The sequence below is a fragment of the Paenibacillus sp. FSL H7-0442 genome (genome assembly GCF_038593105.1).
GTDB classification, from domain to species: Bacteria; Bacillota; Bacilli; order Paenibacillales; family Paenibacillaceae; genus Paenibacillus; species Paenibacillus polymyxa_D.
Window position 1 is genome coordinate 2,600,514 of the sequence record NZ_CP151963.1, and the last position, 41,987, is coordinate 2,642,500.

A 41,987-nucleotide genomic window follows, 5' to 3' on the forward strand; every position below is an offset into this window, starting at 1 on the left:
TGGATTTGGAGTCCGTTTTTATCTGTACTGGGGAATGGAGCGACCGGATTCGTATATAATGGTTCGTTTCGTCCGGGTCGCTATTTGCAGTTCATGCAGCAGTACGGAATCCAAGTGTTGTGCTGTACGCCGACAGAATATCGGATTATGGCGAAAACGGATGGTTTGGATCAATATGATCTATCCCAATTGCGCAGCGCAGTTTCTGCGGGAGAGCCTCTCAATCAGGAGGTCATTAATAAGTTTCAGGAGCAGTTCAACATTACGATTCGTGACGGCTACGGTCAAACGGAGAGCACATTAATTATTGGTAATTTAAAGGATGCACCTCTGCGTACAGGCTCGATGGGCAAATCTATTGCACTGGGACTCGTTGAGGTCGTAGACGAGGATGGCATTCCGCTGGCTCCGGGGCAAGTGGGCGATATTGCGGTACGCGCTGATCTGCCGGCATTATTCCATACGTATTACCATGATCCAGAACGCAAATTAGCTAGTGTCCACGGAGATTATTTTGTTACGGGAGACCGGGCTCGCAAAGATGAGGATGGATATTTCTGGTTCGAAGGACGTGGGGATGATATCATTATCAGTTCTGGCTATACTATTGGTCCTTTTGAAGTAGAGGAAGCGCTTATGAAGCATTACTCCGTGCAGGAATGTGCTGCCGTAGCCAGCCCTGACGAAATCCGTGGACATGTTGTAAAGGCTTTTGTCGTACTCAAAGCTGGGGTAGAAGGATCACCGGCGTTAGTGAAGGAACTGCAACATCATGTGAAAACATGGACGGCGCCTTATAAATATCCACGAAAAATAGAGTTTATTCAAGAACTCCCTAAAACCAGCTCAGGCAAAATACGAAGAGTGGAGCTGCGTGAACTGGAGAAGCAATCCGTACTGTAATGATAAAATTATTCAATATAATCAAAACGGAACAGGAGCGTGGAAAAATGAGTACATTTGAATCATTGTTGGAACAATACGCAGAACTGGTTGTAAGAGTAGGGGTTAACATTCAGCCTGGACAGGTGTTTTTGGTAACTGCACCACTAGAAACTGTTGAGTTTACACGCCTGATTGTCAGCAAAGCCTATGAAGCAGGCGCTAAATATGTACAGGTAGAGTTTGAGGATGATTCCATTACACGTAGTCGTTTTGAACATGGTGACGAAGCTAGCTTCGATTACTACCCTGCTTGGAAGGCAGAAATGATGGAGAAATTTGCTGAAGAGGGTGGAGCCACACTAACGATTAAAGTGCCGAACCCCGATTTATATCAAGGCATTGATCCACAAAAGGTTTCTCGTGCGACCAAGGCGGCAGCTACGGCGAGAGAGGGTTTTTCCAAATATACCCGAAATCATAAAATTAGTTGGTGTTTGATTAAAGCGCCGACGAAGGCTTGGGCCGATAAAGTATTTGCAGATGTAGCAGAAGAGGATCGTATATGTGTCATGTGGGATACAATCTTCCAAATGAACCGTGTAGATGGCTCTGATCCTATTCAGAATTGGCAGAAACATTTGAAAAACCTTGAACAGGTACAAGACAAGCTGAATCATAAAAAGTATAAAAGTCTCCACTATCGTGCACCAGGAACAGATTTGCGAATTGAACTGGCTGACGGGCATATTTGGCGCAGCGGCGGTGGGGAGAACGAGCGCGGAGATTACTTTGTCGCGAATATGCCGACAGAAGAAGTGTTCACGATGCCTAAGCGTACAGGTGTGAATGGTCATGTCACAAGTACCATGCCACTCAATTTAAATGGACAACTGGTGGATCGCATAACGTTTACCTTTAAGGACGGTAAAGTCACTGAATATACAGCAGAATCCGGCGAGCAGCATCTGACTCATTTGCTCGCTACGGATGAAGGGGCCAGCTATTTGGGAGAAGTTGCACTGGTGCCGCACGATTCACCGATCTCCAATCTCAATCGTATTTTTTACAATACAGGTATTGACGAAAATGCCTCCTGTCACTTGGCCCTAGGCAGTGCGTATCCATTTAATATGGAAAATGGGACACAAATGAACCGGGAGGAGCTGCTCCAGAATGGTGCCAATGTCAGTCTGACTCATGTTGACTTCATGATCGGCTCAGCTGAGCTGGATATTGATGGCGAACTGCAAGATGGAAGTAAAGAAGCCGTGTTCCGCAAAGGAAATTGGGCTATTTAGTCCTTTTCTCAACCTCAATTCAATCAACCCGCAAACGATCTCATTCGTATGCGGGTTTTTCTATTCCCTAAATCTCAAATCACTCCTTGTTTTGTGAAATATAAAGTGCTAAACTGAGTTCAAACAACAATTTAAACATTGTTTAAATTGTTGTTTGAAAAGTTGCTTATATAAAGTTGTCCGTTTCATTTGTCCGTTATGATTGAACAAAACAGGAGGAGGAAAAACATGAATCACCCAGACAAAAAACAACAAACCAAAGAAAAAATCTTAGACGCTACGCTGGAATTTATTCAAAAGGAAGGTTTTGAGGCGGTTACAATCCGAAAAATTGCCGATCTGTCTGCTACTAATATTTCATTAGTTAATTATTATTTTGGCTCCAAGGAAAATTTGCTCAGTGAAACTATTGAAGTGATATTAAATGGCTTTCAACATACCTTTTCTATTTTGGATAATACAGCGATCCCCCCCCAAGATAGACTGAAACAATTTTTACATAACTATTTACAGGTCATTCGTCAATATCCAGAGCTTCTTTCGCGAATTATTGCCATGGGTAGCACGCCCTTTACATCTCAACAGGAATACGGAAGGTTTTTAAACATAATGGGATTTCCAAAGGTTCAGAACACGATCAAGGAGCTGACAGGCGAGCAACAGCCGGAGCGCTTGTTAGCGATGATGATGCAAATATTCGGAGCTATTTTTCTGCCCGCACTGATGAGTCCGATTCTTGAATCAGGGGCAGTTGTGAAAATACCTTCAATAGAGGAACAATTAAATCTGCTGTTTGAAAGATATTTTGATCAAAAATAAAGCATAGGGGTGACTAATATGAATTATTTGAGAAAATATTGGCAAGATGCAGGGGCTATAATCGGTGTGGTCGTATGTGTTGTTTTGCTTATGAATCAAGCTATCTTTTCGGATATAACAGGCATGTTATGGTTGAGTTTTGTAGCTATATTGTTTCATCAATTTGAGGAGTACCGCTGGCCTGGATATTTTGCTGGTTTATTTAACAACGTTATGTTTAAAAGTGAAGCACCCGATCATTACCCCTTAAACACTCAATCAGCGATGATTATCAATGTTGCAATTGCCTATGTGTTTTACCTGCTCCCCGTATGGTTTCCGCAAGTAATCTGGCTTGGACTCGCACCCGTTTTTATGGGATTTTTTCAGGTCGTCTGGCACGGTATCGTCGTAAATATTAAAGCAAAAACCCTATATAATCCTGGCTTGTTTACGGCATTTCTCCTGCATGTTCCAGTCGGAATTTGGTATATACATGCAATAGTACAGCGAGACATCCCAACGGCAATAGACTGGATTGCGGGTACGATCTACTTTGTTTTTGCTGTATACATCTTCATCATTAAAGGGAATATATGGTTAAAGAAGAGTGACTCTCCTTACTCCTTTTCTAAACAACAGCTGGGATCTTATGGTCGTAAATAGTGTATATTAGAAAATCATTAATGTCCTTGTTTACAAGTTGGAAACAAGTAGAGGTATTCTGGAAACGAGGTTCGGTTACACTTGGTTTGTACCCATGAACAAGGAAAGAGTGATCTTATAATGAAGCATACACATCAATCTTATGATCGTAAAAAGTTGGCTTACAAGCTAATCACCACTAGTGCTTTATTGGCGATAGGTTTTGCTGTGATGACAGGATGCAGCAATAGCGGGGAAGCAAAATCAACTGCTCCTACTAAAGCAGAAACAGTCACATCGCCTGCTAGTTCTACAGATCAAAACACGGATCTCAATACTAATGGGCAAGGCTCAACCTCAACCTCAACCTCAACCTCAACCTCAACCTCGACCCATCAAGAACCTGCCAATAGTACAGCTACACCTCACAGTAAACACAGCCCTGCAGCCGCTATATTTAGCGCAGCCAAGCAGGGAACCTTACCGAATTTGCCTAAAGGTCTTGGCTTGGGAACTAGCAGCGATCTTTTATTTGAGCTGTGGGGGAAATCCGAGTCTGGTTCTACTGGCCCTATGAGAAGCTACGCTAAGTATCATACAGACATCATGCTGGATGGAAGCGATAAAGTTACAGAAATTACATCTTCCGATCCAGAATATAAAAAGTTGCTTATCAAACAAATTGTTGACGATTTAGGCCAACCTACGGAAACCGTTGATACCTCTAGAGACATACCTGACACAGCAGAAGCTAATTATACGATCAATAACACATCAGGACTTAGTTATAATTTAGTATTTTCCTATCAAACCAAAACGCAAAAGGTCAATTATATCCGATTATATTTTAACTCTAAAACGCCATAATTGGATGCATATAACAGAGTCGTTTCCGTTAGAATTGCGGAGGCGACTTTGTTCAAGCTCATTGCATTTTTAGGGTATGTCGTTTATACTATTTTGTAATTGATTAATCACTAATCAGAAAACTGTGTTAAATAAAAGGATGAAAAAACATGACTAAAGCTACGTCAACATCTATAAATCGCCAAAAGGAAATCATATCTGCTGCCATTGAAGTGTTTGCTGAGATGGGCTACTACCGAGCTACAACAGCCAAAGTTGCAGAACGGGCCAATATTTCTCAACCCTATGTCTTTCGTTTTTTCGCTACCAAGGAAGCATTGCTTGTTGAAGCCCTGAAGGTTTCATTTACACGTATCATAGATTCTTTTCACAGCGTCATTCATTCGGCCTCATCTGAGCAGCTCGAGCAAGAGCTAATTGCAGCCTATTCGCAAATTATGACGGAATACCGTAATGAAACACTTTTGCAAATGCAGGCGCAGACGATTCGCGAGGATGAGGTTGTAAGCGTGATGCAGCAAGGGTTACGTGAAATTCATACGACGGTGTATGATGCTTTCCGACGGGCAGGTATTGAACAAGCAATGGAAAGAACGATGCTTTTTCTCGCTAGAGGTATGCTGTGTAATATTTCAATGTCGCTGGATTTGCCAGAACTGATGAAAAAAGGCGATTAATTTTGGTTTATGTTTATGCAATAGAGTCGCGTTTTTGCGCGGCTTTTTTTGCTTTTAATTTTATTTGTTTAAGACATGATTTTGTTTGCTTCTGAGAAGAAACGGCCAAATAAGTTGACAAGAGAAGTGAGTATCATTATCCTAATACCTATAGGGGTATATGTATAAAAGATTTAACTAAGCTAAGCCCCTCAAAAAACAGGCGGAGGTTATAGAATGTCATCAACTAACAATATCCAAGCAGATCATATTCTTGATTGTAAAGGGCTAGCTTGTCCTATGCCTATTGTAAAAGCAAGAAAGGCTATGAATGAGCTCGTTCCCGGAAAGATTATGGAGATTCAGGCGACTGACAAAGGTTCATTAGTCGATTTTCAGAGCTGGGCCAAAAACACCGGACATCAATATTTGGGCACTCTCCAAGAAGGAGATGTAATGCGACATTATCTACAAAAAGCAAATCTAGCTGAAGTGAAGAAGGAGCAAGTATTTTCTTCTACGATAAGCCATGAAGAGCTACAAGCAAAATATTCTGGCAAAGAGAACTTCATTTTACTCGATGTTCGTGAACCCGCTGAATTTACGCTTAAACATATCCCTGGATCTAAGCACATCCCTCTTGGCGAACTGGAGAACAGACTTTCTGAACTGAACTTGGAAGAAGAGATCGCAGTGATTTGCCAAGCTGGAGCACGCAGTGAAATGGCTTGTCAGTTATTAGTTGCCAAAGGCGCTAAAAAAGTCAAATCTGTGCTTTCAGGCATATCCGAATGGGCTGGAGAGACTAAAGGAAGCGAATCCATATGAGCACACCCAAAACAACGATTGTATTATTCAGCGGGGAGCTGGATAAGGCGATTGCTGCATTCATTATTGCGAATGGAGCGGCAGCATATGATCACGAAGTAACTATTTTCTTTACTTTTTGGGGGTTAAATACGTTACGCAAGGATGAAATCGTGAGCACTAATAAGGGAATACTCGAAAAAGCCTTTGGTTGGATCATGCCTCGTGGACCCAAAAAGCTGGCACTATCCAAAATGAATTTTGCCGGACTCGGTCCACAGATGATCAAGCATGTCATGAAAAAACACAATGCGCTTTCCTTGCCGCAGCTTATAGAGTTGGCACGAGAGCAGGGGATCAAGCTCGTCGCCTGTACCATGACCATGGATTTGTTAGGGCTGCAGCAAGAAGAGCTAATCGACGGTTTGGAATATGCTGGGGTAGCCGCCTACTTGGGGGATGCTTCCCAGGGCAAGGTGAATCTATTTATTTAGGGTATCCTATTTATTTTTTTGGTTTATAATATACCTATACGTGTATATGGTAAGTCGAAAAAGGAGTGCATTACTTATGGATTACAATTACAGTGATGAACTGAAAACGCGCCTGAGGAGGATTGAGGGACAGGTGCGTGGGGTACTTCGTTTAATGGATGAAGGAAAATCGTGCAAAGACGTCGTTAGCCAGTTATCTGCCGTACGTAACGCATCAGATAAAGCGATTGCCCAAATTGTAGCAGAGAATCTGCAACGATGTATATTGGAAGAGCAAGAGGCTGGAGGAGACACGGATAAGCTGGTTAAAGAAGCGATTCAGCTGCTTGTGAAAAGTAGATAATCATGACTCCAGAGTCCAAGCTAGCGGGCAATGATGTCACTATGCACAAAATTACGGGAGCTGGCATATTGCCTTTGATTAAGATTATATACTAGCCGTAATTAAAAAGTTCGCTGCCTCTAGTTGGTAGCGGGCTTTTTTATTCGGACATTTCAGGAATAATCCTCTGTTTATGCTGAGGTAGGCCGGTGTAAATAACACATAACAAAACAACTTCTTCCGGGAGGCCTATTTATGGAGGTATTTGTTTCGATTGGTGTCAAATTGATCATCAGCTTTTTTGGCTTGTGGATCATTACTTTTATTACAGGTCGGAAAACACTTAGTCAGTTAACACCACTCGATTTCCTAACATCATTGGTGTTAAGCGAAATTGTGGGAAATACGTTATATGACGATAAGGTGACCATTGGGCAGCTTTTATTTGCTTTGGCACTATGGTGCGCGCTGGCCTACTTTTTTGAAAAAGCGACGACCCATTTTGTGAAATTTGGATATATGGCAGAAGGTCGAACAGTGCTGCTCGTGGATAAAGGGCAGGTTAATCAAGAAATGCTGGAGAAATATGACATAGAATTTACACAGCTACTCTCCATGCTACGCCAGCAAAATATTTTTTCTCTGCGTGAGGTCTGGTACGCTACGTTAGAGACGAACGGCTCCTTGTCAGTCATGCGGAAACCTGAATACGAGCCACCCGCCGCTCAGGATATGGGAATAGATGCACAGCCTGATCTTTTTTCTGTTACTGTCATTGATAAGGGAAGGTTGCTAAATGAATCTATGCGTGGGAAAACAATTGATATTGGAGAGATTAAGGCTAAGGTGCGAGAGCAGGGATATGATAGTATCGATGAGATTGCCTATGCAGAGTTAAGCGAGGATGGAACACTTCATATCGTGCCAATGAGATAGAAAAAGCATTAAAAATAAGACCATTTTGATAATTAAGCCAAAAAAGAGGAGCAAGGTGAACAGTCAGGGTTGTACTTCCCAGCTCAAACAATGAAATACAGATGATCAACTCTGATACCCTGAGTGTATTTTTACTCATTGCTTCCATTCACTGCTCCATATTTATTTCATGCATTTAATTATCATTTTTAGATCCAGCAGTTCTTTAAAAGATTTTTGAAATAACCCTATAGAATATTTGAGTCCCGGATTGAGGAGACTACCTCATGAGTTTGAAATTTTTCAGAAAGTGGTGATCAGATTTGAGTTTCTCGGATGATCAGCTTATCTGTCTCCGATTTGAGGACGAACTAGGGTGTTTTGCTAAGGCTGCTGCTCCTCCTATTTATGAGACTGCTCCATTTTTCTTTGATACTTACGAAGATTATGCTGAAGCGGCTAATAATGAAAAGGAGCATTATGTCTATTCGAGGGGAACCAATCCTACCGTTCAGATTGCAGAGCAAATGATTGCTGCACTGGAAGGTGGGGCGGACTGCAAGTGCTTTGCTTCCGGAATGGCTGCTATCAGTGCGGCTCTAATGTGTAGTTTATCCGCCGGGGACCATCTGATTCTGGTCGGACACATATACGAAACCTCCGTCAGCCTAGCTAAATACTTATCGAAGTTCAATATAAATTATACAATTGTACATTCCACTTCTACGGAAGCAGTTGCTGATGCCATCAAACCGCAGACCCGTGCTATTCTTATGGAGTCTCCTACCTCATTCACATTCGATATGGTAAATATTCAGGAGGTAGCTTCGCTTTCCAAAGCGAAGGGCATCCGCACAATCATAGATAATTCATGGGCTACACCCCTTTTTCAAAAACCATTAGAATGGGGCGTAGATATCGTTGTTCACTCCGCATCCAAGTACTTGGGTGGTCATAATGATTTAATTGCAGGGGCAGTGATCGCTTCTAAAGAGATAATAAATCGTATGTATGCTGAAGAGTATGAGTTGATTGGCGGCTCGTTGGCCCCTTTTGAAGCATGGCTACTCATTCGGGGGCTAAGAACACTCCCGCTCCGAATGGAAGCCCATCAGAGAAATGCTCTGTTGGTTGCTCGTTTTCTATCAGATCATCCGGCCATTTCAAAAGTGAATCATCCCGGACTTCCTTCTCACCCACAACATGAGCTGGCATGTAGGCAACTCAAAGGGTATGCCGGATTATTCAGTTTTGAACTAAAAGATTCGGGTTATGAGGATATATGCAGAGTGATCAATAAACTGCGACTGATTCGGATCGGTGTATCTTGGGGGTCTATGGAGAGCCAGGTGATCTCACCAAACTACGGCTTCAATAAGCAGAGTCTAGAAAAACAACACATGCCCGAATCGCTTATCCGCCTAGCTGTAGGGCATGAGCCTGCTGAACTTCTGATACAGGATTTAGCTACAGCTTTAAGCTAAGCTAACTTTCAGGATTTTATCTAAAAAAGCGGAAGTAGCGGTTCCTCCAATACATAAAGAGCTTCTGCTTTTCTGATTTATGATGTTTATACCTGATCAACTTTGCGCTTTAAGTAGGAGATAAGAGAGTCTCAGTTGTTCCAGGTAAATCACCGTGTAGAAATACAAACTAGTAAATTGGAAAATATTACAACTTGCCTGATAGGTATACACGTGATAAATTATATATCCAGCCAGTTAAACGGCTGTTGACTTGATCTTTGAAAACTGAACAACGAGTGAGTAGGGATTTTGTTCACAAAATCCAACGCTGAAATTTTGGTACATGCCTTCCAGGCTGTATAAAATGGAAGCAAACAAGAGATATTTTTTATCTCGTCAGTTTCAAAATGAGCTTATCGCTCTTTCTATAAACCAGCTTCGGTTGGTCTTTAATGGAGAGTTTGATCCTGGCTCAGGACGAACGCTGGCGGCGTGCCTAATACATGCAAGTCGAGCGGGGTTAGTTAGAAGCTTGCTTCTAACTAACCTAGCGGCGGACGGGTGAGTAACACGTAGGCAACCTGCCCACAAGACAGGGATAACTACCGGAAACGGTAGCTAATACCCGATATATCCTTTTCCTGCATGGGAGAGGGAGGAAAGACGGAGCAATCTGTCACTTGTGGATGGGCCTGCGGCGCATTAGCTAGTTGGTGGGGTAAAGGCCTACCAAGGCGACGATGCGTAGCCGACCTGAGAGGGTGATCGGCCACACTGGGACTGAGACACGGCCCAGACTCCTACGGGAGGCAGCAGTAGGGAATCTTCCGCAATGGGCGAAAGCCTGACGGAGCAACGCCGCGTGAGTGATGAAGGTTTTCGGATCGTAAAGCTCTGTTGCCAGGGAAGAACGTCTTGTAGAGTAACTGCTACAAGAGTGACGGTACCTGAGAAGAAAGCCCCGGCTAACTACGTGCCAGCAGCCGCGGTAATACGTAGGGGGCAAGCGTTGTCCGGAATTATTGGGCGTAAAGCGCGCGCAGGCGGCTCTTTAAGTCTGGTGTTTAATCCCGAGGCTCAACTTCGGGTCGCACTGGAAACTGGGGAGCTTGAGTGCAGAAGAGGAGAGTGGAATTCCACGTGTAGCGGTGAAATGCGTAGAGATGTGGAGGAACACCAGTGGCGAAGGCGACTCTCTGGGCTGTAACTGACGCTGAGGCGCGAAAGCGTGGGGAGCAAACAGGATTAGATACCCTGGTAGTCCACGCCGTAAACGATGAATGCTAGGTGTTAGGGGTTTCGATACCCTTGGTGCCGAAGTTAACACATTAAGCATTCCGCCTGGGGAGTACGGTCGCAAGACTGAAACTCAAAGGAATTGACGGGGACCCGCACAAGCAGTGGAGTATGTGGTTTAATTCGAAGCAACGCGAAGAACCTTACCAGGTCTTGACATCCCTCTGACCGCTGTAGAGATATGGCTTTCCTTCGGGACAGAGGAGACAGGTGGTGCATGGTTGTCGTCAGCTCGTGTCGTGAGATGTTGGGTTAAGTCCCGCAACGAGCGCAACCCTTATGCTTAGTTGCCAGCAGGTCAAGCTGGGCACTCTAAGCAGACTGCCGGTGACAAACCGGAGGAAGGTGGGGATGACGTCAAATCATCATGCCCCTTATGACCTGGGCTACACACGTACTACAATGGCCGGTACAACGGGAAGCGAAATCGCGAGGTGGAGCCAATCCTAGAAAAGCCGGTCTCAGTTCGGATTGTAGGCTGCAACTCGCCTACATGAAGTCGGAATTGCTAGTAATCGCGGATCAGCATGCCGCGGTGAATACGTTCCCGGGTCTTGTACACACCGCCCGTCACACCACGAGAGTTTACAACACCCGAAGTCGGTGGGGTAACCCGCAAGGGAGCCAGCCGCCGAAGGTGGGGTAGATGATTGGGGTGAAGTCGTAACAAGGTAGCCGTATCGGAAGGTGCGGCTGGATCACCTCCTTTCTATGGAGAATCGTTTCCTGCGATGGAAACATTCAAATTAGCAGGTATAACGTACCTGCGACCGGATATTCAATTCGGTTCATCACATTCGTGTGAATGAAATGAATATCCTGAACTTACTCACTCGTTGCTCAGTTTTGAGAGTTCAAACTCTCAAGCTTCGACGAATACTTCATTCACACATCCGTGTGGAACCGAAATATTCATCGGGTTTCGCTTCGATGAAGCGAATTGCACCTTGAAAACTGGATACCGAAACGAAATTGCGTTTTAGAATATTCCTTTAAGCTGATCTTGTGCAAACAAGTGAAATAAAGGTAGCAGGTAAGGAAAGATCTTTTGCCTTTGGCAAAAATCATTTCTTATCGAACATCGACATTTTCTTTCTTTGAAAGAAAAGTCTAGGTTAAGCTACAAAGAGCACACGGAGGATGCCTAGGCGCCAGGAGCCGACGAAGGACGTGGCGAACAACGATAAGGCCTCGGGGAGCTGTAAGCAAGCTTTGATCCGGGGATGTCCGAATGGGGAAACCCGGCTGTCTTCATCGACAGTCACTTTCTGCTGAATACATAGGCAGAATAGAGGCAGACCAGGGGAACTGAAACATCTAAGTACCCTGAGGAAGAGAAAACAATAGTGATTCCGTCAGTAGCGGCGAGCGAACGCGGATTAGCCCAAACCAAGGAGCTTGCTCCTTGGGGTTGTGGGACGTCTCACATGGAGTTACAAAGGAACCGGTTAGATGAAGAGGTCTGGAAAGGCCCGCCAGAGAAGGTAAAAGCCCTGTAGTTCAAAACTTGTTCTCTCCGAGACGGATCCCGAGTAGTGCGGGGCACGTGAAACCCCGTATGAATCCGGCAGGACCATCTGCCAAGGCTAAATACTCCCTGGCGACCGATAGTGAAGCAGTACCGTGAGGGAAAGGTGAAAAGCACCCCGGAAGGGGAGTGAAATAGATCCTGAAACCGTGTGCTTACAAGAAGTCAGAGCCCTATGATATTTTCCTTTGGAAAAATCACGGGTGATGGCGTGCCTTTTGTAGAATGAACCGGCGAGTTACGTTCCCGTGCAAGGTTAAGGTGAAGAGCTGAAGCCGCAGCGAAAGCGAGTCTGAATAGGGCGAATGAGTACGTGGACGTAGACCCGAAACCGGGTGATCTACCCCTGTCCAGGGTGAAGGTGCGGTAACACGCACTGGAGGCCCGAACCCACGCATGTTGAAAAATGCGGGGATGAGGTGGGGGTAGCGGAGAAATTCCAATCGAACCCGGAGATAGCTGGTTCTCCCCGAAATAGCTTTAGGGCTAGCCTCGGAAAGAAGAATCGTGGAGGTAGAGCACTGATTGGGTGCGGGGCCCGCAAGGGTTACCAAGCTCAGTCAAACTCCGAATGCCATAGATTTAGTTCCGGGAGTCAGACAGTGAGTGCTAAGATCCATTGTCGAAAGGGAAACAGCCCAGACCATCAGCTAAGGTCCCCAAGTGTGTGTTAAGTGGGAAAGGATGTGGAGTTGCACAGACAACCAGGATGTTGGCTTAGAAGCAGCCACCATTGAAAGAGTGCGTAATAGCTCACTGGTCGAGTGACTCTGCGCCGAAAATGTAACGGGGCTAAACACACCACCGAAGCTATGGCTTGATGCTTGCATCAGGGGTAGGGGAGCGTTGAATGCGGGTTGAAGGTGTACCGTAAGGAGCGCTGGACTGCATTCAAGTGAGAATGCCGGTATGAGTAACGAAAAGATCTGTGAGAATCAGATCCGCCGAAAGCCTAAGGGTTCCTGAGGAAGGTTCGTCCGCTCAGGGTAAGTCGGGACCTAAGGCGAGGCCGATAGGCGTAGTCGAAGGACAACAGGTCGAAATTCCTGTACCACCGTAATCCGTTATGAGCGATGGGGTGACGCAGTAGGGTAGTGACGCGGACGGATGGATGTCCGTCTAAGCAGTGAGGCTGGTGTGTAGGCAAATCCGCACATCGTAAGGCTGGGCTGTGATGGGGAGCGAAAATTATAGTAGCGAAGGTCATGATCTCAGACTGCCAAGAAAAGCCTCTAGCCAGGAGAAGGTGCCCGTACCGCAAACCGACACAGGTAGGCGAGAAGAGAATTCTAAGGCGCGCGGAAGAACTCTCGTTAAGGAACTCGGCAAAATGACCCCGTAACTTCGGGAGAAGGGGTGCCTCGGTAGGGTGAATAGCCCGAGGGGGCCGCAGTGAAAAGGCCCAAGCGACTGTTTAGCAAAAACACAGGTCTGTGCGAAGCCGCAAGGCGAAGTATACGGGCTGACGCCTGCCCGGTGCTGGAAGGTTAAGGGGAGTGGTAAGCTCGCAAGAGCGAAGCTATGAACCGAAGCCCCAGTAAACGGCGGCCGTAACTATAACGGTCCTAAGGTAGCGAAATTCCTTGTCAGGTAAATTCTGACCCGCACGAATGGCGTAACGACTTGGGCGCTGTCTCAACGAGAGATCCGGTGAAATTTTAATACCTGTGAAGATGCAGGTTACCCGCGACAAGACGGAAAGACCCCATGGAGCTTTACTGCAGCTTGATATTGAATTTGGGTACGATCTGTACAGGATAGGTGGGAGCCGTCGAACTTTGAGCGCCAGCTTGAAGGGAGGCATCCTTGGGATACCACCCTGATCGTATCTAGGTTCTAACTTGGTACCGTAATCCGGTGCGAGGACAGTGTCAGGTGGGCAGTTTGACTGGGGCGGTCGCCTCCTAAAGAGTAACGGAGGCGCCCCAAGGTTCCCTCAGAATGGTTGGAAATCATTCGAAGAGTGCAAAGGCAGAAGGGAGCTTGACTGCGAGACCTACAAGTCGAGCAGGGACGAAAGTCGGGCTTAGTGATCCGGTGGTACCGCATGGAAGGGCCATCGCTCAACGGATAAAAGCTACCCTGGGGATAACAGGCTTATCTCCCCCAAGAGTCCACATCGACGGGGAGGTTTGGCACCTCGATGTCGGCTCATCGCATCCTGGGGCTGAAGTAGGTCCCAAGGGTTGGGCTGTTCGCCCATTAAAGCGGTACGCGAGCTGGGTTCAGAACGTCGTGAGACAGTTCGGTCCCTATCTGTCGTGGGCGTAGGAAATTTGAGAGGAGCTGTCCTTAGTACGAGAGGACCGGGATGGACGTACCGCTGGTGTACCAGTTGTTCCGCCAGGAGCACCGCTGGGTAGCTATGTACGGAAGGGATAAGCGCTGAAAGCATCTAAGCGTGAAGCCCCCCTCAAGATGAGATTTCCCAGTATGTAAGACCCCTTGAAGACGACGAGGTAGATAGGTTGGGGGTGGAAGTGCAGTAATGCATGGAGCTGACCAATACTAATCGGTCGAGGGCTTATCCTAAGATAAGACGCAAATGAGTTTCGGATCCAGTTTTCAGGGTGTAACCTTGAAGGTATGTATAAGTGACATACGACAAGCGCATGGCTATTCATTCACACGATATGTGGTGAACCGAATAACCTTACGGAAGAATTTGCATAGCAAATTCATGTTTGGTGGCGATAGCGGAGGGGTTCCACACGTACCCATCCCGAACACGACCGTTAAGCCCTCCAGCGCCGATGGTACTTGGACCGCAGGGTCCTGGGAGAGTAGGACGTCGCCAAGCACGATAAAAGAGAGCACAGCCATAATGGGCTGTGCTCTCTTTTATCTTTTCGGAATTAGATATTTAAACAGTTTAATGAAAGGATATGGAAACTAAGAAGGAATAACATAGAAGTAACCTAGTCCTGACGAAGAGTAGGGTGACGTAGTTCTTACATTGAAATAACAAAAACGAAACATGTATTAAAAATGCTTCGGCCATACCCTGCTGGATTAATGAACTCGTATCCCGTTTCTAAAGCTGTAGGGAATGTTCACCATACAGACGCAAGTTTAATTGAAGAAATTCCTCTGAACTCAAAGTGAACTGTTAGCCTAAAGAGTGCTATTATATGTATGAGCATGGATATGTATTACGTCCATATGAAATAAAAGTAAGCATAACGGAATGCTGGATTATTATGCTTGTTCCTGAAGATATGTCTCTGAAAGGTTTTAAGACATTTATTTTATGGGTGCTAACAAGGACAAAGTGAGAAATCAGCTTGCTAAAGCGATGATAAGTGAAGTATCTTGGAGCTTCTTCCGTTCAATGTTTGAGTACAAGGCGAACTGGTAAGGACGTGATCTGATTATTGCACCCAAAGCTAGTAGCCAATTATGCTCATGTTGCGGTTACAAAAATGCAGACGTGAAGAATCTTGGCTTGCGTGAATGGACTTGTCCCATCTGTAATGTACATCATGATCGGGACGTGAACGCTGCCAATAATCTGCTGAAACTCGCATTGTAATTGCATCTATTGGGTTAGAGACTAGCCTGTAAACTTGGAGCAGTAGCTCTATTGACCAAGAAGCACCCATCTCTTAGGTGGCGTGTAGTTCACTAAGTCATTAGATGAACAAATATAATTTTAAAGATAAACTTGAACAAATGAAATGCCGCATATAGTGTAAAGTAACCCGCTGTATTAAGGATTCAGTTCGGTTTCTAAGGATAAAAATCACTTTGCATGTTGCTATTTATGAGCAAATTTATTTGCTCCGACTACGCGGATGAGGCACTCGCGCGTACCCGCTTGGGGGCACTTACGGGTGAAAAATAGTTCCATTCCTATCCCGCAGGGAGATGATCTCTGCCGTTGCCACTATTATGTTAATAACGTGAATCGGCCTTGATTATTCAAGGCCGATTCTTGAGCTTAGGGAAATGTTATGTACTTATCTGTTCATGAACTCATAGATTTAGAAGAGCTTCCTTCAGAAGAGCAATTGACGCTGCAGACCATTGCACAATTTTATGAGGAGCACCTTTGTAACTTAATTTTTCATTATAAAATTCGTCATAAAAAGCGTGGCATCAGGTTGCATTTTAGAACTTTTGATCTTCTTCATTTACTTTGCATACATAAAATGAAAACTGGGTCTTCATATCGTGGAAAAAAAGGGTTTCCAAAATTAAGACAAGGAACACTGACTTTAGAAATGCTGAAAAAAGCCAACTTAGGCGGATATGAGAGAACCATTTATCGTATATGACATTTCCCATTTCTTCATAAATTACTACATCAACCTAGCTTTATTATTTTTAATCCTCAGTTAGCCCAAAGCATGATTGATGCTGAGTTTATGTTGTATAACATTTTTAGTGGCAGATACATTCATTTGGGTATAAAGAAAGAAGATAATTCGGACTTTTACGTTCCTGTTACTTTTTTGGAGCGTAAACCCCCTTATCAAGGAATGACTGTTGTTAAAATTGATGACATAGATATTGATTTTACCTGAACATTCAGATAACTTAGTGCAGACGAACAGTATGTGACCTACGAAGCGTACGAAATGATCCGGCAGTTGGGACTCCAGTGGCCTGCCACTCAGGCAGACGTTGCTCTCATTCGGGAGAACATTAAACACAATGATTGCTATGTGCTGGAAATTAACGGGGTCATTCAGGCTACTGTTAGCCATTCGAAAAATAAGCCCTTGATTTTATAATCGACTTGCCGTTTGTGATGTGGTTCGCTGTAGACCCCGCTGCACAGGCCAAGGGTACGGGAGAAAACGAATTGAGTAGAACACACGATTATTCGTGATCAGTTGGGTGCCCCTGCGGTGACACTGGCGACAGCGGAGAAGCATCCATATCTGCTATCCATGTACGAGCGTTGGGAATTCATTAAAAATTACAAACAATGCCTGATTTTTAGACAAAAGAGGGCATTGTTTGTGTATATAATATACTTATACATTATATCGACATACTTTAATTTACTTTTATATTTATATTGAAACAAAATCATTCATATATCGCATTTTTTCCTTATTAAAGGAATTTAAAAAAGATATTGACATTTTTCGAGTCCATATCTATTATATAAATAAAATATTTCTCATTTAATACTTAACATCGAAAAACATCCTGTATGACCTCAACAATTTCTCATTACATTCATCTATGATACTGAATTTTAGGTTCCAAGCCTGGAATTCCAGTATACCTCAAGTTTTTTTACACTTCCAAGTCTACTCACACATCTGACTTTTGATCTCAATCACACCACGAATGGAAACTCCATAACCAACTCATTTTTACATGTCGATTACTGTTTTTTGACAATCGGTTTTGTTGCTTTTTGCTACATCTATCTCTACAGCTATTGTCTTCATACATATGTACATTAACACCTGAATCGTAAAAACATTTTTGCTTTGCCACATCTTTGTGGGGAGGAAAGGGGTTTGATATGAATCGCATTGCTTTGGTTTTTCCTGGGCAAGGCTCTCAGTATGTAGGAATGGGGGCTACGTGGCATAGCGGCTTTGCAGAAGCGGATCGCTTGTTCGAAGAGGCTGCTGATATTTTGGGATATGATCTGAAAGCTTTATGCATGGCAGGTCCGATGACCCAGCTATCCAGAACATTCTATACTCAGCCCGCACTTCTCACGATCAGTGTCATTGCATTCCGGCGTTATATGCATGAAATCGGAATTATCCCTGAATTTTCAGCAGGTCATAGCCTGGGTGAATATTCAGCTCTGGTAAGTAGCGGTGTTCTATCCTTTAGCGACGCTTTACGACTGGTTCAAAAGCGAGGACGCATCATGGAAGAAGCCGCAGAGGCCGGTCTGGGCAGCATGATTGCCATTCGCGGAGCTGAGTTGAACGCCGTGGAAGAATTCTGTCGTCTGCACTCCCCAATCGATCAGCCTGCTGTTATTGCTTGTTACAATTCGCCTAATCAGTATGTCATCTCTGGTCATCATACATCGATAGCTATGGTAGCTGACAAGTTAGAACAGCGGGGGGCCCAAATTACTCGCTTGCAGGTCAGCGGCCCTTTTCATAGTCCGCTTATGCAGCATGCTGCGGACAGGCTGACCATCGAGCTGCAAAAATACACTTTCCATGAAGCGCAGTGGCCCGTGATCTCCAATGTGACCGCTCTGCCATACCCCGATGTTGACAGCATCCGTCAAGGATTGATTTTGCAAATGACTCACCCGGTTCGCTGGATTCAAACCATGCAGTATATGGAGAATCATGGCGTGGAACAAGGCATCGAGTTAGGTCCACGAACGGTGCTGAAAAATTTGGCGAAGGAAATAAGCACTACCATTGAATTGCTGTCCGTGGATAGAGACTTGGATCGCGTTGAACTGGAACGCCGCTTCTCAATCCGTGATTGGGTTGCTCGTTCCCTTTCACTGGCGGTATCTACCCCCAATGCCAATTGGAATGAAGATGATTATCGAAAGGGTGTTATTTTACCTGTTCAAAGACTGGAAGAATTACTTCGAAGCTCTGAATCAGGGAGCGGTTCACCTCCTGCTTTTGAGCAAAGACAGGAGATTTTGGAGTGTATTCGCCTGGTGTTGCAAACCAAACAGGTCTCCGAAGGAGAGCAGAAAGTAATGCTAGAGCAATTGAGGAGGGATCAGGATGGAACAGTTTCAAACTTTAATTGAAATCATTCATGACCGTGCAAGCCGGGATGAGAACGGAATCACCTTTATTTCTGGTGATAAACAAGAGGAATACGTATCCTACTGTAAACTTCTGGAGCAAGCATCACAGGTACTTTATGAATTACAGGAAAAAGGGATACAACCTGGCGATGAGCTGATCATGCAGATCGACGACAATCATACCTTTGTGAATGTATTTTGGGGTTGCCTACTCGGTGGAATCGTTCCTGTTCCTGTAAGCATAGGGAATAATGATGAGCATAAAATGAAATTGTTTAAAATCTGGAATACACTTTCCCGCCCTTATATGATTGCAGATGACAAGGTATTGGAGCAGTTGGAAAAATACTCGCACCAGCACGAACTGCTGGATTCCTTTGAGCCCGTTAAAAAAGCGACTTTTTCAAGCCATATATTCGATTTTTCCAATCAGAGTAAAGGTGTTGCCCATATACCCAAACCGGAGGATTTAGCTTTTATCCAATTTTCCTCAGGTTCTACAGGTGATCCCAAAGGAGTCATGCTGACGCATGAAAATTTGGTTTACAATATTCGGGATGTCGCAAATCAAACGGGCATGAGCTCCAAGGATGCTTATTTGGGCTGGATGCCGCTTACGCATGACCTGGGATTGATCGCATTTCATTTAACCTGTGTGATCGCTAATGCCAAGCAGTTGATTATGCCAACGGCACTTTTTATCAGACGCCCGTCTTTATGGCTAAAAAAAGTATCGGAGCATAAGGTGACTCAAATATGCTCTCCCAATTTTGGATATAAATTTTTTCTCGATCAGTATAAACCCGAAACAGCAGCTAACTGGGATTTGTCAAATGTCCGTATGATCTTAAATGGAGCGGAGCCCGTATCTGTGGAGCTTTGTGATGTGTTTATGGATGCAATGAGTGTTCACGGTTTGAATAAAAATGCGATGTTTCCTGTCTACGGATTGGCAGAGGCGAGTGTGGGAGTTTCCTCTCCACCTCTGGACAAAAGCACCTTTATACCCATTCATTTGAACCGGCAGCAGTTACACGTGGGTGAACCCATAGAAGAAGTGGACAAGTCCGACAAGCGGTGTCTTACTTTTGTGGATTTGGGGTATCCGTTGGCCAGTACCTCTGTCCGCATTTGCGATGAAAAAAATCAGGTGCTTGAAGATGGGGTGATTGGACACACACAGATCCGCGGCAAAAATGTGACATCCGGATACTATAACAATCCAGAGGCTACCGCGAAGGTCAAAACAGAGGATGGCTGGCTTATCACCGGCGATTTAGGGTTTATGCGGAACGGTCGCCTGACTATTACTGGTAGAGCCAAGGATATCATTTTCGTGAACGGACAGAATGTCTACCCGCATGACATCGAGAGGATTGCCGAGGAACTGGATGGTGTGGATCTCGGAAAAGTAGCCGTGTGCGGTGTACATGATACGCAAACGAGGCAGGATCGTATTATTGCCTTTGTGATGCACACGAAAAAGATAGAGCATTTTGTACCGCTTGTCCAAAAGCTGAAAAGTCATCTAAATTACCGGGGAGGTTGGCATATTCAGGATGTGGTTCCGATCCGGCGTATTCCTAAAACAACCAGTGGAAAGGTTCAGCGCTTCAAATTAGCCCAGAGTTATGAGCAGGGCGAATTTGATGAAATATTGACAGCACTGGCCGAGGCTACTCGAGTCATGCAAGCAGCTGAGCGTGTAGTCTTACCTCAAGGAGAGATAGAACAGAAGCTGATTGGAATCTGCCAGGATATTTTAAATGTAAAGTCGATCGGGACGGACGACAGCTACTTTGATATCGGAGTGACTTCCTTGCAGCTCGTTCAAATTGTGGACCTGTTGGAGGATCAATTAGGGATTCATATTGAGGTGACGGACTTCTTTTCCTATCCGACCATCGCCAAGCTTGCTGCATATATCTCTAGTCAGGGCATGAGCAGCGACCCGGCTGCAACAGCACAGTCCGAGACCAAGGAGGAAGCAAATGTCCGGGATATCGCCATCATCGGCATGTCAGGCAAGTTTCCTCAAGCGGAAACATTAGAGCAGTTTTGGGCGAATGTGGCATCAGGGGCTGACAATATCGGCCCGTACAGCGATGAAAGAAGAAAAGATGCCGAAGATTTCATTTCCCGTTTGAATACGGAAGGACGGAATATGCAAATTGCAGAAGGCGGCTATCTGGATGAAGTAGACAAGTTCGATTACTCCTTCTTTAAGCTGACTCCACGGGAAGCCTCACTCATGGACCCGAATCAACGGTTATTTCTACAAACAGCCTGGAGCACGATTGAGGATGCGGGGTATGGGGGTAAGCAACTGGCAGGCCGAAAGGTCGGCGTGTATGTCGGCTTCTCCAAAACCAGCTTCGAATACGAGCGTTTGTTGTCTGAGGTGGAACCGGGAGCGCTGCCGAACTTTGCCATTGGTAATTTATCATCCATTATTTCCAGCAGGATTGCATATTTGCTCGATCTAAAAGGTCCGGCGCTAACCATTGATACAGCATGCTCTTCATCCCTCGTGGCAGTGCATTTGGCCTGCAAGTCCATCCTTAGCGGAGACTGCGACATGGCCTTGGCAGGAGGAGTGAAAACGATTTTACTGCCGCTGAAAGCGGGCATTGGCATGGAATCCTCCGATGATCGAGCACGCGCCTTCGACGACCAGTCGGACGGAACGGGCTGGGGTGAAGGAGTTGGAGCCGTTTTACTGAAGCCGCTGCGCAAAGCGGAACAAGACGGTGACAACATTTTAGCCGTGATCAAGGGAAGTGCCATCAATCAGGACGGCAGCACGATTGGTATTTCCGCGCCGAATGCCCTCGCTCAGGCAGAAGTGATTTCGCAGGCGTGGCGTGATGCACGGATTGATCCTGAAACGATAAGTTATATCGAAGCACATGGCACCGGCACCAAGCTGGGTGATCCGGTTGAGATTGACGGCATTACCAAGGCTTTCCGCAAGCATACACAGCGTAAGCAGTTTGTGGCGATCAGCACGGTCAAAACGAATATCGGTCATTTATACGAAGCCGCCGGGATTGCGGGCTTGATCAAATCCGTATTGTCCATGAAGCACCAACAGATTGCGCCGCTCGTTCATTTTCGCACACCAAACCAAAAGATCCATTTTGAGGAATCCCCGGTATATGCCAATACGAGGCTTAGGGAATGGAAGACGGACGGTTTCCCCAGAAGAAGCGGCCTGAGTTCCTTTGGATTCAGCGGGACAAACTGCCATGTGGTGCTGGAGGAATATATAGCGAGGGCAGAATCAGACCAAGCCTCAACGGACAGCAATAATAGATCATCACCACTGCTGCTGACCCTGTCAGCGCGGAGTGAATCCGCTTTGCACGAGCTGGTCGGGCGGTACGCAGAACGGTTCGGATGTGCGGAAGAACTCGTGATGCAGGAGGTATGCTATACGGCTAACACAGGCAGAAGTCACCTGAATCACCGGATTGCTGTTACTGCCGCAGGGGCGGATGCGTTGAAGGCGAAGGTGCTTCAGTTACACGAACAAGGTAGAGTCGTCGAAGGTGTATACACCGGGAAAGCGGATAGCACAGGTGGCGCAGAGATGGTCACTGGAAGCTTGGACACGTTGCAATCACTGGAGCAACTGGCTGCCAAGTATGTGCAAGGAGCGCAGATCGATTGGAATGCCCTCTATGCAGGTAAGCACTATAAAAAGGTTTCTCTGCCTACGTATCCATTCGAACGGAAAAGATGCTGGATTAACGTACCCGAACAGGTTCGAACGGAACAGAAGGTACCAGTTCATGAAAACTCAAAAGCAAAGGAGTCTGGAATTATGGGGAACGAGTATTCAGCGCCAGCATCTACTACCGATCAGCACAAATCATCTATTCTTCAAAAGTTAGCGAAAATGATCGGTAACGTGTCCCAACTCAGTCTGGAGGAACTGGAGCCACAAACACATTTTCTGGAGCTTGGGCTGGATTCCATTAATTTGTCCCAGGTTCGCCACAGTATCAAGGATACCTTCGGACTGGACATTCCAATGAACGAATTTTTCGAATCGTTGACCACGCTGGAGCTGTTGGCCAGCTACGTAGCCGAGCGGGTCAGCATTTTCACTTCTGCTGAAACCCCGGTTCAATCTGTGGAAAATCGTCCAGAAACAACTCTGAATCAGGTTGATCACGCAGCTTTCCCGCTAACCCAACCGTCTCATGAATCCGCTGTTCCGGCTGCGGCATCCGTTTATGCCATAGACACGGCTGGACAAACACGGGCTCAAAGCTTTCCAATCGCTACAGCTCCTGCGGCTGTAGAGCGAATTTTGGAGCAACAGCTACATCTGATGTCACAGCAGCTCGATGTTCTCCGGCATCAGCCATTTGCATCCGTAATAGCTTCCGAGGCATTTAACCCGGAAACGGGCGTTTTGCTACCGGCAAGTAGTGAAAGTGCGCAGATCATCCGTACCGAATCCAAGCAGAAAGTCGCGGCTGCATTAGCACCAGCACCATCCGTAAAGGCTGTTTTCAAGCAGACAGGCAATGAAGCCAAGCCGTATACGCCTTATAAAAAGCTGGATGTTAAAGCACGTGAATTGCTTTCGCTCCGTCAGGAACAACACCTACAAGAACTGATTGAACGCTACACGGCCCGTACGCGTAGCACCAAACAGTACACCCAGCAGTATCGCTCCGTATACGCCAATAACCGCAATGTGGCTGGTTTCCGGCCTGTTTTGAAGGAAATGGTGTATCAAATTGTATCCCAACGCGCCGATGGTTCAAAAATTTGGGATCTGGACGGCAATGAATATGTCGACTTGACGATGGGCTTTGGTGTGAATCTGTTCGGACACAATCCAGCCTTTATTCGTGAAGAAATTGAAGAAGAGCTGAAGAACGGCATGTGTGTCGGCCCCATGTCCAACATGGCCGGACAGGTCGCCGAGCGAATATGCAAGATGACCGGCGTGGAACGGATTGCCCTGTATAATTCCGGCACGGAAGCCGTCATGGTCGCGCTCCGTTTGGCACGTGCTGCCACTGGACGAGCTAAAGTCGTCATTTTTGCTGGCTCGTATCACGGTACATTCGACGGGGTGCTGGCACTGGGGAGCGCGGGTGATGACAAGGAGCATTCGACACCTCTAGCTCCAGGTATCTTGCAGCATATGGTGGACGATGTCGTCGTGCTTCATTATGGGGCGGACGATTCTCTGGATTATATCCGCACCCATGCGCATGAACTGGCCGCGGTTATCGTGGAGCCGGTACAAAGCCGCCGACCAGATTTTCAGCCTAAAGCCTTTTTGCAGGAAATTCGCCAGATAACGGAGCAGTCGGGTACTGCCTTCATTTTTGATGAAGTCATCACAGGCTTCCGGATTCAGCCCGGAGGAGCCCAAGCGTGGTTTGGGGTACAAGCCGACCTCGTAACCTACGGTAAAATCATTGGCGGCGGGCTGCCCATCGGCATCGTAGCCGGAAAAGCCGCCTTTATGAACGGGATCGACGGAGGCACGTGGAGCTTCGGGGATGATTCCTATCCGCAGCATGAGCAGCAGCGAACCTTTGTGGCAGGAACCTTCTGCCATCATCCGCTGGCAATGGCTGCATCCTTAGCGGTGCTGGATCATTTGGAGAAGCATGGCGAGCAACTGCAAAATCGCTTGAACAGCCGCACCTCGGCGTTAGCAGCGGAGCTGAACAGCTATTTCACTGACGAACGCGTACCTATGAAGGTCGTTCACTTTGGCTCCCTATTCCGCTTCGTGCTCAAAGGCGATCTGGAGCTGTTCTTCTATCACATGCTGGACAAAGGCATCTATATCTGGGAGGGACGAAACTGCTTCTTGTCTACGGCCCATACCGAGGAAGATATTGCGCGAATCGTACAAGCGGTCAAGGATAGCGTGAACGAGCTGCGTAAAGGGGGATTTTTATCGGACCCGCCCCCGAATGGAAACGGCCCGGGGCCGGGAAAGCAACCTGTACCTGTAACCGTACCTCCAGAGGCTGAAGCAGCAGAAACTGTTATTGCGTTAACTCCAGAGCAAAAGCAGCTTTGGTTCGCTTCTGTTTCAGATCGAAGTGACTCTCAATCTTTACACGAAACCGCCTTGTTGCGGTTTCGTGGTCCACTTCAGCAGCAGGCGTTCAACCAAGCTGTCCAGACCATTGTAAACCGTCATGAAGCCTTACATATCTTTATGAGCGGCGATGGGGAAACTCAGGTGTTCGCTCCTGTGGTGAAAGCGGAAATCCCACTTCATGATTTTACCAGTTATCGCCCAGATGAACAGGAACAACATATCTGGGCATGGATGATCAAGGACAGTGAAACCCCATTTGCCATGACGCCAGGCGAGCCATTATTCCGGATTCATCTGCTGAAAATATCGAATGAAGAGCATCTGGGTGTTTTTACGTTTCATCATTTTATCGCGGATGGCTGGTCAATCAGTGTATTCATTCAGGAACTGGAACACATCTATTCTGCGCTAGTTCGACATGCTGCCTACAACCTTCCCGATCCAGTACCTTTTCGGAATTACGTTGTTTGGCAGCAGGATCAATTGAAAGCCGGGAAAGATGAGGCCCTAGCTTTTTGGTCGGCAGTGCTAGAAAAGCAGCAGCCTGTTCTCCATTTGCCATCTCCGGTGAGGGGAATACAGATTCCGTCTTCCAGAGGAAGCAGACATACCGTAATGCTCGAAGCGCCGCTCGTTAAACAATTGAGATCCGCCAGCATAAAGCTAGGCAGCAGTCTTTTTATAACGCTGCTATCCGCCTTTCAGATTTTTCTACATCGGCTGACAGGGCAGCAGGAAGTAACGGTGGGGGTTCCCACCGCAGGACAATCCCATATGGACGCCTTCTCTCTGATCGGCAACTGTGTCAACTTGCTTCCGATGATCAGCGAAGTGCGTCCTGATGCTACTTTTACGGAGCATGTCCAAACAGTCAAAAAGCGCATGAATGAACTGGATAGCTTCCAAAAGTACAGCTTTGCGGGACTCGCTCAGCTGGGGCTGAGGCATTTGCCTGTCATTAACGCTGTATTCAATATGGATCGACCGATTCCGCGTTTTCAATTCCATGAACTGGAAGTGGAACTCATTGAGAATGAGGTATCATTCAGCAAATACGAGTTGTTTTTGAACGTGACAGAGGCGCAGCAACAATTACGTCTTGATTTCGACTACAATTCGGATCTTTTTCAGCCAAACATTATCGAAGCCTGGTCAGGATATTTCCTGAATCTGCTGTATTCCATTGTAGAGGAAGAAGGGGCCCGCGTTTCCGCGCTGACTTTACTCCGTGCGTCGGAGAACGAACAACTTCGAACTGCATGGGCAGCAAATACCGACGCCAACGGAAACTATCTTTGCGTCCTCGATGCCTACAAGCATTTGGCACCTGTTGGGACAGCAGGGGAGGTGTATCAAGCCTCAGGAGCAGGCCTGTTGGGAACGACCCGAGAATGGGCTTACGTAGAAAACGATGGCAAGCTGCGACATATTGGCAATTTGAATCGGACTATCCACATTCGCGGACATCGGGTTAATTTGGGGCAGTTGGAGAAACACCTGCTGCAAACTTTCCGATTGGAGTCCTGCGTCATTACACCGCAAACGGACGAAGCTGGAAAAGTCTCATATATAACCGCCTATGTGGTCGCAAACGCATCGAAGCCATGGGAAGAAGACGCACTGAAAAAGGCTGCAATCGAAATTCTTCCAGATTATACGCAGCCCCGTTTTTGGATTCCTATGGATCATATTCCTCTTCTGCCGGATGGTCAGCCTGATCTACAGGCTTTGCCAGAGCCGGGACAAGCAAGTGTATTGACTAAAACAGACACCGCTCCTGAGAACCACGGCGTAGAAGATCAACTCGTGAACATTTGGATGGACGTTCTGAATGTAACAGATATCAGCGATGACGATAATTTTTTTCAACTGGGTGGTGATTCACTAAAAGCGACGGTCATTCTGTCGAGAGTCAATAAGGAATTGGGTGTACACATTCCACTCAGCCACATTTTTGAGCTGCAAACGATTGCTGAGCTGGCTACATACATTGCGGGTGGAACAAAGAAGAACTATGAACCGATTGTATCTGTGAAATCGCAAGCCTTCTATCCGGTATCTTCTTCCCAAAAGAGAATGTACGTGCTGGATCAGCTGGGAGGTGGAAAGGCCTATCATGTACCAGGTCAGCTTTTCATAGAGGGAGATCTGGAGGTTCCCCGCTTCATTGAAGCCGTTAGGGAAGTTATTTTGCGTCATGAATCCTTTAGGACGTATTTCGATCTGGAAGACGGGGAAGTGGTACAAAAAGTTCGGGACACGATTCCATTCGACATTCCATATACCCGTATTTCCAAGGAAGAAGCAAAACAGGCTCGGACCTTGTTTGTTCAGCCTTTTCATCTGGGAACAGCTCCTTTATTCCGCGCCGAACTGTACGAATTTATCGAAGGTGGCTTCAATCTGCTAGTGGATATGCATCACATCGTGTCCGATGGTTTCTCCATGGCCGTGCTGCTAGATGAAATCATTCAACGGTATCAGGGCAGACAGCTTGCGAACATTCAGCTTCATTACAAAGACTTTGTTGCTTGGCAGAAGCAGCAGATCACTGACGACGCATTGCAAGCGCATGAATCATATTGGCTCCAGACCTTGAAGGGCGAGCTTCCTGTACTAAATATGCCTACGGACTTTTCGCGTCCACAAGCACAAAGCTTTGAAGGTGACAGCTTGACCGTCACCTTGGAATCCAAACTTACTAACACACTCTACAAATTGGCCCAAGATACCGAATCTACGATCTTTATGGTACTTTTGGCGGCTTATAATGTCCTGCTGGGCAAATATACTGGCCAAGAGGACATTATCGTGGGTACACCTGTTGCCGGAAGACGGCATGTGGATACGCAAGCGATGATTGGCATGTTCGTCAATACGCTGGTTCTTCGCAATCAGCCGCGATCTTCTTTAACGTTCCAATCCTTTTTGCAGGAGGTTAAGCAAAACTCGCTGCTGGCACTGGAGCATCAGGAATACCCGTTTGATGAGCTTGTAGACAAACTGGAACTGGTGCGCGACGTAAGTCGAAACCCGGTGTTCGATACGATGTTCAGTTTGCAAAATGTCGGCACAGATGTTTTGGAAACAGGAGGCATTCGTTTTAAACCGGAAGAATTCAACGCGGGTATATCCAAGGTGGATTTTTCATTGCATGTGACCGAGGAAAAAGAATGTTTGTCCTTCACTTTGGAGTATGGCACAAAGCTGTTTAAACCGGAGACCATCCGACGGATGGGAGAGCATTTTGTGCGAATTTTGGAAACGGTGACGCAGGATGTCGGGGTGCGGTTGGCCGATATTACGATCGTATCTGATGAAGAGAAGCAATTACTGCTAACCGAATTTAATCATACCGTCGTACCTTTCCCGCACCATGAGACAGTTCACAGGCAGTTTGAAAAGCAGGTCGTACAGACGCCGGGTCATATAGCATTGGCGTTCGGAAATCAGCGTCTGACCTACCGGGACTTGAACGAACGTGCTAACTCACTGGCACGGATACTTCAAGCGAATGGTGTAGGACCCGATAAGCTAGTCGGCCTGATGGTGCAGCGTTCGGCGGAAATGATTATCGGTCTGCTCGCCGTGCTAAAAGCGGGTGGCGCTTATGTGCCTATCGATCCTGAATATCCGTCAGCCCGTATTGAGTATATGCTGAGTGACAGTGAGGCTGCCGTGCTCCTGACCAGTCGCGATCTGGTAGGAGAACACCATTACAGCGCCAACACCCTGTTTATCGAAGATGAGGAAGTATATCAAGGAGAAAGGACCAATCTGGAAGCCACTGCTCAGCCGGAGCATCTGGCTTACGTCATCTATACTTCTGGCTCAACCGGAAATCCGAAAGGAGTTATGCTCCAGCATCGCTCGGTGCTGAATTTTATTACAGGAATGCGTGAAGTGATTGACTTTGCAGCGCACAAAACGATTTTATCGCTAACCACTATTTCGTTCGATATTTTCGTTTTGGAAGCGATTCTGCCGCTGCTAGGCGGAATGACCGTCGTGCTAGGCGACCGCCATCATCAGGTCGATCCTCAGGCACTTGGCGAACTGATTACTGCACATCATATTGACATGCTGCAAATGACGCCATCGCGGCTGCACATGCTGCTGAGTCATGAGGAAGGCTCCCGTGCGCTGCAAGGTCTACAGGAAATTATGGTTGGGGGAGAAGCGCTTCCACCCAGGCTGCTGGAGGCATTGCAGAAATTGAATGGCCCCCGTATTTATAACATGTACGGACCTACGGAAACGACGGTTTGGTCGGCAGTGCAGGAACTTACCCATGCCAATCAGATTGACATTGGACGCCCCATTGCGAATACGCAAATTTACGTCATGGATGCGCAGGACAGATTACAGCCAATCGGTATACCGGGTGAGCTATGCATTGCAGGAGAAGGGCTGGCGCGTGGCTATTGGAACCGCGAGGATTTGACGGCAGAAAAATTTGTGGATAATCCATTTTCAATAGGGACACGAATGTACAGAACGGGTGACCTCGTTCGCTGGAAAGCAGATGGAAATCTGGAGTTTATCGGCCGAATCGACCATCAGGTGAAAGTACGTGGATTCCGGATCGAACTGGGTGAGGTTGAAAATGCTTTGATGAGCCATTCTGCAATTCAAGAGGCTGTCGTCACTGTATATCAAAACAAAGAGCAAGAATCCGTCTTGTGTGCCTACATTGTATTGCATACAGAAGAAACACCAAGCTTAACGGTCATTCATGAACATGCCGCCAAGTTGCTCCCGTATTATTCGGTTCCGTCTTACTTCGTGTTTCTGGATCGGATACCGTTGACACCGAACGGAAAAACCGACCGAAAAGCATTGCCGGAGCCTGAAAAGCTATTCCGACCGGATGTGGCCTATGTAGCGCCGCGAAATGATGTGGAAGAAGCTTTGGCCGCCGTATGGCAAGATGTTTTGGGACGCGATCAGGTGGGCATTCAGGATAACTTTTTTCTGCTCGGAGGCGACTCGATTAAAGCAGTTCAAGTCATCGCACGCATGCGTCTCCACGGGTATTTGCTGGATATCCGACACGTACTGGAGCATCCGTCCATTGAAATCCTGAGCGGCTATGCAGAAACATTGTCCCGTCCGATAGAGCAAGGTCCGATAGATGGAGAAGTACCACTGACACCGATACAACGACATCTACTCGATGGGTTTGAACGGCATCCAGCATCCGAGGCACTTCCTGCCGCAATGTCGGTACTGCTGTTGGCAAAGTCGGGCTTTGACGAGCAGCCATTGCGAGCCGCATTGAAGAAAATCGTAGAGCACCACGATGCTCTGCGCCTTGGCTTATTACAACAGGCTGACGAGTCGGTTACGCAAGCTCACAAAGGACTGCATGAACAGCTAATCACGCTGGAGGTACTGTCGCTTACGGGAACGGAAAGCGAAGCACGCAGCCAGATGGAAGCTGAATGTCAACGGATTCAAAGCAGCCTGCGGCTGTTTGAAGGACCACGAGTTCGGGCAGGGCTTTTCCGTCTGGATAGCGGAGATCATCTTTTCCTTGCTGTAGACCCACTAGTGGCTGACGCCATTTCATGGAATATTTTGCTCGAAGATCTGGCAACAGGCTACGGACAAGCTCTGGATGGGGAAACGATTGTTTTACCGGACAAAACGAACGCTTACCAAACGTGGGCAGAGCATCTTGAACATTATGCGAATAGTAAAGAGCTGCTCAAGGAGCAGGACTATTGGAACAAGATAGAGTTGTCAGAGTGGAGAACGCTTCCCAAAGACCATGAAGTCATTACGGATTCTGGATCGGAGAGACAAACACATCAGCTCCACCTGCAATTATCAACTGACGAAACCCAGCATCTGATGACACAGGTCAATCATGCCTATAATACCGTGCCGGAGGAAGTACTGCTGTCCGTACTGGGGCAAACAGTGTCCGAATGGTCAGGACAAGAACGGATTGCACTATACGTGGAGAACCCTGGCCGAGAGCAGGCTGAAACAAATTCGCTGGATATCTCCAGAACGGTAGGGCAGTTTACGTCCGTGTATCCAGTTGTACTGGACATCAAATCTGCGGATGATATAGCGCTGTTGCTCAAGCGTGTGAAGGAAACGGTTCGGCAGGTTCCAAATCACGGATTGGGCTACGGTGCATTGAGATATCTGACCGAAGCCAGCAATCCAACGGATTCTAAACGTTTTCGTCATCCGGAAATTGGTTTCCGTTATATAGACTCCCCACACCCGGAATCGGTTTATTTTTCAATATCGCCGCTGCAAGCTGAAATTGGACCAGGTACCAAGGATGTGATTAATGGTTCATCTTATGCTCTTTATATGGATAGCCGGTTGGAGGACGGAAAATTAAGTATCCGTATATCCTATGACAGGAATGCATATGAAGAGCGCACGGTCAAACAACTTTTCTCCCGCTTCGAAACACACCTGTTGAATACCATTCGTCATTGCCTTAATCAGTCCGGTCAGGAACTGACACCAACAGACGTAGGGGCAGATGATCTGGATTTGGAAGAGTTCGAAGAGATGAAGCATTTTTATGAAAGCCTATAAATATTCGATTGAGGGGGAAATCCGATGAGTAAAAGGCTTGAAATCGAAAAAGTGGCCAATTTAACGCCTTTGCAGGAGGGGATGCTCTTTCATACAGTGATGGAGCCGGAATCACAGGCGTACTATGAGCAAGTACGAATGATCATCCGGGGTGAACTGAACCTGGAGGCTCTGCAAAAGAGCTTCGAGACTCTGGTGCAGCGTCACGAAACGCTTCGTTCGAATATTTATCATAAAAGTGCTTCCCGTTCGCGGCTCATCGTGTTTAAGGAACGAAATCCAACGCTTCGTTATGAGAATCTGACGAATATTCCCGAGGCAGAGCAAGCAGAGGCCATTCGCAGCTACGCAGACGCAGACCGAAACCATCGTTACGATCTGAGCAAGGATTTGCTCATTCGTCTGGCTGTGCTTCAAACCCAAACGAACGCATATACGCTGCTTTTAAGCTTTCATCATATTATTATGGACGGCTGGTGCCTCGGCATCGTTATGGACGAGCTGTTCGCGGCTTATGAAGCACTGAAAGCAGGGAAGCCCGTACAACTGCCGAACCCGCAGCCCTATACTGGCTATGCCCGCTGGCTGGATAAGCAGGATAAGGAGGCGGCGAAGGAATACTGGCGGTCCATCCTGAACGACTATGATCAGCCAGCTGTGCTGCCTACCCTACCTGTAGCCCATCCGCTCCAGCCAGATACCGGGTACTTGCTGCATGAGCATAAAATAACACTCACGGATGAAACAACCCGTCAATTACGGACGGTGGCTGAACGCAACGGAACAACCCTTAGCAGTCTGTTTCTGGCTGCATGGGGAGTGGTGCTTGGAGGATACAACCAAAGTGAAGACGTCGTCTTCGGCACCGTTGTTTCCGGTCGACCGCCGGAGCTTGAAGGTGTTGAACAGATGTTGGGACTTTTCATTAACACCATACCGGTACGAATCAAATTGGATGCAGATCTGCCATTCTCAGATCTGCTTCGCGAAGTGCAGCGCAGCGCGATTCAATCACGGGCATATGACTATTTCTCACTCGCTGAAATACAGTCCCAGTCAGCACTCAAGCAGCAACTCATGGACCATTTTGTTGTATTTGAAAACTACCCGCTGCAGGATATGGTTGGCCGGCCTGATCTGAAGGAACGACTTGGATTCGTCGTGGAGGACGCTCAGCTGTCCGAAGAAACACCTTACCACTTCAACATCGAAGTGGAGGACGGAAAAGCGCTGAGCTTTATGCTGTCCTACAACAACTATGTTTACAGCGATGAAGCGATGACACGGTTAGCTGGGCATTTGGAGCATGTTCTCCTCCAAATTGCACGTACACCAGAACTCCTGCTGGGGAACATTCGTCTGCTGACCGCTACAGAAGAGATGGAACTCACCAATGTATGGAGCGGGCCGATTACCGACTATCCTGCTGGAACGTTTCATGGAATATTTGAGGCGCAGGCAGAACGTATCCCGGAACAGACCGCCGTCATCTACGAAGACACCGCACTTACCTATCATGAGCTGAATGAGAAGGCTAATCTGCTTGCTCAAGCACTGCAAAACCGTGGGGGCAAGCGTGAGCATCTCGTCGCCGTGATGCTTGAGCGTTCAGCAGACATGATTATCGCTGTGTTAGGGATTATGAAGGCGGGAGCTGCCTACGTACCTGTCGATCCGACCTACCCGAAAGAAAGAATTGCTTACATGCTTCAGGACAGCGGAGCTACGATTATGCTCACGCAGTCTTCCTTGACTGAACTATTAGCCGATGTGGATTTTGCGGGGGAAGTGCTGGACTTGCCAGCGTTACTTCAACAGGCTTCACAAGCGGAGCATTCCCATCAACAAGCGCCTATCTACGCACCTATTCATGATCCCGAGGCTTTGGCCTACGTCATTTACACATCGGGAACGACGGGCAACGCCAAAGGCGTGATGATCGAGCATCGCCATTACGTAAATACGGCGTGGGGCTATAGAGAAGCTCACCAGTTAAAAGAGTTTCCCGTCAAGCTCCTTCAGATTGCCAGTATGTCGTTCGATGTCTTTGCCGGTGATCTGGCCAAGACATTCGTGAACGGAGGCACCATGGTCATTTGCCCACAGGATGTGCGCAACGATCCTCCAGCTTTGGCCCAGGTTCTCGAACAGCACGAAATTACGACGTTTGAAGTTCCACCAGCCTTGTTGACGCTGCTTATGGACTACGTATATGAACACGGTACAGATGTCAGCGCCATGAAGCTGCTTACTACAGGCGCGGACAGCTTTGGCGTTGAAAACTATCGGACGCTTTTGAATCGCTTCGGCGATACGATGCGCATCATGAATACCTACGGTGTAACCGAAGCGGCTATTGATTCCAGCTTTTATGAAGAAACAGCTGAACGTTTGCCTCCATCAGGTATCGTCCCGATTGGAAAGGCACTGCCGAATCATAAAGTATATATCGTGGATGAGGCTTTTCGTCCGCTCCCTGTCGGCGTAGCCGGGGAGTTGTGTTTGGGCGGCGCTTCTGTGGCCCGCGGTTATTTGAACCGTCCTGACCTGACGGCGGAGAAATTTGTACCGAATCCTTTTGTAAAGGGAGAGCGTCTGTACCGCACCGGGGATCTGGCACGCTGGCTGCCGGATGGCAACATTGATTTCATCGGTCGGATTGACTTTCAGGTGAAAATTCGTGGCTACCGGATCGAACCTGGTGAAATTGAGTCGGCCTTACTCCAATTGGATGAGGTACGCCAAGCGGTGGTCACGGATAGAACGGATAAAACCGGACAAAAGTATTTGTGCGCCTACGTAGCAGGTACAACCGACAAATCCCTTCTGCGGACAGAGCTTGCCAAGCAGTTGCCAAGCTATATGGTGCCCGCACATATTATCGTGCTGGATCAATTACCTTTGACCCATAACGGTAAAATTGATCGACGTGCGCTTCCAGAACCCGAAGATTTTGTGTTGACCGACGTCGAGTATGAAGCGCCGCAGAGCGAACTGGAGCAAACACTCGCTTCCATCTGGGAGGAAGTCATTGGCGTTAAGCCGATTGGTCTGCGCAACAACTTTTTCGAGCTTGGTGGCGATTCGATCAAAGCGTTGCAAATCGCAGCCCGATTAAACGCGAAGGGCCTCAAAATGGACATGAAGGATTTGTTCCGCCATCCGCAGATTGATTTGATTGCTCCTTATATAAAAAAAGTAATTCGGACCATCCCGCAGGGGGCGGTACAAGGTACAGTGGAGTTGACACCGATCCAATGGGAATTTTTTGAGCATCATCGTATAGAACGTCATCATTACAGTCAGGCTGTCATGCTCCAGAACCCCGAAAGATGGAACGAAACCTGGCTGCGAAGCGCCGTGGACAAGCTGACCATGCACCATGATGCCTTGCGCATTACCTTTGATGAACGTGAAAAAGAACCTGTCGCCTATAACAGAGGCACAGCCGAAGGTGAACACTTTACATTGGAAAGCTACGATTTTTCACATGCTGACCAGCCTGAGGAAGAAATCGCGCAGCTCACTGACGCGTTACAAAGCAGTTTTAATTTGCGTAACGGCCCGCTTGTACGTTTGGCTTTAATTCGGCTGCAGGAATCCGATCATTTGTTAATCGTCATTCATCATCTTGTCGTAGACAGTGTGTCGTGGAGAATCCTGCTGGAAGACTTGGAAACAACCTACCAACAGTTAGCTAACGGTGAAAAGCTACAGTTACCCGCCAAGACCGATTCCTACAAAGAATGGGCAGCACGTTTGTCCAAGTATGCACAAAGCGAGCTGGCGCGTCAGGAAATCAGCTATTGGAATACGGTAGAAGCTCGTGAAATACTTCCGCTGCCAAAAGATCATGAGGTTCCAGATAGCTTGATCCGTGACGTGCGCAAATCCGAAGTGACACTCAGCCGGGAAGAAAGCGAAAACCTGCTAAAACATGCGCACCATGCTTACAATACAGAAACAAATGATATTTTACTGACGGCGCTAGGACTGGCTTACCGGGAATGGAGCGGACATGCTGAAATTGCAGTCCAGGTGGAAAGTCATAGCAGGACGGAATTGATTAAAGACATTGACGTATCACGTACAGTTGGCAGGTTTACGTCCGTGTATCCGTTGGTGGTAAATGTGAGCAAACCCGAAGATTTGGCCCATCAAATCAAGCTGGTTAAGGACAATTTGCGACGCGTACCCAACAAGGGTTTCGGCTATGGCATTTTACGCTACTTGACCGACAGGGAGCAGCAGAATAGGGTAACCTTTTTTTCTGCCAAGCCACCTGAGATCAGCTTTAGCTTTGACGGAGAAGCCAGAGAAGGTACGACATGGCGTACCTCGCCACTATCCACGTTTGCCGGTACTGAAATCAACCCTCTGACTAAAAAAGCGCCCAGCTTTGATATTCATGGTGCGGTGGCTGACGAAAGACTCCGCATTGTATTCGAATACAACGCACGTGAATATGAAGCATCGACGGTGGAGCGACTTACAGCCAGCTTTAAGAATCATCTGATCGAACTTATTCGCCATTGCTGTGCCAAGGATACAGCAGAACAAAGCCCGACGGATTTTACATATGGGCAATTGTCTCTGGACCAGTTTGAAAATATTGCAAATCGCTTGTCAAATAAGCTGTTAAACCACCAAGTGAAAATTAAAGATCTCTATCCGCTATCCCCGATGCAGGAGGGAATGCTATTTCATTCCATACTTGATGAAGAGTCAGAGGCTTATTTCGAACAAACGATCATTACCATTCATGAAGCTATGGATACCAACCTAATCAGCCGAAGCTTACAAAAGCTGATTGACCGATATGATATTTTCCGTACGGTATTCATGTATAAGGAGGCGGATCGTCCGCTTCAGGTTGTACTGGGGGAACGATTAGCTGCTCCTGTCCATACCCAAGATGTGCGTAGTTTACCGGATGCGGAAAAGCACAGACGACTTCAAGCCATTTTACAGGAAGAGCGGCAGAGAGGTTTTGATCTGGAAAAGGAGGTTCTCATCCGGTTAGCGCTTGTACAGTGGGATGAGGACACCTCAAAGCTCATCTGGATCTCTCATCATATTATTATGGACGGCTGGTGTCTGAGGGTGGTAGCCAAAGATTTTTTTGATATTTACACATCGCTTCGGGACGATACTCCTTTAAAATTAGAGCCTGTCCAGCCATTTAGCAGCTTTATTCAGTGGTTGGAAAGACAAAATAAAGAGGAAGCAGCAGCATACTGGAAACAATATGTGGCTGATTTTGAAAATGAAACTGTCGTGCCCGGCTATACTCAATCCGTCGATCCTTCATTTCAGGTAGAGCAACTCATATGCACATGGGGAGAGCAGCTGACCCAAGGCATGGAACAAATCGCCAAGCAAAACCGTGTCACCGTCAGCACCTTATTTCAAACAGTTTGGGGCTTATTACTACAAACGTACAACAACAGTAAGGACGTCATTTTCGGGTCTGTTGTGTCGGGCAGACCTGATGAAATCCCCGGTATTGAAAATATGGTCGGATTATTCATTAATACCATACCCGTACGTATTAAAAGCTCCGCTGAACTGCGGTTTTCCGACTTGCTTACGTCTATACAGGATTCCTTAATGGAGTCCAATCGGTATTCCTATTTTTCCTTGGCTGATATTCAAGCCCATAGTGTACTAAAACAAAACCTGATCCAGCATATTGTCGCCTTTGAAAACTTTCCCGTTTCGGAAGAACTTACTGGATTAGAAAAAAAAACCAAAGCACTCCGTGTTGGTGAAGTAGAGGATATTGAACAGACGAATTATGATTTGAATGTAATCGTCATGCCTGGGCGCGAGCTGGAAATCAAATTTAGCTATAACGCGCTGACGTATAACAAAAATGCGATCAAACAATTGGCTGCTCACCTCATCCAAATGATGGAGCAAGTTATTCAAAACCCAAATATCCGGGTTTCGGAGATTGATCTATTGACAGCGGAGGAAAAACAGCAGCTCTTATTTGATTTTAACGATACACGGAGACCGTATCCATCGGACCACACCATACATCACGTATTTGAAGAACAGGCTGAGAAAACACCGGATGCAGTAGCTATTGTATTTGAAAATCGTGAGCTAACCTACCGCGAATTAAATAAAAAAGCTAATCAGCTGGCCTCGAAGCTGCAGAAACTGGGTGTTGCGCCGGATACCATCGTAGGCATTTTGACTAAACGTTCACCAGAAATGATTATCGGTATTCTTGGTATTTTGAAGGCGGGTGGAGCCTACTTGCCATTGGAGCCTTCTTATCCGCAGGAACGGATTATGTTTATGCTTCAGGATAGCGGTAGCGAAATTCTGCTAACCCTATCCGACAAGGGAAAACAGATGCACACTTTCGATTTTTCCGGTACAGTTCTGGATCTGGCCGACATCAGCTCCGACGACTCCGACGACTTCATTTTTTCCGAATCGACAACGGCAGACGATCTGGCCTATGTCATGTATACATCTGGCTCAACTGGACGTCCCAAAGGTGTCATGATTGAACATCGGAATGTCATACGGCTGGTGAAGAACACCAATTACGTACCATTTGCCGAGAACGAACGCATTTTGCTGACCGGGGCGCTCGTGTTCGATGCCTGTACCTTTGAAATTTGGGGAGCATTGCTGAACGGATTGCGTTTGTACATTGTACCGGAATCCATAATCTTGGATGCTGTTCAGCTTGGTGAAGCGCTGGATCGATATCATATTACAACGATGTGGCTGACATCGCCCTTGTTTAACCAACTCACACAGCATAAACCAGATCTCTTTGCTTCTCTAAAGCACTTGCTGGTGGGCGGGGATGTGCTTTTACCTGGGATCATTAATACGGTTAGAGCACATTCTCCGGGACTGAACGTTATCAACGTCTATGGCCCCACAGAAAACACAACATTCTCTACTTATTTCCCGATTGATAAGGAATATAACCGCATTCCTATTGGTCGCCCAATTGGCAATTCAACTGTTTATATTTTGGACTCTTCAAGCAGGCTGCTGCCTATTGGTGCTCAAGGGGAAATTTGTGTTGGTGGGGATGGTCTGGCGCGCGGCTATCTAAACAGGGATGATCTGACCCAGCTAAATTTTGTCCCTAATCCATTCATTCTGGGCGAAAAAATATATCGGACAGGTGATTTGGGCAGATGGCTACCGGACGGCAATCTGGAGTATCTCGGACGGATAGACCAGCAGGTTAAAATCCGCGGATATCGTATTGAACCCGGCGAAATTGAAACCCAGCTCATGAAACATGATGCAGTTCGGGAGGCGCACGTAGCGGTAAAAAGCACGAAGGATGGTCAAAAAACGCTCTGTGCTTATATCTCAACCGACGTACCGCTATCCAAGAGTGATATGAAGACCCATTTGATTGGCCAGTTGCCGGATTATATGATTCCTGCCCAGTATGTGTTCCTGCCGGCGTTTCCCCTGACAACGAACGGTAAAATCGACCGCCAAGCATTGCCTGAGCCAGAAATGACCAGCGGTTCCGATATGGAATACGTTGCTCCAAGAAATGAAGTGGAACAACAGTTGGCGAACCTGTGGCAAGCGGTGCTTGGCGTTGAAAAGGTCGGCATTGACGACGGCTTTTTCGAGCTTGGAGGTCATTCATTGAAGGCCATTCAACTGGTATCGAAAGTACATGAATCGAACATTCCGCTGGATATACATCAATTGCTTCAATATCAGACAATAAGAAGTTTGTCTGATCTTTTACAACGTGTTGAAGAGGGCGGAGTGAACGCGGATACGCTCATTGCGAAAGCTCAGGAGGTTGAGCGGGCTATTACAGAAGCGTTTGGTGTACAGGTCTTTCTTCAGACTGTTTCCACCGATAATCAAAACTATTTGTTCCTGCAAGTGGAGCCTTTTCACGTAGAACAAGTTCAGGCAATCTCAGAATTTATCCAATCTCATATCCATCCAGACCTGCACCCGCATTATATCGTCCGCTGGGGAACCGACGAACCAGATAGAATTCTCGGAGCTATACCGACAAACGAAGAACAAGAAACCTTACTTAAACAACAGGCCGATGTATGGCTTGCCAGCATTGCTGAGTTAAATACTGAGTGGAATACCAATATACTAAGTCTGAATGCTATTGGGCGCTATCCGCTTGCACCAGCTCAGCATTACCATTTGCAACATTTTACAGGCTCGGGTATGGCTGTGCAGTTAGATAGCTACTTGAACACCGAGCGTTTGACCGTAACGATTCAGCGGCTTATTGAACGCCATGAATTGCTAAGAAGCGTACTTGTTCAATCATCCGGAGCATGGGAATGGGAGTTGCGTCCAGTTCCAGAGCATTTTTCTTTACCGACTGTTGATCTCTCCGGTCAGCCGGTACAAGCACAACGCAGGCTTCTTTCTTCCATTGCTTCTAAGTTATTTTTAGAACCTTATAAACTTACACAGTCGCTGCAGTACCGGATCGTCCTGATTCGCTTAAATTTGCGGGAACATCTGCTATTGCTCCCTTGCTCGCACATCATTTTTGATGCTACGAGCAGCGACATCCTGCGCAGACAACTCCTTGATGAATATCATCGTCCGCAGCAGACGGCACATGCGACAGAAGAGGTGCAATACCGGGAATATGTAAACCATATCCGCCAAGGCCCTCAAGGAATCGGGGATCAGGAAATCAGCGAGCAATTCAAACTCCAAACGTTTGGTGAGAATAATGATCGTATCCATGTGCTGACCGAAGAACGCAACTATGCGGACACTACCAGATATCGTTGGGAGCTGAATTTAAGCGACATTTCAGAGCAGCACGGCGCTGCGAATATGTGGGATATTTCGCTTCAAATGGCTGTAAGTTTTTTCAGCAGCTATTTCCAACTCTCTGATGTTCCGCTTTGGATTACTAATTATGGAAGACAATATGGCGACCGAAACTATTTTGGAACCGTAGGCGAGTGTATTGATCATATACCCGCTGTGCTGCAGGAAGATGACTCTGAATCCTATGAAAAGAGTATCCATACCCACCTGGACTTTGCTTCACGCTATCATTTGAACTTTTTCAATCTGATCTTCAATGCTGAAATGGAGAAAGCTTACCCGATATCTAGCAGCATTTTGATAAAAGGACTTGAACAGCTGCCTATCGTATTCAACTATTTGGGTGAGGGACGAGAGGATGCAGAATTGCTCGACAATCTGCATACCGAAGGCACAAAGGCCAATGTCAACAAGGTTATTTTCTTTGAGTCAGAGCATGTGGGGGATATTCTGAAAATCTCACTTACCATTCCATATCATGAGAACGACCAGTATATCCATCAAATCTTCCAGACTGCTAGTGACAGGCTCTTGAATGCTTTGACCATTTTGCAGTAAGGAGATGAAGATGTGAATCCATTGTTTAAGGATAGCCGTTTTATCCGATTTTTTGCATCTCGTACTTCTGCCAATATCGCAGACAGCATTTATTCTATCGTCCTGCTGTATTTTGTTCAGCAATCGACACAGTCGGTGGCGATGACCAGCTTCACGTATACGGCCGTATCTGCGGCGTCGATTTTCAGCTTTCTCGTGGGTCCTGTGGTGGACCGTTATTCACCGCCTTTGTTAGCCAGTATCGCCTTGTTTACGCAGGCTGTGCTAATTTTGGTCGTCCCATTTCTCATTCAGGACGGGATGGTCAATCTGGTCGCTATCCTTGTTATTGTCTTCATTGCATCCTGCTTCTCCACACTGTTTTATCCGGCCAATAGTAAAATGCTGCCGCAATTGATAGGCTCGCCGGATTTGATTGTCCGGGCGAATTCCATGATTTTGTCGACGGATCAGGTTATTAATATTGTCGGATATCTGGCTGGAGCCTCGCTCATCATCGCAATGGGGATGAAAAACACGTTTTTTCTAGCCGGCGCGATGCTGTTTCTGGCAGGCTTTGTATATGTCAGGCTCAACAAGCAAATTGATGCTCCTCCGGTGGAAGACACGAACGGAAGGAGTTCGCTAAAGCTCGTGTACTATTTGAACGAATTGAAAGAAGGGTATCTTTTTGTAAAACGGCACACCTTCCTGAGAATTATGCTTCCGTTCTTTGCGCTGACAAACTTTTCGATGGCGATCTTGGTCATTGCCATGCCTTCTATCGCAGTATCCTATGGCTCGCCAATCTATTACAGCTTGCTGTATGTAGCCTACTTTATCGGTATTTTCATCGGTTCCTTTCTGGTCAGTGTATTGAAAAAGAACGGCATTACCATCGCGGTTTCCTGGGTAGCCATGGGACTGGCAATCTATGTTTTTTCCCTTGTACCCGAGATGTGGATGAAGCTGCTGGCAGCTCTGTTATTAGGCATTTTTACTGGCATCATCAATGTGCTGCAAACGTCTTTGATTCAAATTATTACACCGCTGCCGTTACTGGGACGTGTTACAGCCTTTTTAAACACCTTGTCGAATGCGGCTCTGCCATTAGGGGCCGTGATTGGAGGGGCGCTAGCTTTACGGTTTTCTCTGAGTGAGGTTCTTTTTTTCAGTGGACTGATTACTGTACTATGCGGATTGATTATGTTTCTGGTTAAGGATATTCGCCAGTATCAGATTCCTTCTGGAGAGATTGGAGGAGTTGCCCCTTCCCACAA

17 protein-coding genes, 3 rRNA genes and 1 pseudogene (2 of these 21 cut by a window edge) are annotated in these 41,987 nt (G+C 46.8%); all 21 read left to right on the plus strand.

What is annotated here, in order from left to right; translation table 11 throughout:
- Positions 1–903 carry the 3' portion of an acyl--CoA ligase gene (locus MHH57_RS11705; RefSeq protein WP_342435107.1) on the plus strand. It extends 687 nt beyond the left edge of the window, so the window shows 903 of its 1,590 coding nt (coding positions 688–1,590); the start codon falls outside the window, past its left edge; its stop codon occupies positions 901–903.
- Positions 904–950: 47 nt separating this feature from the next.
- On the plus strand, positions 951–2,183 hold the full coding sequence (locus MHH57_RS11710) for an aminopeptidase (RefSeq protein ID WP_342435108.1): 1,233 nt from the start codon (positions 951–953) through the stop codon (positions 2,181–2,183).
- A gap of 228 nt (positions 2,184–2,411) precedes the next feature.
- Positions 2,412–3,002: a TetR/AcrR family transcriptional regulator gene (locus tag MHH57_RS11715; protein ID WP_340932160.1), complete on the plus strand. Its 591-nt coding sequence runs from the start codon at positions 2,412–2,414 to the stop codon at positions 3,000–3,002.
- 18 nt (positions 3,003–3,020) lie between these two features.
- Positions 3,021–3,647 (plus strand): HXXEE domain-containing protein, encoded by a 627-nt coding sequence (locus MHH57_RS11720; RefSeq protein ID WP_340932161.1) that lies wholly within the window; start codon positions 3,021–3,023, stop codon positions 3,645–3,647.
- 120 nt (positions 3,648–3,767) lie between these two features.
- A complete protein-coding gene (locus MHH57_RS11725; RefSeq protein WP_342435109.1) occupies positions 3,768–4,493 on the plus strand; it encodes a DUF4309 domain-containing protein in 726 nt (241 codons plus the stop codon).
- Between the two features lie 149 nt (positions 4,494–4,642).
- Positions 4,643–5,170, plus strand: coding sequence for a TetR/AcrR family transcriptional regulator (locus MHH57_RS11730; protein WP_340932164.1), 528 nt, complete (start codon positions 4,643–4,645; stop codon positions 5,168–5,170).
- A gap of 216 nt (positions 5,171–5,386) precedes the next feature.
- Positions 5,387–5,977, plus strand: coding sequence for a sulfurtransferase TusA family protein (locus MHH57_RS11735; RefSeq protein ID WP_340932165.1), 591 nt, complete (start codon positions 5,387–5,389; stop codon positions 5,975–5,977).
- On the plus strand, positions 5,974–6,450 hold the full coding sequence (locus tag MHH57_RS11740) for a DsrE/DsrF/DrsH-like family protein (protein ID WP_039275080.1): 477 nt from the start codon (positions 5,974–5,976) through the stop codon (positions 6,448–6,450). The genes MHH57_RS11735 and MHH57_RS11740 overlap by 4 nt, the downstream gene beginning before the upstream one ends.
- Positions 6,451–6,526: 76 nt before the next feature.
- Positions 6,527–6,793, plus strand: coding sequence for a metal-sensitive transcriptional regulator (locus MHH57_RS11745; protein ID WP_013310304.1), 267 nt, complete (start codon positions 6,527–6,529; stop codon positions 6,791–6,793).
- A gap of 234 nt (positions 6,794–7,027) precedes the next feature.
- The gene (locus tag MHH57_RS11750) at positions 7,028–7,708 is read left to right on the plus strand and encodes a DUF421 domain-containing protein (RefSeq protein WP_029516790.1); all 681 of its coding nucleotides are present in this window, start codon (positions 7,028–7,030) and stop codon (positions 7,706–7,708) included.
- 302 nt (positions 7,709–8,010) lie between these two features.
- Complete coding sequence (locus tag MHH57_RS11755; protein WP_342435110.1) at positions 8,011–9,171, plus strand: aminotransferase class I/II-fold pyridoxal phosphate-dependent enzyme; 1,161 nt, start codon at positions 8,011–8,013, stop codon at positions 9,169–9,171.
- A 431-nt stretch (positions 9,172–9,602) separates the two neighbouring features.
- Positions 9,603–11,158, plus strand: a 16S ribosomal RNA gene (locus tag MHH57_RS11760).
- Positions 11,159–11,562: 404 nt separating this feature from the next.
- Positions 11,563–14,509 (plus strand): 23S ribosomal RNA (locus MHH57_RS11765).
- Between the two features lie 151 nt (positions 14,510–14,660).
- Positions 14,661–14,777: ribosomal RNA gene (gene rrf / locus MHH57_RS11770) — 5S ribosomal RNA — on the plus strand.
- The 16S, 23S and 5S rRNA genes sit together here, the layout of an rRNA operon.
- A gap of 480 nt (positions 14,778–15,257) precedes the next feature.
- Positions 15,258–15,509, plus strand: a pseudogene (locus MHH57_RS11775) (zinc ribbon domain-containing protein); the annotation flags it as partial.
- A 421-nt stretch (positions 15,510–15,930) separates the two neighbouring features.
- Positions 15,931–16,254 (plus strand): PBECR4 domain-containing protein, encoded by a 324-nt coding sequence (locus MHH57_RS11780; RefSeq protein ID WP_342435111.1) that lies wholly within the window; start codon positions 15,931–15,933, stop codon positions 16,252–16,254.
- 282 nt (positions 16,255–16,536) lie between these two features.
- Positions 16,537–16,713, plus strand: a complete 177-nt coding sequence (locus MHH57_RS11785) for a GNAT family acetyltransferase (protein ID WP_238438043.1) — start codon at positions 16,537–16,539, stop codon at positions 16,711–16,713.
- A 749-nt stretch (positions 16,714–17,462) separates the two neighbouring features.
- The gene (fabD, locus tag MHH57_RS11790) at positions 17,463–18,686 is read left to right on the plus strand and encodes an ACP S-malonyltransferase (protein WP_069012384.1); all 1,224 of its coding nucleotides are present in this window, start codon (positions 17,463–17,465) and stop codon (positions 18,684–18,686) included.
- Positions 18,661–31,341, plus strand: coding sequence for a non-ribosomal peptide synthetase (locus MHH57_RS11795; protein WP_069012383.1), 12,681 nt, complete (start codon positions 18,661–18,663; stop codon positions 31,339–31,341). Before fabD ends, MHH57_RS11795 begins: the two co-directional genes overlap by 26 nt.
- Before the next feature lie 24 nt (positions 31,342–31,365).
- Positions 31,366–40,728 (plus strand): amino acid adenylation domain-containing protein, encoded by a 9,363-nt coding sequence (locus MHH57_RS11800; RefSeq protein WP_342435112.1) that lies wholly within the window; start codon positions 31,366–31,368, stop codon positions 40,726–40,728.
- Positions 40,729–40,740: 12 nt separating this feature from the next.
- Positions 40,741–41,987: the 5' portion of an MFS transporter gene (locus tag MHH57_RS11805; RefSeq protein ID WP_069012381.1), read on the plus strand. 7 nt of this gene lie beyond the right edge of the window; 1,247 of the gene's 1,254 nt are visible here — the first part of the coding sequence; it begins with the start codon at positions 40,741–40,743; its stop codon lies off the right edge, out of view.

Excerpts from the sequence above, each read along its gene's own strand:
- MHH57_RS11710 (WP_342435108.1), top strand. The coding sequence starts at position 951 with ATGAGTACATTTGAATCATTGTTGGAACAATACGCAGAACTGGTTGTA.
- MHH57_RS11715 (WP_340932160.1), top strand. The coding sequence starts at position 2,412 with ATGAATCACCCAGACAAAAAACAACAAACCAAAGAAAAAATCTTAGAC.
- MHH57_RS11720 (WP_340932161.1), top strand. The coding sequence starts at position 3,021 with ATGAATTATTTGAGAAAATATTGGCAAGATGCAGGGGCTATAATCGGT.
- MHH57_RS11725 (WP_342435109.1), top strand. The coding sequence starts at position 3,768 with ATGAAGCATACACATCAATCTTATGATCGTAAAAAGTTGGCTTACAAG.
- MHH57_RS11730 (WP_340932164.1), top strand. The coding sequence starts at position 4,643 with ATGACTAAAGCTACGTCAACATCTATAAATCGCCAAAAGGAAATCATA.
- MHH57_RS11735 (WP_340932165.1), top strand. The coding sequence starts at position 5,387 with ATGTCATCAACTAACAATATCCAAGCAGATCATATTCTTGATTGTAAA.
- MHH57_RS11740 (WP_039275080.1), top strand. The coding sequence starts at position 5,974 with ATGAGCACACCCAAAACAACGATTGTATTATTCAGCGGGGAGCTGGAT.
- MHH57_RS11745 (WP_013310304.1), top strand. The coding sequence starts at position 6,527 with ATGGATTACAATTACAGTGATGAACTGAAAACGCGCCTGAGGAGGATT.
- MHH57_RS11750 (WP_029516790.1), top strand. The coding sequence starts at position 7,028 with ATGGAGGTATTTGTTTCGATTGGTGTCAAATTGATCATCAGCTTTTTT.
- MHH57_RS11780 (WP_342435111.1), top strand. The coding sequence starts at position 15,931 with ATGTACTTATCTGTTCATGAACTCATAGATTTAGAAGAGCTTCCTTCA.
- fabD (WP_069012384.1), top strand. The coding sequence starts at position 17,463 with ATGAATCGCATTGCTTTGGTTTTTCCTGGGCAAGGCTCTCAGTATGTA.
- MHH57_RS11795 (WP_069012383.1), top strand. The coding sequence starts at position 18,661 with ATGGAACAGTTTCAAACTTTAATTGAAATCATTCATGACCGTGCAAGC.
- MHH57_RS11800 (WP_342435112.1), top strand. The coding sequence starts at position 31,366 with ATGAGTAAAAGGCTTGAAATCGAAAAAGTGGCCAATTTAACGCCTTTG.